Raw genomic sequence first — 56,108 nt, forward strand, 5'->3', positions numbered from 1 at the left:
GGCCGGCGTATCGAGCGCAGGATCGGAATAGGACGGCGCGTAGCCCGCGGCCAGCAGCAGCTCGTTTCGCTCGCGCAGCGGAACGTCGAGGGCTTGGGCAAGATCGAGCAGCATCTGGCGGCTCGGAACGCTGCGGCCGCTCTCGACGAAGCTGATGTGCTTCTGCGAAACGCCGGCGTCGAAGGACAGGTCGAGCTGTGTCTTGCCGCGAATGTCCCGCCATTGACGCAGCAGCGCGCCCGCGGAACTGGCGCGTGTTTTGAGGGCGCTGGCCGTCGCTTTCATGGTTTGTCGGTCCTTCCCGTCGATCTGCGGTATCGTCAACACGCGTCGGCGGCGGCACGTCGGTTTACCCGAGGCGCTACCGCCGATAGCAGCAGGTTCGAGGCGATCAACCGAAAGCGACCGGCCCCACGGCGCCGACCCAGTGCCGTACCTTGGTATCGTCCGTCTCGTCCATGTAGAAGAAGTGCGTCATCGTGGGATGCACCGCCTTCATCGAGGGATCATCGGGTGTCATGTCGACGACACCGCGAAATACCTTCAGGGAGCCTGCATCCCAATATTCGGTGACGTGATGCAGCGCGGTGAAGCCGCTGTCGATGAAGGCCTTCAGATTGGCGCGGATCGCTTCCCGCCCCTTCCAATCGGCGACGCCGAGATTGCAGACGGCATCCTCCGCAAAACAGTCGAAACCTCGTCCGAAAGTCTTGTCGTCGATCTCCTTCCACATGTCGAGCAGCCATCCCGGCGGCTCCTTTCGCGTAAACACGACTTGCATCTCTCTCTCCTCATGCACCGACACACGCGCGACAGGAGGCTTGATAGGACGCTTCCTGTCGGGTGAATGATGTGGAGAGTAGTCAAGCTGCGAATTGGCTCAATTACATCCGAGGTAATAAAGCGGGTTCAGAAGCCGTCCTCTTTCCCAGAGCCCGACTTTATGGAACCCTGCGGCAATGCGCCGGATCATCGTCGTTGGCTGCCAGGGTAGCGGGAAAGACGAGCCTCTCCCGGAATCTCGGGCAAAGGCTTGGTCTGCCCGTGATCCATCTCGACGTGCTCTACTGGCGGCCGGGCTGGAAGCCATCCGACAAAGCGAGCTTTCGAACGCGCGTCACTGACGCGATCGCGGGCGATGCGTGGGTTGTCGACGGCAGCTTCTCGGGACTTGCCTTCGATCTCACGCTCGCGCGCGCCGATACACTGGTCGTCATCGACCGCCCGCGCTGGCTCTGCCAGTGGCGCATTCTCCTGCGCTCCGCCTTCGATCGCGACACAACACGACCTGACCTCCCGGAGAGACCGGACGATCAGGCTTTCTTCTGCGCGATACGCGCGGCGAATGCCTTCATCAGGTCCGCGTCCGCCGCCTCGCCTTTCGCGTCCTCGGCGAGATGCTCGAACCAGCGCGCAAAGCCCTCGTAAATCTGGCTGGCCGGATGATCGGGTCCGAGGAAACCGGAAATCTCCCGCATCTCCGCGACCCAGCGATAGGCCTTCGGGATCATATCCGGCAGCGCGACTTCGAGCCGGGCAAGGACCGCGGGTTGGCTCATTGCGAGCTCGTCACGCAGCGCATCGGCCGCGCCCGCTTTCGTTGCCGCGACCACCATCGCCGCGCCGATGCCGGCGAGTCCCTTGACGATGCCGGCATAGGACATTTTCAAAGCCGAGGCTGCGCCGACCGGGCCCTCGACGATCCGCACGTCGAGCCCAAGGTCTTTGAGAACAGCGACGTCGCCGGCATGCTCGCCGGACATGTAGAAGGCCGGGCTCTTGCCGCCGGGCTGCGGCGGAAATCCGATGATGCCGGCATCGACGAATGGCGCCTGTGCCGAGCCGATGATCTCCTCGATCCTCTTGACGGTATCGACGTTGACGGCGTTGCAATCGACCACGACCGGTTTCTTCTCGCGCCGGACGATCAGCCCCGCCAGCCGCTCGGCGAGCGCCACGGCTTCGCCCGGCGGCACGATCGAGAGGATGATGTCGGCGTCGGCGATCTCATCGTCCTCGGCGCCGATCATGCCGGCATCCGCCGCGCGCTTGCGCGTCGCCTCGCTCCGCCCTTTCAACGACGTCAGCACGCGCGCACCGTGCTCGCCGAGGCGGCGGGCCACGGCGCTGCCCATGGCACCGGGCGCGAGGATCGCAATGGTCTTTGACGTCGTTTTGGACATCATGCACTCCAGATCGAATCCGAGCGACGCGCTCAGTTCAACCGGAGACTAGCAGAGGACGCGGACGCCCGCGTCACCGGCGGCCATCCCTGGGAGGAATGGCTCTACTCCACCTTCGCAGGCTGGGCCTGGAGCGCCGAGGCGTTGGCAATGCGCGCGGCGTTCGCCATGCCCGCGAGCGCGGCGGCCTTCTTCGGGTCGGGCGTAGAGCCCGGCTGCACCACGCCAGCCGACATAATCAGGGTCGCGGCATCCTCGGTGCTCATGTCGACCTCGACGATCTTGCTCTTGGGGACGTAGAAGAAGAAGCCGGTGGTTGGGTTCGGCGAGCACGGCAGGAACACCGAGACGTGCTCCTCCTGACCCGGCAGGCTGCGAGAGACGTCCTCGTTCGGCGATTGCGAGATCAGCACGATCGACCACATGCCCGGCGAGGGAAACTCGACCAGGCCGACTTTGCGGAAGCTCGAGCCCTTGCCCGAGAACAGCGTCTCGAATACCTGCTTCAGGCCGCGGTAGATGGCGCGCACCGCCGGGATCCGGCCAAGGAAGGTCTCGCCGACATCGACCAGGGTCCGGCCGATGAGATTGGCCGCGAGGAAGCCGACCAGAGTCAGCGTGAAGAATGCGACAATCAGTCCCCAGCCGGGGATGACATACGGCATGTAGGTTTCAGGCCGATAGGCCAGCGGCACGAACGGCCGCACCACGCCATCAACCCAGGTGACGAACCACCAAACCAGATAAAAGGTGATCGCAACCGGTCCCGTCACCACGAGGCCGGTGAGGAAATAATTGCGGAAACGGCCCATCAGGCCGGTATGCGGTTCCGGCGCGGGATCAAGCGGCGCAGGCGCGTCGTCGCGGGGGGTCATTCGGGTTCCAGGTCGGTCGCAGCACACAAGCTAGGGTCTTCTAGCAGGTTTTGGAAGACCACGAAGCGACCGACCGATATCCCTTGTGTCTATTATCCCTTGTGCCTATTCCACGGTTGCCTATTCCACGGTCACCGATTTCGCGAGGTTGCGCGGCTGGTCGACGTCCGTGCCCATGACGACAGCCGTGTGATAGGCGAGCAGTTGCACGGGAACGGCATAAACGATCGGCGTAAAGGCTGCCGCCATATCAGGCATCACAATGGTGACGAGGGACTCGACGGTCGCCTCTTCCGCGCCTTTGGCGTCGGTCATCAGGATGATGTTGCCGCCGCGGGCGGCGACCTCCTGCATGTTTGAAACCGTCTTCTCGAACACGCGGTCGTAAGGCGCGATGACGACGACCGGCATGGTCTCGTCGATCAGCGCGATCGGGCCGTGCTTGAGCTCGCCGGCGGCATAGCCCTCGGCGTGAATATAGGAAATCTCCTTCAGCTTCAGCGCGCCTTCGAGCGCGAGCGGGAAGCTGGTGCCGCGGCCGAGATAGAGCACGTCACGCGATTTGGCGATCTCGCGTGCGAGCTTCTCGATCTGGGGCTCGGTGGTGAGGGCATCCGTCATCAAACGCGGGATCTCGACCAGGCCATGGACCAGCTTGGTCTCGTCCTCGTCGGACAGCTCGCCGCGGGCCTTACCGGCCGCGATCGCAAGATTTGCCAGCACCATGAGCTGGCAGGTGAAGGCCTTGGTCGAGGCCACACCGATCTCGGGTCCGGCGAGGGTTGGCAGCACGGTCTCGCTCTCGCGCGCGATGGTCGAGGTCGGCACATTGACGACGGCAACCGTGTGCACGCCCTCGGCCTTGGCGTAGCGCAGCGCGGCCAACGTGTCGGCGGTCTCGCCCGATTGCGAGATGAAGATGGCGAGATCGCCCTTGCGCAAGGGCGCCTCGCGATAGCGGAATTCGGAGGCGACATCGACCTCGACCGGCACGCGCGAGAAGCGCTCGAACCAGTATTTTGCGACGAAACCGGCGTAGCTCGCGGTGCCGCACGCCGTGATGTTGATGCGCTGGATGTCCTTGAAGTCGAACGGCAGCTTGACCGGCAGCGACACGCGCTCGGTCGCCATGTCGACATAGCGCGCCAGCGTGTGGCCGACCACTTCAGGCTGCTCGTGGATCTCCTTGGCCATGAAGTGGCGGTAATTGGCCTTGTCGACCAGCGACGTCGAGGCCGCGTGCCTGATCTTGTCGCGCTGGACGGCATGGCCGTCCTTGTCGAAGATGTCGGCGCTGTTGCGGGTCAGCACGACCCAGTCGCCATCCTCGAGATAGCTGATCGTATCGGTGAACGGGCCCAGCGCGATGGCGTCGGAGCCCAGATACATCTCGCCGTCGCCATAGCCGATGGCAAGCGGCGGGCCGTTGCGAGCGCCGATCATGAGGTCGTTGTCGCCGGCGAAGATGAAGCCGAGCGCGAAGGCGCCGCGCAGCCGCGCCAGTGCCAGCTTTACCGCCTCGACCGGCTTGTTGCCACGCGTGAGCAGATCGTCGACCAGATGCAGCACGATCTCGGTATCGGTCTCGGTGTGGAACACCGCGCCGTTCTTCTCGAGTTCCTGGCGCAGCTCGCGAAAATTCTCGATGATGCCGTTGTGGACGACAGCGACGCGCTCGGTCGCATGCGGATGGGCGTTGTTCACGGTCGGCTTGCCGTGGGTGGCCCAGCGGGTATGACCGATGCCGGTCGTGCCCTTCAGAGGCTCCGCTTCGAGCCGCTTCTCCAGATTCTTCAGCTTGCCCTCGGCGCGGCGGCGCTCGAGGTGTTTGCCTTCGAGCGTGGCGACGCCCGCGGAATCGTAGCCGCGATATTCAAGACGTTTGAGCGAATCCACCAATTGCTCTGCAACCGGTTCGCGCCCGAGAATGCCGACAATCCCGCACATGCGGCTCACTATCCCCCAAATCGTCGAAAAATCGCCTAAACGATACACTTCGGTTTTTAGCGAAGTTCCTAAGCAACCAGATACTCAATATTTATTGCTGATTGAGACAGCGCCTCGTCACGCCTGCTTCGACTGCGTCGAATTGGCCGGCGTTAAACCGCGTCCGTTAACTTCTTGTCAACAAATTTGGCCAACGATTTCCTCTCCGGGAGATAAGGCCATGAAAGGCTCGTCCGACCGCAAAGGTCTGTCATCGACATTCGTGCACGCCAGCGAGACCACAGGCACGCACCTTGCGCATTGGCCACCGCCCCAGCGCGCCATGGAGCGAGGCAAGGAAAGTAAGCCTGTCCTCGCCACGCAGGCCAGCGGCGAACCGGCAAAGCGCGCCAGGCCGCGCGGCTGGCGCTTGAAGCGAGCGATGTTCTCGGACGTCGCCGACGACGACTAGCGGCCACGTAAGACGACCCTCATGGTGAGGAGCGCGAAGCGCGTCTCGAACCATGACGGCCCGGATCTCGCCCGCGGCCATCCTTCGAGACGCCCGCCTCCAGCGGGCTCCTCAGGATGAGGACGGAGTGCGCTTACTACAAGCTAGAAACAGTTCCGCTCATTTCTCCGGCTTCTTGCCGCGCGTCTTAATCTCGCGGTAGCGCGCAGCGCCGCCTTCCCTGATAGTCTGCGGGCTGCGCTCCAGTGCCATGGCATCGTCCGGCACGTCGCGCGTGATCACCGAGCCCGAGCCGATATAGGCGCCATTGCCGATCGTCACCGGCGCGACCAGCGAGGAGTTGGTGCCGACGAAGGCACCCTGCCCGATCACCGTCTTGTGCTTCTTGAAGCCGTCGTAGTTGCAGGTGATGGTGCCGGCGCCGATGTTGGAATTGGCACCGATGGTGGCATCGCCAATATAGGAGAGATGGTTGACCTTGACGCCGGCCTCCAGGGTCGCGGCCTTGGTCTCCACGAAATTGCCTATGCGCGCGCCGTCGCCGAGCGAGGTGCCGGGGCGCAGCCGCGCATAGGGGCCGATCGAAACGTTCCTGCCGAGCGTGGTCTGCACGATATGCGAGAACGAGTGGATCACCGTGCCGTCGGCGATCGACACGCCGGGACCGATCACCACGAACGGCTCGATGGTGACGTCCTTGCCGAACACCGTGTCGGCCGCGAGAAAGACGGTCTCGGGCGCGATCAGCGTCACCCCGGCTTCCATCGCAGCCTTGCGCAGCCGTGCCTGCATCACGCTTTCGGCCTCGGCGAGCTGCGCCTTGGTGTTGATGCCGCGCACTTCGTCCTCGCTGGATTCGATCACCACGGCATCCCATCCCTGTTCGCTGACAATGCCGACCGCGTCGGTCAGATAATATTCGCCCTTGGAATTCGCATTGCCGATCTTGTCGAGGATCGCCAGCCCGCGGCGTCCGTCGATCGCCATCACGCCGGCGTTGCACAGATCGATCTTGCGCTCCTCTGCGCTGGCATCGGCCTGCTCGCGGATCGCGACCAGGCGGTCGCCCTCGACGATGAAGCGGCCATAGCCGGTGGGATCGGCGGCGCGAAAGCCGAGCGCGGCGATCGCCGCGCCCTTGGCGAGCGGCGCGCGCAGCCGCGCGAAGGTCTCGGCCGAGATCAGCGGCGTGTCGCCGAACGCGATCAGCAGATCGTCGACACCTCGCGCAATGGCATCACGCGCCGCCAGCACCGCATGCGCGGTGCCGAGCCGCTCGCCTTGCACGAAGGTGAGCGCGTCGGGGCGGATGCGCTTTGCTTCGTCCGCCACCGCCTGATGGTCGGGGCCGATCACCACCGCAAGCGAGGTACCGGTTCCCTTGGGTGCAGCGCCGAGCACGTGGGCGAGCAGGCTCTGGTGCGCGACCGGATGCAGCACTTTCGGCAGGCTCGATCGCATGCGCGTGCCTTCGCCGGCGGCGAGCACGATCGTGAGGCTGGAACGGGCGGTCATCGAAATCCTGTCAAATACAGCCGAATCAGTTGGCGGCGGCAGGTCAATGCCGTCATGAGCTATCGCCTTGCTACCCCCGCAATCGCCCGGAATTCAAGTGCGACAAGGTTTTCCTGTTAATGTTCCCTGATTGATTCGGGGAAGCCGGACAGGGCTGGGCGCTTAAACGTACATGGCAAAGGATTCCGACCCACTGGCGGAAGCCTTCGGCACCAAGGAGACCGGCGGGCTATTCTCCGGACTTGTGGCCGAGGAGAGTTCGTTCGATCGCAGCATGATGTGGCGGCTGGGCTCGTGGGGCGTGGCGGCCGTCGGCGCCGTGGTGATTGCCGTATTCGCCAACCAGGCCCAGCTCGGCTGGCGGCGCGACCAGGTCGCGTCGGCCGATCTCGCGCACCAGGCCGACCGGCTCCAGATGCTGACCAAGGAGAGCCAGAACGAGGCCCGCCGCCTCGCCTCTGCCATCGAGACACTGAACACCGATCGCGACCGGCTCTATTCGCGCGTCACCGTGCTGGAGCAAGGGCTCGATTCTGTCACCGGCGCCATCGCCAGGCAGACGACCACGCCGCCGCAGGCGTCCGCTGCGAAGCCGCAGGACGCGCCAGCTTTGGTCGGACCGCCGGCGCCCAGCGTCGCGCCAGTCGCCTCGACACCAGCACCAGTCAGCGACAAGCCGCGCACCGAAGTTGCCAAGGACGCGCCGAAAGACAGCGCAAAGGAGCCGTCGGGCCCGCCGACGCAGAGCGCGGCCGCCGCCTCGCTCCTGTCGCACGCGCCGCTGACGACCTCGACACCGCCGATGCTTCCGCTGGTGCCGTCCAAGTCGATCATGGCGCCGCCCGATCCGGCCGCATCAAAACTGGTGCAGCCCGAGGCAACTGAGAAGGCTGCCGAGAAGAAGCCTGACCCGGCGCCCGCTCCGATCGAAGTCGCTGCTGTGGCAGCGAAGCCGCCGGAGGCCGCCGAGAGCGAGGCTCCTGCGATTGCGGTCCAGCAGACGCGCTTTGCGATTGATCTCGGTGGCGCGAACTCGGTCGACGGCCTGCGTGCACTCTGGCGCGGGCTGAGCAAATCCAATCCGGAGATCGCGGCGCTGCGGCCGATCATCATGATCAAGGAAGGCAACACCGGCCTCGGCATGCAGCTTCGCTTGGGAGCCGGCCCGCTGATCAACGCCGCCGCAGCAGCCAAGCTCTGCGCAGGCCTCGCCGAAAACGACCGCCACTGCGAGACCACCGTGTTCGACGGCCAGCGGCTGTCAATGCGCGGCGGCCAGGAAAAGGGACAAGAGAAGACTCAGGATCGAGTTCAGGAGAAGAACTCCGACAAGACCCAGGACTCGGTGCCGCAAGCCGACACCGCCTCGGCGCCCGCGCCCGCCGCCAAACCGGACAAGCGCCGCCACAGCTATTCCTCAAAACGCTCCTCGAAGCGAGAGGAGCCCGCGCCTGCTCCTGCGGCTCCGCAGCCAGCCGCACAGGCGAAGCCGGAGACGGCGCCGGCGTCAGCGGGATCGACGTTGTCGTCGTTCTTCAGGCGATAAGCCTTGTGGACTGCGGCAGGCGTCAATAATCGCCGTCAGTGGAAAATCGTTGCGTCATGCTCCGCTACCCTGAGCGTGGATGACTTGCACACCGCCACAATGGCGCGCAGTTGCGCCACGATAGGCAGAAACTTCCACCTGCCCTGTTGCCCCCTCGCTTCATCCCGACCATATTGCGGCCATGACAAAAAAGCCCTTCCGCCTCACGCCCTACCAGGTGCAGTTCCTGATCGTCGTCGGCTTCGCCTCCGTCGGCTATGCGCTCTATCTGCGCTACCTCGGAATCGAAAACTCGCAGGTCGGGCTCGCCTGCGACGCCGGGCTCCAGACCCTGATCTGCAAGGCGCGCTCGGTCTCGACTGTGCTGTTCAAGAATTCGGTGTTCGGCATCGTCGCGCTGGTGGTAGCGACGCTGAATCTGATGCGGCCGTCGATCGTGCTGCTGACCGTCGGCATCATCGCCGCCGGCCTCGGCATCGTGCTCTACAATGTCGTGCTGTCGGGCCTGGCGATCGGCCTGTTCATTCTTGGATTTGCTCGGCCCGCCGCCCGCCACATCGTGAGCGCGAACAACAAATAGATCGCACAGGTCCACAGCGACTGCCAGTTGTCGCGGCCCTCGTTGACGAGCACGTACGCGGCCGACAGCGTCAGCACGCCCGCGAATACCGATTCCGCGATCGGACGCTGGCCGATCTGCGGCCGGTTCAGCATCAACAGCGCGAACGGCACCACCGCCATCGTCAGCGAGGCGTAGGGGAAATCCTTGTAGCGCGGATCGAACACGAAGCCGAGCGCGGTCTGCGCCGCGATCACCGCAGTCACCGCCAGCGTGAGGCCCAGCACGGCGGTGAGCTTCGACCATTTCCGGCCCTCGCGCGGGCCCAGCAGATCGAGAAAGGTCGGAAGACTGCGGCCGATCACCATCGCCTGCGCGCAGAAGATCGGCGACAGGATGCCGGCCGCGAGCAGCGCGCCCCACAGCAGCCAGCCGCCGATGCCGTAGCTCTCATAGTACATCTTGTCGGCGCCGATCCCGAGCAGGATGCCCGCTGAGGTCGCCGAGATCGCCACACCGAGCCAGGCCGAGAAGCGCGGCGTCCAGGGCCTGCGCCGCAACGTCAGGCCGGCGACCGCGAACACCAGCACGCAGAGGCCCATGCCGGCGCCCATGTACCATTTCCAGTACGGGAAATTGCTGATCGGCTCGCCCGGCGGGTATTTCAGGCTGCGGTGCACCGAGTCATAGAGCCCCCAATAGCCGCCGACAGTGCCCTCCAGCTTGCGCTTCCACGGCTGGTCGTAGGACTCGATCAGATTGACGCGGAATTTCTGCGCTTTCGCGAGGGACAAAATCTCGGAGACGACGCGCGCCTGGTTGGTCCGCGACGGCAGCGCGCCTTCGCGCATGCGCCCTTCGCTCGGCCAGCCGGTTTCGCCGATCAATATCTCCTTGCCGGGAAACGCGACTGCCATGCGCTCGCGGATCGCCTCGACATGGCCGGCGGCGAATTTCGCCTTGACCGGGAAATCCTCCCAATAGGGCAGGATGTGGATCGTGACGAAGTCGACGGCGTCATAGACGTCGCGGTTCTTCAGCCAGAACTCCCAGACGTCGGCATAGGTGACGGGCACGCTGACTTGCGCCTTCACCGAGCGGATGATGGAGACTAGGTCCGCGGTCGTCATCTCGCCACGCAGCAGCACCTCGTTGCCGACGATGATGCTGGTGATGATGCCGGGGAAATCCTTGGAAAGGCGGACGGCGAGCGCGGCCTGCTCAAAATTCTTGGTGCGGTTGCTGGAGAGCCAGATCCCCTGCAGCAACTTCAGCCCGCCGATCCTGGCGGCGATCGCCGGCACCTGGTCGAGGCCGTTCTCCATCGAGTAGGTGCGGACACAGTCGGTGATCTCCTTGAGCTGGCGCAGGTCCTGCTCGATCTGATCGGCCTCGATATGGGTCCATGCGTTCAGCGGCGACTGCTCGCCGCGGAACGGCGCGTAGGAAACGCACTGAACCTTGTCGGCGGGATCGATCGGGGCGCGTGCGAGCGTGATCGGCGTGGCAAGCCACCACCACACGGCAGCAATCGCCCCCAGTGAAACGAGCAGAAGCGCCAGTGGTGTACGAAGAGAAATCAGTTCCGTCCTCCCGCGAAGGGCCGTCGATTACCTGCTCGCACGCCATCTGCCAAGGGGGTGGCTCCGGTATGGATCGATCCCTCCCCTGAGGAATTTACCTGCGGCCGTTCGACAGAGGCCTAGGATCGTGACTTTGCTGGACAAAATTTGAAATTCAGGCCATGGAATCGAAAGGACTTTTCCGCCGCATTGGAGACCCATTTGGACGCCATCACCGGCGCGTCCGCGAGGTCCTGGCGCGGACGGTCAGTGAATATATTGGGGAATTCATGCGGCAACGGGTGTTCGAGTTACGAAATGCGGTCCTGCGGCAGTTCGCCGCCACCTTGGCCGTTACTTCCCTTCTCGTCATGGTCGGTCTCGGTGGCGCCTCCGCCCAGAGCGGCACGCCCGCCCCGGACCAGAGCAAGTCAGCCGCCCAGCCCGCCGACGCCGCCAAGGATGCCGCCCTGAACCAGCGTCGCACCGACGAGTTCGCCGAAGCAGCCCAGGTCATCAGCGGCCCGGCCGGCAACCCCGAATGCGTCTGGCTCGGCCGGCGCGTGGTACGGCTGATGTGGCGGGACGACCTCGATACCGCATTCCGCCATCTCGACCTCTACGACCGCTTCGGCTGCCCTGGCGGCCACATCCAGGCCGCCTTCCGCTGCCTGACCCGCTTTGGCGGCCAGATCGATCCCAAGGTCGCCGAGACCCTGGACAGCCGTGTCCACGCTTGCTGGATCAATCCGGCCTCCCAGCCGCAGCAGGCGGCGGCCGCCGCGGCCTCGCAGTCCGCCGCGCCGACATCAGGCAATGCGCAACCGCAGCCGGCCGCGAGCCCCTCGCCGGCGGCAAGCCCGCCACCGGCGCCCTCGAAATAGCCGCGATTGTTTCAGCCTCCGTTCAGGAACGATCGGCGATAGAAAGCAATTGGCACTGCTGCGTATTCCGAAATTTGCCACGCCCTCATACGGTCATGAGGCCATGACAGTTGTGAAACCGCGCGGCAGAGGTATGCTCCATTTGCCGCGGACTTGGTCGGATCTCGGGGTCGGATCCGCTTCCCTGCCCCCTCAGCCCCTTTTGGTTTAGCCGCGATGCGGGTTGTCGCCGCCGTTCTGTTGCTTGTGTCCGCGCTTCACGCCGGCCTCTGGGGAGTCTTGCGCGACAAGGAACCTGCGCCGGACTTTAGGGGCCTGTTACCCAGCCTGTCTTATACGCCGTTCGAACCGGGACATGCTGTCGACAACAACGTCGATCCCGACAAGATTCGTGCCGATCTGAAAAAGCTCTCGACCCTCACGCGTGCCATCCGCTCTTACTCTGCGACGGAAGGCAACGAGTTGGTGCCGCCGATTGCCGCCGAGTTCGGGCTCAAGGTCACGGTCGGCGCCTGGATCGGCAAGGACCCGGACCGCAACGAGCGCGAGATCAAGGCCGCCATTGAGCTCGCCCGCAAGAACAGCAACGTGAATGGCGTCGTCGTCGGCAACGAGGTGATCTATCGCGGCGAGCAGAAGGTCGAAGACCTCATCGAGATGATCAAGAAGGTCAAGGGCGCGGTCCGCGTGCCCGTGACGACCGGTGAGATCTGGAACATCTGGCGCGACAACCCCGACCTGGGCTCCAACGTCGATTTCATCGCCGCCCACGTGCTGCCTTACTGGGAAAATTTCCGCTCGGACCAGGCGGTCGACCAGGCCGTCGACCGCTACAATTTGTTGCGTAACCTGTTCCCCGGCAAGCGCATCGTGATCGCCGAGTTCGGCTGGCCGAGCGCGGGCTACAATCTGCGCAATGCCGACCCCGGTCCGTTCCAGCAGGCACTGACCTTGCGCAACTTCGTCAGCCGCGCCGATGCCATCGGCATGGAATACAACATCGTCGAAGCCATCGATCAGCCCTGGAAATATTTCGAAGGCGGCGTCGGTCCGTACTGGGGCATCCTCAACGCCAGCCGCGAGCCGAAATTCGCCTGGACCGGCCCGGTGGAGAATCCCGACTATTGGAAGTCGATGGGTATAGCGCTGCTGGTCGGTGTCCTGTTGTCGCTGCCGATCCTGCGGCTGGAACAGCCGACGGCGAAGCAGGCGTTCCTGCTGTCGGCCGCCGCCAATGGCGTCGGCGCCTGGGCCGCCACCGTGTTCGCGTTCTGGAACGGGCACTATTTCATTTTCGGCTCGGCCTTCGCTCTGACGCTGGGCATGATCCTGCTTGTTCCCCTCGTCCTCATTGCGATGGCGCGCATCGACGAGATCGCCGCCGTCGCGTTCGGCCGGCCACCGCAGCGGCTGCTCACGAAGGGCAAGCCGGTCGAGAACGTTCCCGAGAATTACTTTCCAAAAGTCTCGATCCACATCCCCGCTTATTTCGAGCCCGTCGAGATGCTCAAGCAGACGCTCGATGCACTGTCGCGGCTGAACTATCCGAACTACGAATGCGTCGTCATCATCAACAACACGCCGGACCCGGCCTTCTGGCAGCCGATCCAGGACCATTGCCGCACGCTCGGTGAACGCTTCAAGTTCATCAACGCGGAGAAGGTGCAGGGTTTCAAGGCCGGCGCGCTGCGCATCGCGATGGACCGCACCGCCGTCGATGCCGAGATCATCGGCATCCTCGATGCCGACTACGTCGTCGATCCCGACTGGTTGAAGGACCTCGTGCCCGCCTTCGCCGACCCGCGCGTCGGTCTGGTGCAGGCGCCGCAGGAACATCGCGACGGCGATCTGTCGATCATGCACTACCTCATGAACGGCGAATATGCCGGCTTCTTCGACATCGGCATGGTCCAGCGCAACGAGACCAACGCCATTATCGTGCACGGCACGATGTGCCTGATCCGCCGTGCCGCGATGGACATGGCCGGCGGCTGGTCGAGCGATACGATCTGCGAGGACTCGGATCTCGGCCTAGCGATCCAGCCCAACTCGGCTGGACCACGCACTACACCAACCACCGCTACGGTCAGGGCCTGCTCCCCGACACCTACGAGGCCTTCAAGAAACAACGCCATCGCTGGGCGTATGGCGGCCTCCAGATCGTCAAGAAGCACTGGCGGAACTTCCTGCCCGGAAAGAGTCGGCTGACGGCTGACCAGAAGCGCGAATATGGTCTCGGCTGGCTGAACTGGCTTGGGGCCGAAAGCCTCGGCGTGGTCGTGGCGCTGCTCAACCTCATCTGGGTGCCGATCGTGGCCTTCGCCGACATCGCCATCCCCGACAAGATTTTGACGCTGCCGATCATTGGCGCCTTCATTGTCTCGCTCGCGCACTTTTTGTCGATGTACCGTGCGCGCGTCGCGATCAAGCCCGGCCAGATGCTGGGCGCCATGATCGCGGCAATGAGCGTGCAATGGACGGTGTCGCGCGCGGTCGCGCAAGGACTGATCACCGAGCATATCGCGTTCGCGCGCACCTCCAAAGGTGGCCTGTCCCGGATGTCGATAGAGTTCCAGGCGTTCTGGGAGGCCGTGATCGGCGCCCTGCTCCTGATCGGCGCCGGCGTGCTGGTCGCCTCCAACAGCTATCGCCAGATCACCGAGATCTACATCTTCGCGGGCGTGCTGGTGCTGCAAAGCCTGCCGTTCCTGGCTGCAGTCGCCATCGCCATCCTCGAGCTCAGCCGCATCAACTCGTTCCAGTTCTGGCGCGACAGCGCGATCCGCACCGCCGAGCTGATCGGCTTGCGCCCCGTCGCGCTGCCGACCCCCGCCGGCACGCCGCAGCCGTTGCCGAACGAGGTCCGGCGCGAAGCGAACTGACGGCGAGACGACCTCGCGGCGCGGGCGAGGCCCTCGGCCGGTAAGCCATCCTCGCTCTTGGGCGTGGATGACTGTGCGCCAATCAAGTTGAAAATCCCGACTTAAACCACGGAAGCGGCGAGCAAATCCCCGCTTCTGCCGCGAGTTTTGGCAGCCACCCCTGCTATTGACCTCCGCGCCCCATCCCCCTACACAGCGCGGGCCGAAAGCATGATCCGGAGAACAGCCGGTTTTCCCCGCGACGCAAGTAGGGCGTGGCAGCAAGACATGCTTCTCGAATGTCCGAACACGATGGCGATCTCTTTGAAAGCCGTCAGCGGCCATGGGAGCGCGTAGCTCAGCCGGTAGAGCACGTGACTTTTAATCACGGGGTCCTGGGTTCGAGCCCCAGCGCGCTCACCAAGCAAAATCAATGGCTGTTCGCGAGAGCAGATGAAAAGGCCCTGATTGCGACGGCGGACTACACCACGCCGCCGAAGTCGATGCCTTCCTTCGCAAGCTCCTCGGCTTCCTCGGCGGACTCTGTCGGCTTCGTTTCGAGATAGGCATGCTCAGACGCCGGTAGGACAGTGCGGATTTTCCCGCCATCTGCCCGCGTGATGCGGGCAACCCAACGCCTGGGGCCGTGCTCAACGTGCTGGATATGGTACTGCTTGTACGTAATCATGACTCACGGACGCAACTGACGCTAGCGGAGGCTCCCTTTTTATCTGACAGGAAGCCGCCGGACAACGGTTTCCTAAAGCTAGGTTAAGACCCGCCAGCGTGAACGGGCGGGTCCCGAGAGCGTAATGCGAACATCAGACAGCCGCCAGCCGCTCGATGTCGTGGAAGATCGATCCAGCCATTTTCTGTCCGCAACTGCGGTCGAACGAAAAGACTTGACTGAGCTGGGGAGCGCGCCGGCGTGAACCGTTCAGCGATCATTCAGCCGCTCAGGCGTAGGCATACTGCGATTGGGAGACAATCCGATGATAGGTGCCGTTGTCGCAACCTTGCTGGCGCTACAGCTCGGTGAGGTTCATCAGGTTCAATACCGTGTCCCTGTACACCCGCCGCCGTGCGGCAACGGCTGGGACGTCGGTGCCCGCGACGGCATGTGCTACCCCAACGGCTATTTGCCACCGCAAGAACAGGCCGCACGGCAGTACTATCGTGGCGGTAGAGGCTATGGCCACTATCCCGTTCCTTGCGGAAACGGTGCCGATATCGATAGCCGCGACGGCCAGTGTTACCCGACCGGAACGGTTCCGCCGCAGTTTCAACAGGGCCGGCAAGGCTATTACGGCGATGATTACTACGAGCGCCGTCCGAGGCGCCGTTACTATTGAAAGACCCACCAGCGTAAACCGGCGGGCCCTGGTAATCGCTTTTAGCGATCAGCGGAATCAGGCGAGGTGACAGTGCAGTCCAGCACTGTCACCGTCATTCCGCAATTCCAAGTCTGGGTAAAAGACCCCGCCGGCGCGAGCCCGCGTGCCAGATTAGCGCGGACATAGTCCCAGATGACTTGCCTAACCTATCTTCAGCTTTCCGGGGCCGAGATTGTAGCCGGCACACTCAAGGGAGCTCCTCCAACCGAAACGGGCCCCATAGATTTCGATTGCGGAGCCATCCGCTTGCGCATCGTCGATCGATTGCGAGTGCGCCCTCTGGGGATGGAGGAGGTCATTTCCGACATCATTGCACTCTGCAGCGACTCGATCTTCGCAATCAGCGTGGACAGCTGCGAATATACCTTCTTCACATCGACCCGTTCGTCCGTGATGCTCTGTCGCAGCGAAAGCAGCACCATCGAATCCGCCTGCAGCACAGCCGCGTTTTGTTGCAATGCCTGGTTGCTCTCCTGCAGCGAAGCCGTGTGTTGCTGCTGGGTCGACTGAATATCCTTCAAGGCAGCGACAACCGGATCCGGCTTTGGCGCTGAAGCCTCTTGCCGCGGTAGCAGATCAGCCAGGCTGCTCAGATTCAGCGATGGCAAGCCGGACGGCCATGTGTAGATCGCCGCCGCGCCGTTGATGGCCAGGGCACACACCGATAGCGCCATGACCGACGTCCGGCTGGACCGCTTGATCGGTTCTGGAGCGTCCAACAAGCATGCGGGTTCGTGTGCTGCGACTGCGGCTGCAAGTGCTGCGGGGTCGAGTTGTTCGACGAGGCCTTGCGTTTCGAAAGTCGCGGTCATTGCATTGACCTCAAATGAGCGAGCAAAAGGATGCCGCCGCAGGAACGTCCTCGCGACGCCTCCTCTACGCAACACCCACCTACAACTGCCTAAAATTGTGGGCTTTTCGGATTAATTCCACGTTAGCGGCCTGGCCGCCGGGCATACCCACTCACCCCGGCCGAGTACGGGGTCCATGCGATAGAATGCACCCATTTGAGCGCAGGACAGGCCCGACTTTTTCAGGTCAAGTTCCGGTTCTCCGAAGCAAATGCTTTGCTCCTCGATAATGGAGCGCCTGCCCGGAACCGCGACAAAGCTACAGACAACTCCCCCGAAACGTGTAGGATTCGAGAAAATCGGAGGAGCGGCATGTTTGAAATCAACGGTTTCGACACGGCAGGCGTCGTCAGTCTCAAGCGTGTATCCCTCGCCGCCGCCCTCAAGAAAGCCCGAGAACTGATCGCGGACGGGTGCTGGGACGTTCAGGTCGTTAATCCCGCAGGCCAAGTTTACACATCGTTTGAGGAAGAAGCCGCTTAGTCGCCCCGCCTTAGGCGTTTTTCAGAAAGCACCCGCCCATCCGATCGCGCTTCGCGTGCTCCGGCCGTGGCGGCGATCGACATGAAAAACCCCAGCGCCTGGTGGCTGCGCTGGGGCGTTTTCGAAGTATAAATCGGTAAAGCAATGAGGCCTTCTTAGCAGCGGTCTCGACAACCGCTTGTGAGCTGCTTCACACGGCTCGGCTGAACTTTTCACACCCCCGTGACTATCCGCCTCGGCCGACGTTGGACGAGGCGCTATTGAGCCATCGCTCCGTTGCTTCATCGCTCCAGCCGGGGACCGCGAAGCGCGCGCGAGAATTCACGTCCGAGCGAGGACGATCGGCCGCAGGATGGCGTGTCGCAGGATTGCCCGCACGGGCGTGATGCACCGTTGCGGCGCTTGCAGACGTGCACAGCAGGATCAAGAGGCCCATGGCCAAAACAGAGCGCATCGTATCGGCTCCCATCAAGCACCGCTCGGGTCTATGTGATACGCCAACCGTCCCACCGCAATCCGACGCGACTTCACAGCCAAGAGATGGAAGCTCGAACCGACCTCCACTCCCGCGCGCCATGCCGTTGCCAATCAACTCGTTTGGGAGCACGCTGCCCTCCAGGCGCGCAGACGCCACTCAGGGAGAAGCACATGAAGGAGCACGGCCTGGATAGTCGCCACCGGGACAAGGATGGCGCGATCAGCAAGAAGCACGGCAACACGCTGGTCGGCACGTTGCGCAAGATCTACGGAAAGGGTTTTGCCGCCGGTTATCCGGATACGACTGAACTCAATGAAGTGTTGCAACAATTGAACGAGACGTCGCTGAGCCAGTTGCGCCGCGACCACGACACCGGGCATCTCGGGCACAAGATCGACCACGTCCCGAAGTGACGGACTTCACTTGGCCAAACTTCAGGTAGTCGAAGCCAACTCCACCAGCCGCTAGCGACCCTGCGCGGACAGGCCGCGCTGTCGGTCGTCTCACCGAACTTGCCGTTTGAGCCCTCGCCGCCCGAGCGCTAGAATGAGCCTTTTAAGGAGGCTCATTTGAAACAGCTCGTTGTCATCGCCGCCATCGCACTCGCCGTGACCGCTCCCGCCCGCTCGCAGGCCCTCGTCGATCCCAACAAGGTTGCTCCCGAATACCGCGAGGCGGCCGAGAAGCGGCGGGCCGAGCAGATGCGGCAGCGCGAATGCGCATTGAAGGCGGATCTCGAGAAGGTGCTGCCGAGGGATCGTACCACCTATCTCAACCATTGCCTGGACACGACCGCGGCGAAGCAATAGCGGCTGATCGAGCGATTTGACGATCTCGGCCTGCCGCCTGTCGCAACGGGCCGCTGCGTCACCGCCTTCAGCGGCCAGACCTGCCGGCGAAGTCCCGGAAGCATTCAAGCTTTCTTCAGACATTTGGGATCACCTGACGATCCATTTCCATCAGTCATTGTCGACCGCGGATGAGTTTCGTCCAGATTCAGTGCACGCGCTGCAAGACCGTATTCCGCGATCGCGCCGGACGGTTGCAGGACGGCTATTCCAGGCAATGTCCGAGCTGCGAGGTGGTGCTGTTCTTCGCGGAGGACTCGCCGAACCCTCAGGTCAAGCAGGCCATGAAGCGCGCGCGCAAGGCCCGCAAGGAGCAGCGCGAAACCGAAATGGCGAGGGCATCCGCGCCGCAGGCCCGTGTCAATTCTTCGCGGTCCCACGCCGGACGGACGCAGCAGCCGTCGGAGGACGAGGAGTAGCTTACGCCCGCCTGGGCTTCCTCGGAAACAGGCGGTCGCGGATATAGCGCGAGGTCGGCGTCAGGCGGATGCCGCGCGGCTTCTGCCAGGCGGCGCGGTCGAGCTCGTTCTTGTCGCCGATCGCGAGCCTGCCTTTGGCGCCCTTCGCGATGAAGATAGCATCGCTCATCTTGCGGCCGGAGCGCTTGTTCCTGGCCGTCACTTCCTTCCAGAGGCTGATCCGGCCGAGCTTCAGCTTGGGCAGCTCTTCCTTGATCTCCCGCCGCAGGCAGTCCTTGTCGGACTCGCGCGCGCGCTTGCGGCCGCCCGGGAACATCCACAGCCCGTCCGACCGGCGTCTGACCAACAATACCTTACCGCGCTTGGCGGCTACCAGCTTGGAAGACTTCGCCATTTCCGCCGTAATCGAAAACAGAATCGGACCCATGGTAACTTGTCTAGTCGAATAGACAAGTTCAGGCCGCGGCTTGATCACAGGCCGCTGGGCCCTCAGGTCCGATGGGGTACGGCAGGCGGATCGCGCCGTTCGAGGTCCGAGATCAGGCCTCGTCCGCTTTTTGCCCCGCTCTTTCCCCTGCCCCTGCCCCCGCCTCTGCCCGGTCCTCCGTCCTGATCCAGGCCATCATCATCTCCCAGGCCACGGACAGGATGATCGGCCCGATGAACAGGCCGACGATGCCGTGGGCGAGCGTGCCGCCGATCACGCCGACGAAGATCACGATGGTCGGCGTGGTCAGGCCGCGCCCCATGACGAGCGGCTTCAACATGGTGTCGAGAAAGCCGACGAGGACGAGAAACACGGTGAGCAGCAGCGCCGTGGTGACGTCCTTGGCGGTCCAGATCCAGATGATCACCGGCAGCAGCACCAGGAAGGCGCCGATCTGCACGATCGAGAGCAGCAGCACGATGAAGGCGAGCAGGCCTGCGCTCGGCACGGCGGCGAGCTTGAAGCCGATTCCGGCCAGCAGCGCCTGCACGATCGCGACGCCGATCACGCCCTGCGCCACGGCGCGGATGGTGGCGCCCGCGAGCCCCAGGAAATGCTCGCTCTGCTCGGGCACGATGCGAAACAGGAAGCCGCGGCCGGCCGCAACCAGCCGCGGCCCGTGCGGAAACAGGAAGCCGGCCACGAACACCGAGACCAGGAACTGCAGCGTGCCGACGCCGGCGTCTCCCGCGAGCCCAAGCAACGGTCCCGCTAACGGCTGGAGATACGGCGCCACCTCGTGCAGCACCGCGCGGATGTTGTTGTAGGTCTGCTCCCAGAGGTCGAATAGCCAGGGGCCAATGAGCGGCCACGACTTGAGCCGCTCGGGCGCCGACTGAAGCGCGAGGTCGCCGGTGCCGAGCTGGCGCGCCAGCTCGCGCACGCCATCTACTGCGCTGATGCCGAGCCAGGTCGCAGGGCCAATGACGATGCCGAGCGTGATCAGGGTCAGGATCGCCGCTGCGGTCTTGGGCCGGCCGCCGAGGATCTTGGCGACCCAGCTGAAGGCCGGGTAGAACGCGACCGCGAGCACGCCGCTCCAGGCAAGGATCGGCACGAAGGGGCGGATGATCAGGAAGGTCCAGATGATCAACAGGCCGAGTAGGCCGACCCGGATCACGAGCTGGATGATGTCCTCGCCCGTCAGGAGTTGACGGAGACTTTTCACGGGCACGGCTTTCCTTGCGGCGTTGACGCGGGTTCCGGCACTTGCTCGGTCCAGCGTTATTGCCAGCCGCGCATCCGGCGTCAAGACGACCGGTCCAGCCCGAGCCTGGCGATTAGGAACGCATCGGGCCATTCGGCATTCCGAGAGCATGGCGCGCCGTCCCAGAGATCCTGTCGCACACACGGGAATTCACCGCGGCATCCACTTTTCGCTGAAGCGAAACGCCGCACCGGGCTATTGGCGCTACGCCTATGCCGTCGGCGACAGGGTCCGCTCCGGGCGAAGGCGGTTTGGCTAACGACGATTAACCGGATTTCGGCCGGCGGGTTTACGCCGATGCAAAGCCGTGCACCTACGCTTTCATTGAGGTCCCCCAAACCACTTTCGGTGCAATGGCCAACAGCATCTGGACGATTGAAGAATTCACCTGCGCGGGTTGCAGCATGAACTACACCGCGACGAGGGAAGAGCACGCCGAAGCGCATTCCGGCAGCTTCAAGTGCAGCATCTGTAGCGGCGTGGTGCACACCTGGTCCGGCAAGCATCATTTCTTTGGCTGGGAAGCGGTGAAGGCCAAGCCGCCGGTGTTCGGAAAGCGCTGGGCAGACGTGGGCCGGTAGGTTGAAACGACGAACCCTTTGAAGCGGTCGCGTTACGCCACTCAAACGTGTTCCTGGCGGACGCAGCCCGCTACTGCCGTCAACGCTGCCTGCGCGAAGTGCGGCTTCTGCTACTCCGCCGCAACAGATAAACTCCCCTTCCCCGCAACTGAAGCCGACACGCAATGACCGCAGCTTTCGTTCCCCAGATCGCCCTCTACCGCACCTGGCTCGCCGAGCAGCGCGGCCTCACCTTCGCCAGCTACGAGGACATGCGGCAATGGTCGGTGCGCGATCTCGACGGCTTCTGGCGCAGCATCTGGGATTATTACGATCTGCAATCGCCGACGCCGTTCCAGGCCGTCATCACCGAGCGCAAGATGCCCGGCGCGGTCTGGTTTCCCGGCGCCCAGGTCAACTATGCCCGGCAGGTGTTCCGTCATGTGGACGCGGCCGACGCCGCCGGCCTGCCCGCAATTGTCAGCAGCGGCGAGGACGGCAAGCTTAAAGAGACGAGCTGGCCGGAGCTGCGGCGCAAGGCGGCAGCGCTCGCGCTGCATCTGAAAGAAAAAGGCATCAAGCCCGGCGATCGCGTGGCTGCCTACCTGCCCAACATCCCCGAGACCATCATCGCGTTCCTGGCGAGCGCCAGCATCGGCGCGATCTGGAGCGTCTGCGCGCCCGATATGGCGGCACCCGCCGTGATCGACCGCTTCAAGCAGATCGAGCCGAAAGTGCTGATCGCCTGCGACGCAGTCACCTATGCCGGCCGACTGCACGATCGCAAAGACGTCCTCGCCGAGCTGCGGCGATCGCTGCCGACGGTCGAGCACGTCATCCTGCACAGCGAGACCGTCGCACCCGCAGCGCCGGACATACTGCTCTCCGATATCCTCGCAAGGACAAGTGCGGCGATCGACACGTTCGAACCGGCCTGGCTGCCGTTCGACCATCCGCTCTGGATCGTCTATTCCAGCGGCACCACGGGCCTGCCCAAGCCGATCGTGCACGGCCATGGCGGCATTGTCATCGTGGTGCTGGCGCTGCTGGGACTGCACAACGATCTCGGCTGCTCCTACCACGAGAACTCGTTCGGCGAGCGCTATCACTGGTACAGCTCGACCGGCTGGATCATGTGGAACAGCCAGGTCGGCGGCCTGCTCAATGGCACCACCTGCTGCATCTTCGACGGCAGTCCCGGCGGCGCCAGGGAGAAGCCGGACTGGACCACGCTGTGGCGCTTCGTCGCGCAGTCGAAAGCGACCTTCTTCGGTGCGGGCGCGGCGTTCTTCGCCAACTGCGCCAAGGCGGAAATCGACCTCGCCGCCGGTGATCTGTCGCGATTACGCTGTCTCGGCTCGACCGGTTCTCCGCTCAATGCCGACACGCAGGCCTGGTTCAACAACCGCTTCGCGGCGCTCTCGAAGACCAACGGCAGCAAGGCCCAGACCGATATCTGGTGGGCCAACATCTCCGGCGGCACCGATTTCGCCGGCGCTTTCATTGGCGGCAACCGCGAACTGCCGCAGACGCCGGGCGCGATGCAGTGCCGTCTGCTGGGTGCTGCCGTGGAAGCCTTCAGCGACCAGGGCCGGGCCGTCATCGACGAGGTCGGGGAGCTCGTCTGCACCGAGCCGATGCCGTCGATGCCGCTCTATTTCTGGAACGACAAGGGCGATGCGCGCTATCGCGCAAGCTATTTCGAGACCTATCCGGACAATTTCGACGGCAGCGGCCGCGGGCCGGTGTGGCGGCACGGCGACTGGCTCAAGGTCGACCCGGACGGCTCCTGCATCATCTATGGCCGCAGCGATGCCACGATCAACCGGCACGGCCTGCGCATGGGTACGAGCGAACTTTACTCCGCGATCGAAGCCTTGCCGGAGGTGCTGGACTCGCTCGTCGTCGATCTCGAATATCTCGGCCGCGACAGCTACATGCCGCTGTTCGTCGTACTGCGCGACGGCGTCGCCTTCGACGGCGCGATGCGGGCGAGGATCAACAAGGCGATCGAGGCTGGCCTCTCCCGGCGATTCCTGCCGAACGAAATTTTCGCAGTCGCCGAGATTCCGCGCACGCTCTCGGGCAAGAAGCAGGAGCTGCCGATCAAGAAGCTGCTGCTCGGCCAGCCCGTCGAAAAGGTCATCAACAGGGAGGCGATGGCCAATCCCGCCTGCCTCGACTGGTATCTCGCCTTCGCGCGCGACTATCTGGCGCGAACCGAGGCTTGAGGGGAGATCGGCCCAATTGCGCCGATGCCGTTTGGACTCCGTTCACCGATCGCCGCTAGAGCAGGATAGATCTTCCGCAACGAACGCGCGCCATGGCCGATCTCAACGCCGTCCTCACCAGACTCAATGACCGTCTGCTCCGCCTCGAGGGCGAGCTGTTCGTGCTGCGCTCGCTGGCGCGCGCGACGCTGACGGCGGGCGACGAGCATGCGGCGCGGATGCGCAAAGCTGGTCGAGGCCGCAAAGGTGGCGCTTGACGACGAGGCCGCGCGCGCCCTCGACAAGCCGACGCGCAAATATGTCGATGCGGCGACCGCGCTGGTGGAGGAATTGCTGGTCGAGCCGACCACGGCACGGCCGTTGTTCACCGTCATCGACGGCGGCCGACGCGACTGAGCGCGTCAGATCGGATGCGTCGCGCCGAGGTCCGCGGATTCAGCCTTGAGCCGGCTGAGGCCCGCCTCGATGATCGCGATCTCATCGTCGATCTGACCGATCGGCAGGCTGAAATCGTAGCCGGACCTGCTCTTCAGGTCGACCGCGAGCCGCTGTCTGTGCATCATCAGCTGGTCGAGGCCGCGCCGGTTCTTCAGTCGGACATAGACGTCGACGATCTGCTCAATCGCGCTCGGCATGAAATCGGTCCCGGCAAAAAAGCCCGCACGACGCACCACGCCGGCGGGACAATTTCGGTGTCGCGGTACGCAATACAAATCCGCGACGGATTCGTCGATACGCCAAGCTGGTTGAGATCGTATTACCGTCCGATGATTTCGTGATGGCCCAGCACGAAAAAGCCGCTGGCGATCATGCCAGCGGCCAAAGCCGGGTTCGAAAACGGATACGGGTTGAAATTTCGCCGGCCCCGGTCGGTCCATGTTCTATCGGCAAACCGGGGTCCCGTATGTTAAAAACGAAACGCAGGAACCGGCATATTCATCACTTGCCGTCCGAGCGTGGCGGCGCGGCAACGCTAGTCCGTGACGCAGAAGTATGTACGCGGCAGCCTGCGGTAGGCGCTGTAGCGGTAATACGGCCGGTACGCGTAGCCGCGATAAAGTGCCGGCGGCTCTAAAAATTTGTCACCGGCCCTTCCGCGCAGCGATAGGTGTCCCAGGTCGGGCCGATGAAGGGCGCCACCTCAACCTCAGGCGGGACCGCCGGATAGGGTGGTCCGCCGGCGCGCGCCGGAGTGGTCGCGATCAGTGCCGCGAGAAGGACAAGCCACGCGCTTCGCATGCGCACGCTCCAAGCCGGTGCCAAGCGCCCATGGAAGCACCGGACCGGCCGGCTCCGCAATCGCCGAATTCATCGCGCATCTGGGCCCCGGTGCCTTGTTGATAACCGGCGCAAACGCCGCGCGGGTGGTGACAGGACGTCCGGACATGGTATCGGGAGATGACGCAGTTGCGAGACGGATCGGACCCCCATGCGCATTACCCTCGTCGGCTCCCGCCATTTCGGCGTGACCACCCTGAACATGTTCCGGGAGCACGGTGTCTCGATCGTTCGGGTCGTAGTGGCCGACGCGGAGGATCGCCTCGCCGCGGCAGCCCGGGCGGCAGGCATCGACGTCATGGTCCAGGCCGACCCCAAGCTGGTGATGGCCTCCGAGATCGCCCCCGACACCGATCTGATCGTCACCGCGCACAGCCATGCCCGGATCGGCAAGGACGCGATCGCCGCGGCGAAGCTGGGCGGGATCGGCTATCATCCCTCGCTGCTGCCGCGCCATCGCGGCAAGGCCGCCGTGGAATGGACTATCAAGGAAGGCGATCCGATCGCCGGCGGCACGATCTATCACCTCGCCGACCGCATGGACGCCGGCGCCATCGCCGCCCAGGAATGGTGCTTCGTCAAGAAGGGCGAGACGGCACGGGAGCTGTGGGAGCGCGCACTTGCCCCGCTCGGGCTCAAATTGCTGGCCGACGTGATCGACTATGCCAAGGTCCACAAGGCGCTGCCGTCCAAGATTCAGGACGAGCAGTTCGCGACCTCGGCGCCAGCTCTTTCCTGAGTCGATCTCCTGACGTTTACCCTTAACGTGAAGGGGCGTTGATTCTGCTTCGAAAATTGCAGCCGGAAATGCAAATAAACCGTTGTTTCCACTGGAACAATTTTCGATTTGGCATTGCAACAAATTTCCGTCACATTTGGTCCCAATAAGCGTCAGTATATCAGACAGATTCAAGGACCAATTCATGCGTTTTGCTCGCATTGCGGCGTTCTGTGCCGCCTCAGTTATCACCCTCGCCGCGCCCGCTTTCGCCCAGACCCCCTATGACGGCAACTGGCAGGTCACCATCGTCACCAAGAGCGGTTCCTGCGAGCCGACCGCAAGCTCGTTGCTGACCGTTGCCGACGGCAAGATCACCGCCCCCGGCGCTAACGTTTCCGGCACCATCGGCCGGGAGGGTCTTGTGAAAGTTTCGATCAATGGCGCATATGCCAACGGTCAACTCAGCGGCAACGCCGGATCGGGAAAGTGGAATGGAGCATCTGCAGGCATACCGTGCAGCGGGCGATGGCAAGCATCGCGCCAATAAGCAATTCGGGATCACCGGCCTAAGCCGGCGGCTTCTGATCGCGGCCGCCGTTTTATTTGCGGTGGGCTTTGCGAACTCTGAGAGCAAGGCGCAGTCCGGCCCGTTCGCCGCGCTTGCGGGCAGCTGGAGTGGCTCCGGCACGGTCACCCTGGATGACGGCTCGAGCGAGCGGATTCGCTGCCGGGCCAAATACATCCCGATCGGACCGACGATGGAGATGGCGCTGACCTGTGCCAGCGACGCCTACAAGTTCAACCTCGGCGCCAGCGTCAAGGCTGAAGGCAGCGCCATCGCCGGCAGCTGGTCCGAGGCCAGCCGCAACATCTCTGGCTCGCTTTCGGGCCGCGGCGCCGGAGGAAACTACGAGCTGGTCGCCTCCGCCGCCGGCTTCAACGCCAACATCTCGCTGAAGACGATCGGCAACAAGCAAATCGTCACGATGCGCGCCGACAGCCAGTTCCGCGGCGCCAACATCTCGCTGACGCGCTAAGCCGATACAAGCAAATTACAATCGACCCGGCGACCTCGCCGGGTCGTTTTTTTTTATGCGTTCGGCACGAACGCCGTGACCTCGATCTCGACCTTGGCCCGGTCGTCCACGAGACCGCCGATGTAGAGCAAGGTCGAGGGCGGGAAATTGCGCCCCAGCGTTTCCTTCCAGGCCGCGCCGATGCCGGCACCGGCTGCCTCATATTCGCTGCGGCTGGTCAGGTACCAGGTCAGGCGGACGATGTGCTCGGGGCCGGCGCCGGCCTCGCCCAGGAGCTTGATGATCCGCTTCAGCGCGGCCCCGACCTGCGCCGCCATGTCAGGCGCGTAATTGCCGGTCTCGTCGCCGCCGGTCTGCCCGGCCAGCACCACCCAGCGGCCCGGCCCCTCGGCCACGACACCATGGGAAAAGCCGCGCGGTTTTTTCCACTCGGCCGGCTGCAATATCTGCATGAGCGAAGCCCCTCCGTTTTTTGTCCTTGGTCGCTGATGCCTTAGCACGCCGCCGTGCATCGCTGCATCCGCAGATTTGGCCGTTGCAAACGGCGGCGATGTCGCCGATACCGGCCCTCCCTCAGGACCCTCGCCTCCCATACCAGCGCCGATGAACACGACACCGTCCAAAACGATGGCTGCCCTGTGGATGGCCGGCTGGCTGTCGCTGATGCTGGTCATGGCGGTGGCCGGGCGCGAGACCACGCGCGAGCTGAATGTTTTTCAAATCATGGAAGTGCGCTCGGTGATCGGGTTCACGCTCCTCCTGCCGATCATCTACCGGGCCGGAGGCTTCAAGGTGGTCGCGACCAAGCGCCTGCCCCAGCACCTCGCGCGCAACGGGGTCCATTATTTCGCACAGCTCGGCTGGTTCTACGCACTGACGCTGATCGGAATCGGCCAGGTGGTGGCAATTGAATTCACCATGCCGATCTGGACGGCGCTGCTGGCCGCAACTTTCCTGTCCGAACACATGAGCGTCTGGAAGATCGCCGCCATCGCGCTCGGCATCGTCGGCGTCGTCATGATCGTGCGGCCCGCCACGGGCGAGATCAATCCGGGCCAGTTGATCGCGCTGGGGGCCGCGATCGGCTTCAGCATCTCCATGATATTGGCGAAATCGCTGACCCGAACGGAGAGCGCATTGTCGATCCTGTTCTGGATGATTGTGGTGCAGTTTGTCGTGGGCCTGCTGCCGACGCTCTATGTCTGGACCTGGCCGTCGGCCTCCCTGTGGGGCTGGCTCTTCGTCATCGGCGTGTGCGGCACTTTCTCGCACTACTGCCTCGCCAGCGCGCTCCGGTACGCAGATGCGACCATCGTGGTGCCGATGGACTTTTTGCGGGTTCCACTCACGGCAACCGTCGGCTGGCTGCTCTATTCCGAGCGGCTCGATGCCTGGACCGTATTCGGCGCGGCGCTGATCCTGTGCGGTAATCTCCTGAATTTGAAGCCGACTTCAGCAGTTCCTGCCCGCGCGCAGTGAACCTCGCCCGGCCTCGCGCGACAAAACGAAGTGGGCGTGTGATTTGGATCACGTTGGACGGGCATTCGCTCGTGCGACAGTCCGCCGCTAAGCAACGGGTGACGGTCGTTTTGCTTGCACGGAGCCGGGCGATTTCGTGTAGGTTTGCTGCCAATTTGTTGCTGCCTGCAATTCGATTCTGTTGGGGATTTCAGATGCGCACTCTCACCCTCCTCGCTTCGCTGATGTGCATGGCGTTGTCGGTCAGCGCCGCGAAGGCCGACCGCCGTGTTGCCTTCGTCGTCGGCAACGGCACCTACAAGAATGTCGCGCAATTGCCGAACCCGCCGATCGACGCCAAGGCGATGGCGGCGACGCTGCGCAATGTCGGCTTCGATGTGATCGAAGGTTCAAACCTCACCCGCGACCAGATGACGGAGAAGCTGCTGGACTTCGGCCGCAAGGCGCAGGGCTCCGATGTCGCAGTGTTCTATTATGCCGGTCACGGCATCGCGGTCGGCGGCTCCAACTATCTCCTGCCGGTTGACGCCGACATCAAATCGGAGATGGACGTCAAGCTCGGTGCCGCCATCAACATCGACCTGACGCTGGAGCAGACCATGGGCGACGCCAAGGTCAAGCTCGTCTTCCTCGATGCCTGCCGCGACAATCCGTTCGCTGCCAAGATCAAGTCGAACTCCGCGACCCGCAGCGTCAACGTGCAGAGCGGTCTTGCCGAGATGAAGTCCGGCGAAGGCACGCTGATCGCGTTCGCCACCGGCCCGGGCCAGACCGCGCTCGACGGCCAGGAGGGCAACAACAGCCCGTTCACCCGTGCGCTGATCGACAACATCACCAAGCCTGGTATCGAGATCCAGCAGGCGATGACGTCGGTGCGCGCCCAAGTCAACGAGGAGACCCACAAGGGTCAGCTGCCCTGGGGCCACACCAATCTGATTGGCGCAGTGTATCTCAACCAGGCGCCCACGACCCAGGTTGCCAATGCGGCACCGACGGCGGCTGGCGTCGTGCCGGCGGCAACCAGCGGCAATTCGGACGGTGTCGAGCTCGAATACTGGCGCTCGGTCAAGGAGAGCAACAAGCCGGAAGAACTCAACGCCTACCTCTCCGCCTACCCAAACGGCCAGTTCAAGGCGCTGGCGCTGGCGCGGCTCGCCGCGATCAAGAGCGGCCCGTCGACGACGACCCGTAACCTGAACGCTGGTGTCGATCCCGCGACCTTCACCGACGACGCCAGCCAGCTGACCGAGGACCAGATCGGCCTCGACAAAGGTCAGCGCCGCGACGTGCAGCGCCGCCTGACGGGGCTCGGCTTCGACATCAAGGTCACCGGTGCCTTCAGCGACGACACCCGTACGGTGCTCAAGCGCTGGCAGGCGGCACGTGGCTATCCGTCGACCGGCTATCTCAACAAGCTCCAGCACAAGGCCTTGCTCTCCGAGATCGTGGCCACCACGCCGACCGCGAGCGACGAAAGCGCGAAACCGGCCCGGCGCGCCAGCGCCCCTGCCCCGAGCGCACCGGCCCAGCATCGCAGCGGCGGCGGCGATCCCGGCGCGGCCTTCGTCGGCGGTGTCGTCGGCGGCATGATGGGCGGCATGTTCCGCCGTTGAGGCGAGGACCAGATCGCAAGCACAAAAGCCCGGTTCGCGCCGGGCTTTTTCGTTGCGAGTCCCTCAGCCAGCTGGCGCCTACTTCCCAGCGGCTTTCCGCAACGCGTCGTTGATGCGGTCTTGCCAGCCGGGTCCACCTGCCTGGAAATGCTCCAGCACGTCCTGATCGATCCGCAAGGTGACCTGCTCCTTGACCCCCGGCGCTACATTCTGCTTCGGCGGCGCCACTGCGACCTTGGTCGTCACCTTCTTGAACGCCGCCTCGGCCTCGGTCCTGGCATCGCCGAGCGTGCGCGGCCGCCTCGGTGGTTGATCAGCCATGTCCTAGATTCCCTCAAACAGTGCCGTCGAAAGATACCGCTCGGAGAAGGACGGCACTATAGCCAGGATGGTTTTTCCCGCAGCTTCCGGCCGCTTGCCGATCTGTAGCGCAGCCGCAATGGCAGCGCCGGAGGAGATGCCGCCAGGAATACCCTCATGCCGCGCCAGCGCGCGGGAGGCCTCGATCGCCGTCGTCGAGTTGATCTTGACGATCTCGTCGATCACGGAACGGTCGAGGATGTCGGGGACGAAGCCGGCGCCGATACCCTGGATCTTGTGCGGCGTGTGCTGGCCGCCCGACAGTATCGGACTTTCCTCGGGCTCGACCGCGACCACCCGCAGCGAGGGCTTGCGCGGCTTCAGCACCTGGCCGACGCCGGTGATGGTGCCGCCGGTGCCGACGCCAGCGACGAAGAAATCGATATTGCCGCCGGTGTCGTTCCAGATCTCCTCCGCGGTGGTACGGCGATGCACCTCGGGATTGGCGAGATTCTTGAACTGCTGCGGCATCACCGAATTCGGCGTCGTCTTCAACAGCTCTTCGGCCGTCGCGATCGCGCCCTTCATGCCCTGCGCCGCCGGTGTCAGCACGAGCTCAGCGCCGAGAAAAGCCAGCATCTTGCGCCGTTCGATCGACATCGACTCCGGCATGACCAGCTTGAGCCTGTAGCCGCGCGACGCCGCGACGAAGGCCAGCGCGATGCCGGTATTGCCGGAGGTCGGCTCGATCAGCACGGTGTCGGGCTTGACGATGCCGGCCTTCTCCATGGCGATGATCATGGCCGCGCCGATGCGGTCCTTCACGCTGGCGGCCGGATTGAAGTATTCAAGTTTTGCCAAAATGGTCGCGTTCACGCCGTGCATGGCCGGCAGCCGTCGCAGGCGAACGACCGGCGTGTCGCCAAAAGCATCGACGATCGAGTCGTAGATCCGGCCGCGGCCGGGTTGGTGCGCTGCACCCGTGCTGGACGATGCGTCCATGATGAACTCCGTGTGACGACAATTTGCGCTTCTGTCGCGTCTCTTGCGCAGTTACAGACAGCCTGCGACGACAGGCAAGCGACATTGCGGCAACATGTTAAATACGCTGCATCGCAAAATCGCGTGAGCTTTAATTATCAGAAAACCAACGCATTGGCGGGATTTGAGCAATCTCAATGGCTTCCCAAAAGCCGTTTCCCAATTCCGTTCCATGCCTGTTCAGGCTGTTGTTTGTGAGATGCCAAGGGCCGCCCTCGCCTTTCTGGGCTCGCCCCATCGCATCGGCGGTTGAGCCTTTCACCCTCCATCAGGTCGGCCTTGTTTGGATTGTTCACAGAGCGATAGCGCGCAATCCGATCCAAAGCAGTTTCCATAGAAGGATCACCACACCAACGGCTCCGATCACCATCAACCAAACAATTGCAGATGAGAATGTCGGCTGGCTCACGATGGCCCCTCCGGTTCGCCGCCCTCAAGCGGCAACCTCTTTCATGCAATTGTCGACAATCCACCGTGCAGCAATCGAGAGCGACCCGCGCCGTCAATTGAACAGCCGCCTGCTCAAATTGATGATGAAGCCGGCGGGCACGCCGGTAATGGCCCCGACGAGCCCATAGCCCATAGCTGGCAATATGCCGCCAGTGACCGCGCCGAGAAAGAAGCCGATACCGCAGCATAGGATCAGCATACCTATGATTGTCTGATCGTTGCGCTCCTCCGCCCGGTGGAGTTGCCGCTGCCGAAGGCTATGGATGTAAGGGCCGGTTGGTTCGGCCGAGCCGCAACGCGGACAATGCCGTGCTGAGAACGACACTTGGCCGCCGCAGTCGTGACACGAGACCAGTTCCTTGAGCTTGTGTGCGTGCCCCTACTCGCAATGGTAGCCAGTTCGGTCCAGTCGCGCCAGCTTGCTCCCCAGTCTGGGGCAAACTCGAACGCCCGGAGCGGCTTTCTTGATGGCGGATTGTCCACACCTACGACAAGCAGTAGCTCGGCGCCGTACCCACCTTGTATTAGCGCGCCGGACTAGGATGGCCACGTTCCGTGAGGAATGGCCCAGCCCGGGTGGCCACCTGAGCTGGGCCGCCGATCGATCGGATCGATGCCCACCGAAGCCTTGAGGGCTGCGTTTTGTAGCAAGATCGCGGTCGGCACTTCATCGGGACCCGCATGGTTGAACGAATTTCAGGTTCGCATCACAAGGGAGGGTCGAGGAAGATGGCCAAGCGTATCATGATCTGTGCCGGGATCGATACCGGCAAACGCAAGCTCGATGTGGCGCTCGATGGCAGTTCCGAGCGGATCCAGGTCGAGAACACACCGGAAGGCTATGTCGAGCTGCTGGAATGGTTGCAGCGCCACAAGGTGACGCGGGTTGGGATCGAAGCGAGTGGCGGCTATGAGCAGGCGGTGGTTGCCGCACTGCGACGCAAGCGGCTTGTGGTCGTCGTGTTTCAGCCGGCCCAGGTGCGCGCCTATGCGACGTTCCTGCTGCAGCGGGTCAAGAACGACAGGATCGACGCGGTGCTGATTGCTGCCTGCACCGCCGCAGTCAAGAAGATCCATCCTGCTCCGGATCCCCGCCTGCAGCCCTTTGCCGAGTATCTGACGATGATCGAACAGCTCGGCGAGGATATCGCAAAGCTCAAGAACCGGCTCGAGAGCTGTCGTAACCAGCATATCCAGAAGCTCTGGAAGGAGCAGATTGCGCTCTTGGCCAAGCACAAACGAGCCGAGTTCAAGGCTCTGCTTGCGGCGATCCGCAAGCATCGCGATCTCGCTGCGCGGCTCGATCTGATCCACAGCGTCGGCGGCAGCGGCCTGCCGACGGCGGTTACCATCCTGATCCGAATGCCCGAGATCGGCCAGATCACGCGGGAGCAGGCCGCAGCCCTGGCTGGGCTTGCGCCTTACGACGACGACAGCGGCAATCACCTCGGCGGCCGTCACATCGATGGCGGGCGCGAGCGCTTGCGCCGGGCGCTCTATACCGCTGCACTACCGGCATCCTTCCGCTGGAATCCGCAGCTCATAGCCCTGTACAAACGGTTGATCGCTGCTGGAAAGGGCCACAAGCGCGCGCTCGTCGCCTGTGCGAGGAAGCTGCTCGTCATCATCAACGCCGTCGCCGCTCGCGGGACACCGTGGCTAGCCGCCCTCCCAGAAGCCGCGAGCACGCCGACGACCTGATCTCGTTTCTTTGTTCGGCCGAGCCACCGCTTCTTCGTCCCGACCTGCCATCGCAACGACGCCGCGCGCCGCGGCCGTCAAGGCTGGCCGTCGCTTCGGCCTCACCCCATCCCCGCTGCTGCCAGGCCACGCCTTGACGGCTGCAAGCACGGCATCATGCTGCACCGGCAGTCGGACCTCGCTTTAATGGTTGCTCCTACCTATCGATAATTGGCCAGCCGGTTTGGCGCGGGTTTGATCGCGAGATGCGCAAACCTGCCCGCCGCGAAACCCGCAGATTTCCCGATAGCTGCTCCGAAGATCACACTGGGCAAGATACTTGACCGGGGTTCACGGTCTCATCGTCTTCTGCCAGGGCGACAAGTGCAGCCACAAGGTCTTGCTGATGCGCGAGGTGGTTGACCAGTGCCCGGGCGAGCCTCTCTGTTCTTGGGCCCCGCTTCGTCTGCCAGGTTTGCGGAAGCGCTTCGCCATTCTCAGGCGAGCCAGCGAGCCCAGCATGGGAGTTGGCGCCTCGGCGCAGGCGCCGGTGAAGATGAGGTGAGGCTGCGAGCTTCTGCGCGCCCCATTTCCGCACGCGCTTCGTGCAACCCACGATCTCCGCTACGGCGCGCTTGGCGCCCTCACAGGCAGGGAAATCTCGAAAGTCGACCCCCGAGGGCTCGATTCCGCGAGAACCAACCTGCCCTCATATCTTTCGACAATCGTGCGGCAGATCGCGAGGCCTAGTCCCATGCCCGCTGGCTTGGTCGTGAAGAACGCCTCAAATATGCGGCCCTGGTCCTCTGGATGCACTCCGGCCCCGGTGTCTTGGACGAACAGGACAACGGATGATCCTCCTTCGAGGCGGGTCCCGACGTTCAATAGGCGGCCATCAGGGGGCATGAAGCTCATCACCTCGATTGCGTTTTTCACCAAGTTCAAAATCACCTGCTGCAATTGCGCAGGATCCGCTCGGACCAGCGGGCTTTCAACTCGAAAATCGGTCACGACCGACACTTCGTTGAACTGCAGATCGTGCTGCAGCAACCTCAAGACGTGCCCCGTAACATCCTCGACGCTGATCGTAGCCGGTTGATCGGTGGAATCCTTGAACAGCCCGCGAACGCTCGCGATTGTCGCGTCAACCCTGAGGCTTGCGTCTTCGATGTCCTTGAGAATGACGCCGACCTCCTCCAATGGCGGAGGCTTGACAAGAAGCAGCTTGAGAACCGTACTAGCATTCAACGTGATCGAACCCAACGGCGACCTGATTTCATGCGCAATTGCCGCGGTGGCGGCGTCGATGCTCACCAGGCGGTTGGCTCGCTCTCGCCGCTGCAATGTCAGAGCGCTCGCCAGCCGCGCGTAAAGCACGGTCATTTCGGTCAGCAAGACCGAGAGCAGCAAGCAGCTTGCGACCAGCGCGAAGCCGCGAGCCGCATACCAACCCACGGAAAACCGCGCCGAGCTCGCGACGGCGGCGACCAGAAAGTTGGGCAGCCACGCCAACAAGGTCACCATCAGCCACAGATCAAGCACTGTCCCCCTGCGGATAAACAGCAGCAAGAGCACAAATGCGCCGAGAAAGAACAGCGCGACGTTGATTTGATTGCCAAGCCGAGTCTGTGTCGTGACGTTTGTCGTGTAGAAGCTGGGCAGATGCTCTACACCGGCGGTCACAAGCCACGACAGCACAGCCACTGTCCCGATCACGCACGCAAGTGTGAGTGCTATTCCTGGGGGCGTCGACCTGGAGGAGGTCTCGTTGGTCTCCTTCAGCAGTGCGTACCCGAGGATGCTGAGGGCGAATGTGGTGTGCCACAGAACGAAAAACCACGCCGGGGTATTGTAGCCGTCACCTATGATTCCATTTGGGGCATAGCCGCCCGGGAAGCTCAACGTCTGCAAGAATGCAAACGAGGCACTGAAGAGATAGCCGCTCGCAACGGCCGGCAACGCGCGATGCGGCTGCACCGAATATTGGGCGAATAGCAGGATTGCCGTGAGAAGATCGGCTGCGCTCAGGACCGTTTGAAGAACCGGAACGAAGCTGTCTATTCTGCCGATCTGGATGTGCGCAAACGGCGCCACCAGCGCCGCGACCGTGACAATAGCGATAACGACGCCAACAGCTATGGCCCGCTGTCGCGGCGTCGCGGGAATCAATGCGACTACGGCAGGAAGATCGCGCTCTGTTGCGGATGCATACCGGAGCGTTTCAGCTTTCAGCATTGGATCGCACCGCCTCGCACCGAGCAACTGGATTGACTATATCGTCACTCCTTCAGCGATATCGTAATCTCGCTCAGATTGGCGGCGAACTCCAGACCGGCTTTTGGACCTTGCAGTACGATCACGACGCCCTTGTCGTTGCGCAGGTGAACGCCGTTCAGTCCCCCGAGCAGGGCGGCGCCACCTCCCACGGAAGTGTAGGTGCCAGCGAAATCGCCGACGTCGCGGATGCCAGACGCCCAGCCATCGAGCCGGCCGATCGTGGCGCCGGCGGTGATGCCAAAGCTCATGCCCGTGATCTTGAATGGATGGGTCTTGCCGCGATAGGTCAGCACGCCGCTGCCGGCGCCACCGCCGACCAAGAGGCCGGCCTTGACGATCCTGGCGCGGACATGGCCGGCGGCCTGTGCAAAGGCCTGCGTGCACGGCGCCGCAAACCCGAGTACCAAGAGGAGCATCGTGATCAGGCGAGACACCCGCGGGCGCGTCCTCGATTCAGGGCTTTGCGGCATCCGCCTTCTTCCAGGTTTGATCGGGATCGAACAACGTGGTGCGCGGGGCGACGAAATCGGTCCGGCTGCCGAGATCCTTCTCGTACACGGTCCCGGCATGGTTCACCAGGAAGGTCATTACGCCGGAATTGCCGTACTCGGCGGGCCAGGCGATCAGCGCAAAGCCGCCGATCATCTTGCCCTTTACGACGTAGTTGAGCGCGCCGCCGGGGGCATCAGACCCCTGCCCCTTCAGAATGCGGAAGTAGTAGCCGTGGTAGGGCGCCGGCCCCTCGCCCGGCTTGTACCCTTCGGCAGATGCCTCCGCGACCAAGGCCCCCAGAGGACTGGGATCGCTGTCGTCGCGCCAGAACAGGCCGTCTTTGTTGCCGGGCGCGGACAGGAAGCGCTGCGCGTAGACGCCAGCGCCAGCGCCGCGATCCTTGTCGGCATATTCGTTCTGGGCATCGACATAGGCGAGCGCGGTTTGGATCGCATCGAGCTCGTTACGGCCAATGCGGCGGCGAAGCACCTCGATGCGTCCCTCGTCAGTGTCGAACTCCCAGCCCGTCTTGGTGTTGACGAGAGGGATCGGGAACGGAAAGTCGTCGGGCCCAAGCAGCAGAGTGGCCTTCTTGTTTCCCTCGGTCTTGATCGCGTGCCTGGCGTCGTACATCGAGATGAAGCGCGCGCGGATGTCTGCATCGGCGACCTCATCGCCGGACGAGACGATATCGTCCGCCGATCTGCCTAGCACCTTCAGAATATCCCGCGGGCCGCTCTTGGCCGCCGCGGCCAGTGCCGATGCGGCCTCCTCCGGCGTCGGATACGATTGCTGCGCGAGAGCCGCCGTGCTCATCAACGCGATTGTCATGATGCCCGACAGTGCGACGCGACAAAGTGACTTCAGGCCGATCATGGCAACACCTCCGCAGGAATCCTCGCGCCGCTCTCGAGCCAATCGCGGTAGGTGCGGAATTTCAGCCCGAGCTTTTCGTAGTAGACCCGAAGGTAGCCGTCGCCGCCGCGGGTCACCGCATCCGGCATCATACGCTCGACCTCCTGCGCCATGACGCCGACATAGGCCTTATGGCTGCCGATGTAGGAGAAGCGGTAGTAGCCGAGCCCGCTGGCGAGATTCCCGAGCAGAACGATGTCGTGCTTCAGCGCGATGTCGGACCGGCGGCCACCACCCCCACCGCCGCGGCCACCTCCGCCGCCGCCACCGTGGAATCCGCCACCTCCGCCGCCCCCGCGCCCGGCGAAGCTCGGTGCGCCGCCGCCGCCACGTGGCATGCTCGCCATGCTGGACCGTCCGCGCGCCGATGCCGCGGCTGCCGACCGGCCGGAGGAGACGTTCATGGCGCCGCCGCGGTTGCCGCCGCTGGGCCGGTTGCCGGCACCGCCGCCGGCGCGGTTGGCGGTCTTTGCGCGGTCGCCGCCGGCCTTGGCACGATCACCACCGCCCTTGGCGCGATCGCCACCACCCTTGGCGCGATCGCCGGCGCCGGCGCGGTCGCCGCCACTGGACCGGTCCCGCGTGCCCGCACGGTCGCTCGCTCCGGCACGATCTCTACGATCCCCTGCGCGATCGCCGGCTCGGTCTCCCGCACCCTGATTGGGGCGCAGCACCTGATTTCCGTCGCGACCGCGGAAATCCTGCCGGTCCGAAGCCCCGGCCTTCAGGTTGTTGTTGCCAAAGCGCTGCTGAACATTGGTGTTGTTGTAGCGCACGCCCCCTCGATGCGCCGCATTGTGCTGCCAGCCGGTATTGATGTTGGCGGTCCGGTGGTTGACGTAGACGTTGCGATTGCCCCAATTGCAGCCGCCACCCCAGTAATTGCCCCAGCGTCCGATCGCCCAAGCCGTGCCGAACGCGAGGCCTGCGGCCACCACACCAGGCACCGATATAGGACGGATACCCAAAATAGTAGGGCGGATACTCGGCATAGGGCCAACTGCCGTAAACAGTCGCCGGATCGTAATACGGCACGTAAACCGCATCCGGATCGGCCTGCTGAATGACGACGACCTGTTTGTTGTCCTGAGTCTGGACGCTGATCTTCTGCTGCTTGGTGGTTACCAGCTTCTTGTTGTCATAGGCCTTGGTGCGCAGCCGCTGGATCGCGTCCATCACATCGGGCTGCTGGGCGAGAAAGGCATCGCCGAGGTTCTTGGTCCATTCGAGCTTGTCGCTCATCATCGTGAGCACGTCGGCGGTGCTTGCAAGCGCCTTGACGCTGTCGTCCCAGGCCTGCTTGTCGACCTCCGCCTTCAGTGCATCGCCCTTCAAGGTCTTGCGCTCCTTCAGCCAGCGGTCGGCCTGGACCACCTCCAGCGGATAGGTCGAGGCAGCCAACACGTTGGCCAGGAGTTCGTCGGGATAGAGCGCGATCGGCGCGACCAGCGCTTCGAGTTGCTCGGGCTTCAGAAGCTCGACGGTCGGTGCCGGCGGATTTGCAGGCTGCGCCTGCGCGCTCGGGGCCGCCGGTGTTGTCGTCTGCGCCGTCGCAGCTGCGGGGACCGCCACCACCAGCGCAAGCGCCATCAGGGTTTTGCCGAAGCGAGACATCAGAGCCTCCATTGCACTTTCTGTCGGGTAGGATCGAGCCGAGGTATGGGCGCTTGTTGATCGAGATCAACGAAACGGCGCACATGCTCCGCTGCATCGCGAGATTGGCGCGTCGTTCCAGCAATTCGGGATCTACCGGGGCGGATGTCGGCTGTCAGTGAATGATCGGGAGCCCAATCGTGAACAGCGCCCGCCCGCTGGCTCGTGCGGAGCAGAACGCAAGCTGCACCGAGCAGGAGCATGATCGAGGAGAGCGACTTCAGTTCCTCGTCAGTGCCCGCTCAGCACGAGCGTCTTGATGGGCAGCAGCAGCGCCTGGATGCGCAGCAGCGCCTGGATGCGCAGCAGCAGCGCATGCACGAGACCAACGCCGTCGAGAACGTGCAGCGCTATCTTCCGGGCGGTACCGGTCTCCGTCGCAGAGATTTCGTCGTGATTGCTGGTGTAGGCGTTGACGATGCAGGCGCTGCCGGGCGTGACCCCGTCAAGGCCGCCCTTATAGAGCGGCTCGAGGAACACCAGAATACTGCCTGGTCGAACGGCATTCTGCGCCTCGATCAGCTGTTCGCCGGAGCGGAACTGTCCGGCGGCGATGTAGTCCTGCACGGTCGTAATCACCATGGGGATGATGACCCATGGCTTCGAGATGCACGTCGCTTCGGCCAGCATGCCCGTTTTCATCACCTGCGCTTCGATCTGACCAAACCCTCCCTGAAGCGCCTTGCGACCGGCGCCCTCCGGCACGAGGATGCCGGCCGGCCGCATCAACTGGTTGACGACGTCGCGCTGCGGAACGATGCCGGGATTGCGGCGCTGGAGATCGCGCTTGACCTCGAGCTCGTCGCCGACCTGCTGGTAATTAGCTTTAGCCTCTGCAATCTGTGCCTCGGCCTTGACTACATCCGCCTGTGCCGTCTGCATGGCGGCATCGACCTCGGCGACCTTCCGCTTCGCCGTTTCGTACGCCGCCTGCTGCATGGAGCTGTCGAGCGTGAACAGCACGTCTCCCTTGGTGACGGGCGCACTGAAGCCAACCTTGACATCGGCGACACGGCCCGAACCTTCAGGCAGAATCGGCACGGTACGAAAATAGAGCGGTTGCCGACGAGGTCGCCGGATGGAAGTAAAAGATCATCGTGATCAGCGATACAGTCAGCATCAGGCACCGAAGCGCTTACCCTGAACGTAGTGTCGGTAGAGGTAGTCGGGCAGGATCGTCAAAAGGGAGCAGATCATGAGCTCAAGCATGGCTATGCTCCCTTTCCCGGGTCGTATCCGGCTTGTTCGTTGGAGCGGGAGCTGATCCGAGTCGCGCCGGCTCGTCCTCTCCGGGCGTCACATCGGCGATCTTCTCGACGGAATTGGCGATGCTGCGCAGTGGCGTTCCAAGGTCGGGGATGTCGATCAGGGCAAGCAGCAAGCCCGCAATCCAAAAGACGTGCATTTGCGCGAACAGCGAGATCAGGCCGAGCACGGCCACGATCTCGAATTGCAGCTTCTGCGACTTGTGCGCCATCCGTTCCGGCAGGCTGTGCAGGCGCCAGTAGAGCGTGCCGGCTCAAAATATGATGCCGATCAGGACCAGCGCCATCATCAACATCAGAGTATCGATCCCGCTTCTCGGTGCGAGATAAAAAGGCAGATGAGACGGCGCCATCGGATGAATCTGGTCGCTCAACTAACTCTCTCCCAATCAAGAAATCGCTCTGAGCCGAATGTGGGCAACCGCATCCTGGGGTTTGCTTGATTTGAATCAAGGGAACGCCCGTTGCCCGACCTAGCCTTACGCGAATGCTGATCGTGCACAGTCTGTCAGGAGCCACAGCCATGTCCGGCCTCGATGATCTCATTCCGAACGCCGCCCAGATCCGGAAAGAAGCCGCTGTCAAGGAGGCCGAAAAGGCCGAGGAATTTGTCCGCATCGCAGCGGCTGCCGAGGCCGAGAAGCGCGCGCTCATTGACCGGCTGAGCAAGCCCTCCGGCAAGACCGAGGAGGAAAAGATCAAGCTCGCTTCGACCATCATCCAACGTGCGGTGCGAAACGGTCTGACCGAGGTCCTGGTCTATCGCTTCTCCAACACGCTGTGCACGGACAAGGGTCGCGCCATCAACCAGATGGAAAAAGGCTGGGAGAACACGCTGACGGGAATCCCCAAAGAGATATTCCAGCTTTGGACCGACTACCTGAAGCCGCGCGGCTATCGCATCGCCTACCAGATCATCGATTTTCCGGGCGGCATGCCGGGCGATGTCGGCGTGACGATCTCTTGGGGAGATGATTGAGCGCACCTCGACGGCTTCGAACCCGAGGCAACGAAAGGACAGACATGGCCAAGGACGAGCCCGCGGAGCGGATGAAGCGCAAGGACTATGAAAAGCAGCTGGAGAAGCTTCAGATCGAGCTTTGCCAACTCCAGGACTTCGTGCGGGAAAAAAAGCTTCGGGTCATCGTCCTCTTTGAAGGCCGGGACGCCGCGGGCAAGGGCGGCACGATCAAGGCGATCACCGAAAAGGTCAGCCCGCGTGTGTTTCGAGTGGTGGCGTTGCCGGCGCCCTCGGATCGCGAAAAGACGCAGATCTTCTTCCAGCGCTACATGCAGCAGTTTCCCGCCGGCGGCGAGATCGTGATCTTCGACCGGAGCTGGTACAATCGCGCAGGGGTCGAATATGTGATGGGCTTCTGCACACCGGCCGACCACGATCGCTTTCTCACGCTCTGCCCCGAGCTGGAGAAATACATCGTCGACGGCGGAATCATCCTGATCAAGATCTGGCTCGAGGTCGGCATGGACGAGCAGGAGCGCCGCTTTCACGCCCGTATCGATGATCCGGTGCGGCAATGGAAGCTGAGCCCGATGGATCTGGAATCCTACGGACGCTGGTACGATTATTCGCGGGCGCGAGACCTCATGCTCAAGAAGACGAGCACGAAGGACGCGCCATGGTACATCATCCGCTCCGACGACAAGCGCCGGGCGCGGCTGAACTGCATCGCACATCTGTTGAAGGCGATCCCGCACAAGCGGATCAAGAAGGACAAAGTCAAGCTTCCTCCGCGCTCCGACAAGGGACGTTACAATGACCAAGCCGGCCTGCGTCGGATGAAGTTCGTCGAAGAGCGATATTGACCAATCGGGCCGCGCGGGAACGCGGCCCGATTGCCTATCCTACTTCAAACGGATCGTGACACCGCCGACGGCCGCCGACACCTCGGCGCCGATCTTCGGGCCGCTAAGCTGAAGAATCACGCCATTGCCGTTCTGCAACTGCACGGCACCTGCACCCGCCGCAACTGCTCCACCTGCTCCGCCCGCTGCATAAGAGCCCTCGATCGAGGCCGGCCCCCTCAGATTGAGAGCACGGCCGACGAACTTGGTAGTGGAAGCACCGATCGTAAGGCCCACGCTCATGCCGGACACGGTGAACGGATATTTCTTGCCGTGGAGCAAGAGGACGCCCTCCCCGCCGCCAACGCCAACAATGAACCCGCCTTTCGTGAAGACGACCGCAACCTGGCCGGTATCGGCGTGGGACGGCGTAACGAAACCGGCAGCGCCAATGGTCAAGGCCAACTGTACGGCAAGAACAACAGATTTTCTCATTACTTTCTTCCCCTCGGGTTATGGCGCCAAGCTATTGGGCAAGGATCATTGCGAAGTAACCGAACACGGTAAGCAGGATGCCCGACACGGCGTAGCCGACCGGGAATCCAATCCAGGGCACGGAGCTCTGGATTTCGACCGCCGCCTCGCGGCACGGGCCGGAATGGGACCGCGCGCCCGCAACGCCGCCCATCAGCACGGCCGGGTTGATCTTGAAGATGTGGAAGCCGATCGCCCAGACGATGAAGGGTGGGATCGTGCAGGCAATGAAGCCGGCGACGAATATCTTCAACGCAACCCCGCCCGTGAGCTGAGCCAGCAAGCCGGCGCCTGCATTGACACCGACGATCGCGACGAAGACGACCAAGCCGAGGTCCTCCAGCACGTTGCGCGCCGCATTCGGCGTGTTGCCGAAGAAGCGCAGCCGTGAGACGAGGGAAGAGACGATCACGCCGGACAGCAACAGACCGCCGGCATTGCCGAGGCCGATCTTGGCGCCGAAAGCCGGGAATTCGATCATGCCGATCAGGAAGCCGATGATCATGCCGGCGGCGAGCGTCAAGAGATCGGTCGAGGTGTTGGTCCGCGCAATGCGTCCCCACATCTCACCAAGCTCGTTGACGGCAGACTTGAGACCGACCACCGAGATGATGTCCATCCGCTCGATCTTGGTCTTGAGACCGGCCGGGATCTGAACCCCGCCGCGCTCGACCTTGGTGACCTGCAACTGGCCGGCGATCGCCGTCTCGCGGAAGGATTCGAAGGTCCGTCCGACGATGTCCTTGTTGGTCACAAGGATGTCCGCCTGGTCCATGGGAATGCCGAGTGCCTTAACATCCGCAACCTCGGGCCCGATCAAGCCCATCTTGTCGGTGAGATGCTCGGTCGAGCCCCCGAGTGCGATGACGTCACCCTCTTGCAGAACGAAGTCAGGATCGGCGCCCTGCGGTTCGCCACGGCGCGCCACGTTGACGATGCGGTACTCCGGGTTGATCGTACGGAATTTTCCAATGCTCATGCCTATCTGGGCTGGATTTTCCAGCCGAAAGGCGCGGAGACCGAATTGGCGATAGCCGGTCAGTCCGCCGCCCTCGAGATCCTTGACACCAAATTCCTGCTCGTACTGCTTGGCCGCCGCCTTGGCGTCAACGCCCCACCAGCGCGGCAGATATTTGCAGATCAGGATGATGCCGACGGTCCCCCAGATATAGGTGATGCCGTAGGACAGCGCGATCATGCCCGAGGCATCCTCGGGCTTCATGCCCTGGGGAAGCTTGACGACGCCCGAGGTCACCGCCTGTTCGGCCGAACCGATTGCGGCGGACATCGTCTGCGATCCCGCCAGCATGCCGCCGGCCGCGCCGACTGGAAGCTCAAAGAGCTTGGCGAAGATGACGACAAGCGCCAAGCCAAGCACGCTCGATATCAGGGCCAGAACGCAGAACTTGAGGCCGTCGCCCTTGAGGCTGTTGATGAAGGAAGGCCCCACGCGCAGCCCGACGCCGTACATGAAGAGGTAGTAGAATAGGCTCTTGGCGAACGTGTTCAGCTCAAGCTTCACACCGTAGGTGGATGCCCAGACCGACAGGGCCGCGCCCACCACGATGGCGCCGGCGACCATGCCGAGGCCGTAGCCTTTGATGCTCGCCCGTCCAATCCAGACCGCGAGCCCGACGACGAAGAACAGCAGCAGAAACGGGTTGTGCTGCAGAAATTCAAAGAAAGCTTGCATGTTCGTTCCCCTTAGGACGCCGCCTTCAGCTTCGGTGTGGCGCCGGGCTTGGGCCGGCCGATTTTCGCAAGAGCTTCGATGCGCACCAGCTTCAGGCCCTCCTTGGCGTCGTAGCCGTGGATTTCCTTCACATCGAGCTTGCGCATGAAGTCGATGGTTTCCTGGGTAATGACCTGGCCCGGCACCATGATCGGGAAGCCCGGCGGATACGGGATCACGAAACTGGCGGAGACGAGATCCGGGCCGGCCTTCAGGCGGCGGTCGATCTCCGCGTCGCTAAGCCGGATATATTCGCAACCCGCCGCGTCATATGCAGAGTAGAATCCGCTGCGGATATCGCCTTCGTTGGTCTTGGTGCCGGCATCGCCGCGGAAACTGTCGTGGAAATGCGAGAAGTTCGGCAGGTCGGGCACATCAGTCATCAGGCTCTTGACCCGCGCCTCGAAGGTCTTCTTCGCATTGGCGCCACCCTGCACAAGTCCGCGGTCGACCTCGCCCGCGATCTCGGCCAGGACCCTCACCAGATGTGCGACGTCGCTACGGGTGTTGTTGATGTTGGACTGGAACAACACCGAGTTCCGCGAGGTCTTGTTGATCTGGATGTTGTAGTCGTTGGCGAGAATGCCCTTGAACTGCGTGCCGTCGTAACCGGCCGTGCCGCACACCAGGGTCATGCGGGTCGGATCGAGACAGAACTCGTCGTCGTCCAGGCTCTTCAGAACGCTGGCCCAATTGGCGCCGGCCGCGAGATAGTCGGTGAAGCCGCTCTGCCGGTACTGCGCGGGCACCATGGCGTCCGCGCCCAGGATACGGAAATATTTCGAGATCAGCGGATTGTTGTTGACGGCCTGGCGGATGGCGAGCGCGATCTCTATCGCATTGGCCACTAGACCATATCCCTCGAGCTCCATCTGGCGCCGTGAAACATCGAGGCTCGCGATGATCTGCTGGTTCGGGCTGGTGGATGCGTGGGTGAAGACAGCTTCCTTGAACTGCTGCTCGACCGTGTGGAAGTCGACGTCCTTGACCGAGAGCATCGAGCCCTGCCGGATTGCCGACATCGACTTGTGGGTCGAATTGGTCTGATACACCCGCAAGCGGATCTGCCGCGGATCGGGGATTAGCCGGGTCTTGAGCAGCACCTCGTCGGAAGGAGTTTTGCCGAGTTCGGCCTGCTGCTTCTCGTAGGCCGCGACCGATTTCGGATCTTGCATCCAGGCTTCGATATCGTTGGCGGCCCCCATTGCGGTGCGCTTTCGCAGATAAGGCGAGAAGCGCGCAAAACCGAACCAGGCCTCGTCCCAGAGGAAGATCAGGTCAGGCTTGATCGCGAGGCATTCCTCCATCACCCGGCGGGTGTTGTAGATGTGGCCGTCGAAGGTGCAATTTGTCAGGTCCAGCATCTTTACGCGGTCGAGCCGGCCGTCAGCCTTGGCGCTCAAAAGCGCCTGCTTGACCGTCTTCAGCGGTACGGCGCCGTACATCGAATATTCCGTCATCGGAAACGCTTCGACATAGATCGGCTGGGCGCCAGCCAGCACCATTCCGTAATGGTGCGACTTGTGGCAGTTGCGATCGACGATCGCGATGTCACCCGGCCCGAGCAGCGCCTGCACGGCCATCTTGTTCGAGGTCGAGGTGCCGTTGGTCACGAAGAACACGCGGTCCGCACCAAGCGCACGCGCCGCCTTGTCCTGCGCCCTCTTGATGGTGCCGGTCGGCTCCAGCAGACTGTCGAGGCCGCCGGTGGTCGCGCTGCTTTCGGCCAGGAACAAGTTCAGGCCGTAGAATTCGCCCATGTCGCGGATCCAATCGGACTTAAAAACCGATTTGCCGCGCGCGATCGGCAGCGCATGGAAGGTCCCGATCGGACGCTGCGCATACTTCTTGAGATTGTCGAAGAACGGCGTGTCGTAGCGGTCCTGCACCCCTTCTAGGATGGAGAGATGAAGCTCGAGCAGATCCTCGATGGAATAGAAGATGCGCCGAGCGACGTTTGCTTGCGGATTTCCAGCCATCTCCTCGACGTTGCGGTTGGACATGAGATAGAGGTCGAGTTCGGGACGGACCCGATTGATGATATGGGCAAGCCGGAGCGCCGAGGCGTCGGACTCGTCATGCAATCCGGCCGAGGCCGTCAGCGTGCGTAGCACCGGCGCGTCGTGTCGCGAGCGCAACGCAAAGCCTTCGTTGATGACGACGGCTGCGAGATTGGGGTTCAGCATCGCGGCGCAGAAGGCGTCCTCGAGGCTGCCGACAATAACCGGCTCATAGATGAACTGATCGACCGGACGTCGCAGCTTGCGCCATTCGCTGGCGAGCCCTTCCCATTTGCTCGACGAGAGGCCCGTGACGATCAGGGTTTCGAAATAGGGACGACGCGCGGTGTGCTGCCCGAACATCTGCGGCACCAGGTCGGACGCCTCGCCATTGCCCTCGTCACTCACACTCCAGTCACCGGCATGCTGGCGAAAAGACCTCGTCATCAGCGCCTGCGTCAGCCGCGTGGCGAGAGCGAGCGATGTGGCCGCATCGCCAGTCGCGGCCGTTTCCCGCAGGGCAGCCATCAGTTGCAGGCCCGGATAGCCGTGAAACGCTTCCGTCACCGAGACATCGGCCAGCGCGGCATCATATTTCGCACGATCTCCGCCGCGGGCCCACACCTTTGCCGCTTCCACCAGATCACGCCAATCATCCGCTCGCCCGCCGGGGCCGGAAAGGAACTGATCGATGCGCTTCTGCGCGGGCTTGGCGTCCTTGGACATGTTTCTCTCCGATCCCCTGAGGCGAACCTGATGCGGATCGTGGGTGCGGCACCGGTCGCTCTATTGATCCAAGTCAACGGTCGGGCTCATTCTGATCGACGAAGCCGCGCTGTTTTGCCTCGCGATGCGATCGTCAGGACGTTCGTTGCGTTGTATTGGCCTGATCGTCGCCCAAGACGCTGTCGAGCGACCGCAACCAATGGCCGCTGTCCGTCTTCTCCGCCAGCCCTTCGGCAAGCAAGAGGTCGCGCAATTGTGCGTGCGCGCCGACGATGCAGAAGGCAATCTGCCGGGAGGTGAGCTCGTTATGGAGGTCGTGCAGCATCCGCGCGCCGGCGAGATCCATGTATGGCGACGCGGACAGGTCACAGACCACCAGCCGCATATCCGGTGCTGTGCGTAGCGCCATCAGGACGGTATCTAGGATCGTCTCGGCGTTGATATAGAGCAATGAGGCTTCCGGGCGAAACGCGATGACGCCGACCAGCGGCTCGACGTCGACGTGCCTCGCACGGTCCGAATATCGCCCGCCAGGCAAACGGCCGAGGAACGCCACGTTCGGCCGGGAGGCTCGGGCCAGCAGCAGGACGATTGATGCGATCGACGCAAGCAGGACCCCCTGCAGGATGCCGAGCAGCAACACCGATACCAACGCGATTGCGGCGGCGTAGAAATCGATCCGGCTGACCTGCCACATCCGCAACAGCTTCCGGACATCCACCAGCCTGTACACGGCGGCAAACACGATGGCTGCCAGCACCGCCTTGGGTAGGTTGGTCAGCAGCGCCGTGAAGTACAAGAGGCACAGCCCGAGCGTCATCGAACAGATCACCAGGGCCAATTGCGTCCGCGCGCCGGCGCTGTCGTTGACCGCCGATTGCGACAAGCCGCCCGCGACGGGATAGCCATGGCCGAATGAGGCGGCAAGGTTCGCGGTGCCGAGCCCCAGAAACTCCTGCCGCACGTCGAGGGGATAACCGTGCTTGGCGGCGAAGCCGCGGGCCGCCGAGACACCTTCTATGTAGGCCAGCAGCACACATCCGGCGGCGAGCGGAAAAAGGTCGTCGAATTGCAAAAGCCCGAATGTCGGCCATCCCAAGGCCGGCAAACCCTCCGGTATCTTCCCGGTCACGGGCACACCCATGGTCGGTAAGCCAAGGAACGTTGCCAACATGATGGCCAGCGCGACGACGGTAATGCCGACCGGCTTGCCCGGCAGAAGGCGTTACGCCGACCAGCAGCAACAGCAATGCGACCGTGCCGATCGCCAGCACCAACGGGTCGATCTGGCCGAGTTGCCCTGTCAGCTCGATGGCCCGGTCGAAGAAATTGTGGCCGCCGCCGGCGACACCAAGCAGGCTCGGCAACTGGCTCATGATGATGGTGAGTCCCGCTCCTGCCTTGAACCCGACCAGGATGCTGTCGCTGACGAGGCGCACGAGCACGCTGAGCTTGAACAGCCAGGCGATGAAGCACAGCACCGCTACGGCGAAGGCCGCGAGACTTGCGATCTGCGCATAACGCGCCGCATCACCGCCGGCGAGCGCCCCGACGGTCGAAGCGATCATCAGGGAGATGGCCGAGGTCGGGCCGATCGCAAGCTGTCGCGACGATCCCAGCAAGGCATAGCCGATACCGCCGAGCATGTAGCCATAGACACCAATTTGCGGTGGCAGACCGGCCAGCGCCGCATAGGCGAGCGAAACCGGGATAGCGTAGGCGGCGAGCGTGACGCCCGCGACGGCGTCGGAGGGGAGCCATTCACGCCGATAGGCCGCAAGCCAGCCAGCCGGCGGAAAGAAACGCTTCCATTTGGACTCGGACGGCGTACTCATCGCGCCGCCTCCTGATGCGGCACCTCGCAACGCAGCAAGACGATCAGGAGCGCCACCACGGGAATGCCGAGCGCGAGATCGGGAATGCCTTTGGTGGCGAAGGCCCCGACCGCCGCACCGAAGCCGAACACCGCACATAAAGCGAAAAAGATGCCCGAAAGGCGCAGCGTTCCGCCCTGCGCGCCTCCGGATGCGACTGCAAAGATATTTTCGATAGCTTGGCGCATATTGCCGGTGATCATCACCGTGCTGCAGACAACACCCTCGACCCTGGTGAAAACCGCCGCCTGCATGGCGGCAACGAGCGAAATGCCGAGCGTGCCGGCGAGATCCGGCAAGCGGTTGTGCAAAATGCCGATCGTGATCAGCAGCAGGATCTCGATCAACGTGCTGATCGCACTGGCCCGATCGCCGGCAGCGCGGCGGAGCCATGCAGCGACGACAATGCCGGCCGCAAAGGCGAGGATCGGAGGCACGAAGTGAAGTGCCTTGACCCAATTTCCGGCAGTCGCATAGACCCAGAGAAAGATCAGGTTGGCGGTCTGGGCATTCGCCATCACGCCGTGGATGATCCAGGTATAAGCGTCGATATAGCCGCCGGCGAAGGCGAGCAGCAAAGCGATCACGACCGTTTCATCGGGACGCACCGCCTCCGTGACAACCTCCAGAGTGCTCATGAGGACGACGAGGGCTGCCGCGAGTTCTGCATGCCGTCATTGGCGGCGCCTTATCGGCGGCAAGGCTTGATTTGGATCAAGCCATCGCTGCCGGGCGCAAATCAAATCGGCGCAAAGCGGCGGGGAAGTCGACCATGGATACCGTCAGGTGGATCATCACCACCGCACCGGAAATCTTCTTGCTGCTGGCCATAGCGATCGGCACGCTGCTCGGTCGGATCAAGATTCGCGGCTTCGCGATCGGAACCACTGCCTGCATCCTGATCGTCGCCGTCCTGATCGGACAGCTCGGCACCTTCGCATTTCCGCCACTGCTGCGGGTGATCCTATTCAGCCTGTTCGTGTTCACGATCGGCTACCGATCCGGACCGGAGTTCTTTGCCTCGCTCAGCATGCGCACGCTGGCGCAGGTCGCCATGGCGCTCGTGCTCGGCGGCACCGGACTCGTCATCGTGCTGGCGTTTGCCTTCATCTTCAGGCTGGATCCCGGCACCGCGTCCGGCATCGCCGCCGGTGCGCTGACGCAATCCTCCGTGATCGGCACCGCGTCGGGCGCGCTGGCGCAACTGGGCCTGCCGAGCGACGCCTTGAAGCAGCAGGAAGCCAACATTGCAGCCGGATACGCCGTGACTTACGTGCTCGGCTACATCCTGACCCTGCTGTTCGTCCCATTCATGGCTCCGAAATTGATGAGGATCGACCTGAAGGCCGAAGGCGAAGAAGCTGGAGGCGGAGCTCTCGGGTGATGCCGCGCCACAGACCGAGAACCTCGCCTACCGGAAATTTCAGGGGCGCGCCTATCTGGTCTCAACCGCAGCGGGCCGCTCCGTCAGGTCGATCGAGGAGGACATCGGCAGCCGCGCTGTCGTCGAGCGCATCGTTCGCCAGGGGATCGATGTCGAACCCGATCTGGATACCTTGCTTGAGGCGGGCGACAACGTCATCGTCGCCGGGCGCACTGCAGCCATGGTTGCCGCCAGGGCAGTCATCGGCACCGAGATCGACGCCGATGAGATCCTCAAAGCGATTCCCGGCAACGTGATCGAGCTGCTGGTCGACAATCGCCAGCTCCACGGCCGCTCCATCAAGGACGTGGCCGAACGCGTCGGCGGCGATGCGCGTGGCGTGTTCCTGCGCGCGTTGACGCGGATGGGCCGCGAAGTGCCGCTGAGCCCTGATACGCGGGTCTATATCGGCGATGTCATGACCCTGGTCGGCAGCACCCGCCACATCGAGCGGGCCGCTGCGAATGTCGGCCAGATCCTTCGCGCCGGAGACCGCACCGATATCGCGTTCTTGGCCGCCGGCATCGCGGCCGGCCTGCTCGCCGGCCTTGTCAGCTTCAAGGTCGGCGGCGTCGCGCTGACGCTCGGCGGCGGCGGTGGCGCGTTGATCGCGGGCCTGGCCTGCGGCTGGCTCCGCTCGCGCCGGCCGACCATTGGCGCGCTACCGCCCCCCGCACAGCAGACGCTGAGCGATCTCGGTCTCGGCGGATTTATCGCGGCAATCGGGCTCGGCAACGGCGCCGCAGCCTGGGCCGCGATCCAGGCACATGGAATGCTGCTGGTCGGCATGGGTCTCGTCATCACGCTGGTGCCGCTGATCGTCGCGACGCTGTTTGCCCATTACGTGCTGCGCATGAACCCGGTCATCACCTGCGGCGCGCTGGCTGGTGCCATGACGGTCGACGCCGCCGTGACCGGTGCCTGCGACGCCGCCGAGAGCCAGACGCCGGTGCTCGGGGTCGCCGTACCTTACGCCGTCGGTAACGTCGTGCTGACGGTGCTCGGCCCGATCATCGTGGCCGCCACGTATGTTGGTTGACGGGAGATGCCGATGCGATCCGCTGATCTGTTTCGATGGCTGGCCGCAATTCTCGTCACCATCGGTGTCGCCGGGCCGGCACGTTCAGCAGACACGACCGACGCCGTAAGCATCCAGGAGGAGATCTGGGCGCTGCCCCTGCCGCTGCCGATGTTCGCCTATCTGGTGCGCCCGGTCGGCGACGGCCCCTTCCCGCTTGTCATCATGAACCATGGCGTCTCGCTCAACCCGACCGATCGCAGCTTCTTTCCGCTGGTTGAATTCCGCGACGCCGCCAAATGGTTCGCAAAGCGCGGCTATCTCGTGGTCGCGCCAGTCGGCAGCGGCTATGGCGCAGCCGCGATCGACATTCCCGAGCGCGCGCTCTACGGCCCGTTTTTCTCAAAGGTCGGCAAATGCACGAACGCCAACTTCCACGATGCGGGCCTGGCGGTCGCGCAGGTCGATCTCTGGATCATCGACTACATGGCAGCCGAGAAGCGCATCATCCCGAAGGATGTCATCGTGGTCGGTCAATCCGCGGGGGGCTGGGCCTCGATCGCGCTATCGAGCGCAAACCCGCCTCAGGTGAAAGCCATCATCACGTTTGCCGCGGGCCGCGGCGGTCGCGTCGGCGGCAAGCCCAACAACAATTGCGCCCCCGACAAGCTGGTCGAGGCGACCGCGGATTTCGGCCGGACCTCGCGCGTCCCGATGCTGTGGATCTATATCGAGAACGACACTTTCTTCGGCCCCGATCTGTCGAAACGCATGCATGCAGCGTTTACCGCTGCTGGTGGCCAGGCCGAGTATCACCTGATGCCCCCGTTCGGCAACGAGGGTCACTTCTTCATCGGCTCGCCGGACGCAATCCCGCTCTGGTCGCCGCTAGTAGCGAAATTCCTCGATGCGCGGAAATAGGGCTCAGCTTTGGAGGCACAACATGTCTGGTCGCCATCATTGTTTCGCAGGAGTTCTGGTCGTCTTGATCGCAGCGACCGCAACATTCCCCGCCCGCGCAGCATCGAAGGCGGCGCAAGCCGGCAGGCCGGCAGAAGTCGCAACGCGTGGACAGCGCGAGGCCAAGGACATCACCTACGGCGATTGGCAAAAGCTCTGCTTCAAGGCCGGCGGTGCACCGACGCTCTGCCGGACCTCAATCACCGGCAAATTCCCGACCGGTCAGATCGCCGTGCGCGTGGACCTGATCGAACGTGAAGGCACCGCGACGAAACGGCTGCAAGTGTTCGTGCCCGTCGGCATGTACCTGCAACAGCCGGCCAAGCTGACCGTCGATCAGGGCGCACCTTTCCGCGTCCCCTATAGCTGGTGCGTCACCAACGCGTGCATTGCGGCCGACGTCGTGGCTCACGACATCGTCAAGGATATGGAATCGGGCAAGACGCTGGCGCTCGAGGTCGTCGATTCCAGCCTGCTGGCGCTGACGACCATGGTGCCGCTGGCGCAGTTCGCGTCGGTCCACAAGGGCGCACCGGTCAAGACGCTCGAGCAATATGTCGACGAATGAAATTCTTTGCACTGCTACGCGGCACACGCACGCGTCACTGACTCGATGAGAGACTGCGCCGAAAACGGCTTGGTCAAGTAGGCGACACAGCCCGAAGTCATTGCAGCAGCGCGGCTCGCCGCACTGTCATTGCCGGTGATAAAGATCACAGGCGCGGTGACACCTCTCTCGGTGAGTTTCCGGCGCAAATCGATGCCGGACTGTCCGTCGAGATTGATGTCGAGCACGATGCAGACCGCCCTATCCAAGCCGCCATAGTCGAGCAAGGCGCTCGCGGATGCGAACTGACTCGCAATGAAGCCATGCTCACGCAGCAATCTGTATATGCTCGTCCGAATGGACGGGTCGTCGTCGACGACGAGAATGGACCGGCGTGTCGGCAAGTGACAATCTTTCGCGTCGGGCGCCACAAATGGCAGCTTGCACCCGCATTTTTTAACGCGCGTTCTGCCTCCCGGCTTTGAAGGCAGAACGCCACATCCGCTGCGCGCCAATAACAGCACCGCATCGATGACTTTTTCTATTGTCCCTTGGGGCAGTCACATTGCGGGAACCGTAGCGACAAATTAGTCAATCGCCATCCGCATCGAGCATTCCCAGCCGCTCCGCGATCGAAACGAGTTCCGCAAACGAACGAACCTGCATCTTTTCCATGACCTGGTGACGATGCGCTTTCACGGTGCGCTCGGTCGTTCCAAGCTCATGGGCAATCTGCTTGTTGATCCGTCCTCGCACCATGAGATCAAACACCTGCCGCTCGCGGTGCGTCAGCGTAGCAAGGAGCGTACGAAGCGAATTGAGCCTGCCGCGTTGCGCGCGGCCGGCGTGCTGACGCGCCAGCGCGCGCTCGATCGCGTCGATCAACTGCTCCGAGCAAATCGGCTTGGTCAGAAAATCCTCCGCACCAGCCTTGATCGCCCGCACCGTGGTCGGTGTGTCGGCGTGCCCGGTCAGGAATATGATCGGCAGCGCCGAGCCTTGCTCGATCAGGCGGCCTTGGAGATCCGGGCCGCTCAGCCCGGGTATGCATACGTCGAGCAAAATGCATCCCGCCTGCTCGTCGTCCGGCCCGGCGTGCAGCAAGTCCTCCGCCGAGGCATACGTCGCCACGTCATAGCCGGCGAGCTTCAGCCGGCGCGCGACCGCCGTTCGAAACGACTCGTCATCGTCAACTACGTGAACGAGACCTGGCAAGCGTCACCTCTCGTGAGAAGCCACCGAGATCAAATGAACGTTCGTCACTCGCGAATCTTGTCTTCAAATAGTTCGAAAATGAAAACATCCGCTGCGTCTGCAGATGTATTCCGGCAATTGTCGTGACTTCTCATTTTGCGCAGGAAAAGCTCCTGATGTCCCTTGGTACAATGAACCTTATGGCAATGGATTGAAATACCGCCATGATCGTAAATCAACTTGGGCGGGAGCGGAATAGCGCGGCGCATTCCCTACTAGGAAATCGCATCGTCCGACGGACCAATCTGGCGATGAGCTAAGGAGTTGGCCTATGTTCGTTCGCACCACGACGGATTCCGCGCTGCGTCCCAATTCACTCCGTGACATCGGAATGACCAGCCATTCCAACGCGCTCATCAGTTTAACTGACTTTTTTTACAGAAAAGGCACCGAAATCTACGGCGAGAGAGAACCCGCCGAATATGTCTACCAGGTCAAATCTGGTGCAGTGCGAAGCTATAAGCTGCTGACGGACGGCCGCAGGCAGATCGGGGCCTTTCACCTCGCCGGCGACATCTTCGGTCTGGAAAACGGCATCGAGCACCGCTTCACGACGGAAGCGATAGTCGATACCACGGTGCGGCTGGTCAAGCGGCAAAGCCTCGAAATGGTTGCCGAAAGCGATGCAATGGTCGCCAAAAACCTGCTCAGCATGACCACGATCAACCTCCAGCACGCGGAGGATCACATGCTCCTGCTGGGACGCAAGACCTCGCTGGAACGGGTGGCGGCGTTCCTGCTCGAAATGGACAAGCGCTTGACGGCATCCGGCATCATGGCGTTGCCGATGTCGCGGCGCGATATCGCCGACTATCTAGGCCTGACACTGGAAACAGTATCCCGCGCCCTGTCGCGGCTGCATGAACTCGGCGTTCTCGGCTTCGTCGGCAATACCCAGCGCCAGATCGTGCTCTTGGACCGCCATCAGCTCGCAGACCTCGATCTGCAGTCCTAGGGCAAAGAGCAGGAACGCTGACAGTTTGGTCACCACGCTGGCGCCCTCTTCCTCAGACAGGCGCAGCCATCGCGCTCCATTTTGAGCGGCGTGGCAGATCGTCGCGGTTGCGGTCAGGACCGCTTGAAGCCCGGCGCTTCTGTCACGCCGAGATGCTCGAGTGTCTTGCGCAAGACCTCGAACAGGATGGCGGCCGACCAGCCGAACAACAGCACGCCGTTCATGGCGGTCAGCGGGCCGATGAGCCGCCATTCACGCACCGGCGTGATGTCGCCGTAGCCGAGTGTGGTGTAGTTGACGAAAGCAAAATAGAGCAGATCGCTGCCGGGCGCCGCGGCCTGGACGATGCCATACGTCCAGGCCCACACCAGGATTTCCAGCGTGTGCGCGACCGTCAACACCGCGGCCGTCGCAAATCATTACGCCCATCAGGTGCAATCTTGGTCTCACGGTTGTCCGAAGGCCGGCCCCGCGAGCAATCGAGACGGCGACGACGGTCACCAGCGCATGAATTCCGATGTTGGTCATGCCGACCAGTGCGCCGACGAGAAGCTGAAGCAGCATGAGGAACCAACCAGTTTTTCAGCGGGGGGCCTGCTCAGTGTGGCGACGGCCCATTCAACAAAAGCGCCAACGTATGCCGCGCGATCGTCAATTCGTCATCGGACGGGAGCACATAGAGCGGAATGCGGCCATCATCGCGCGAGATCAGCCGTGCGTGCTGAGCGTTGGCGGTCGCATCCAGTGTCGCACCGAGCCAGCTCAGCCTTTCGGCGATGGACGCGCGGATGGCGGCCGAGCCTTCACCGATCTCGCCGGTGAAGACGAATGCGTCGAGTCCCTCCAGCGCGGCCGCAAGCAGACCGGCATCGAGGCCGGCCTGGTAGGCCAGACGCTCGACGGCATGTCTGACTTGAGGAGAGCGGGCCCCCTCCAGCTCAAATGCGACCTCCCCTGCACCAGCGGGGCCGCTGAGCCCGTAGCTGAGCCGGGAAGCGTCCTGTAGCGCCTCGGTCGGCATGCCATTCTCCGACCTGAGGAACTGGGCGATATCGGGATCGATCTCGCTGGCGAAATCATCGGCCGGCAGCGGACCAAAGGCATAGCGTGCGGGGATGCACTCGACACTGCGCCCGTCCAGGAGCGCGCACATCGAGCTGCTGTCGCCGAGGCGCGCAACGATCACGCGGCGTTTTGCGATTCCGGGCGCCACGAGCGACAGGGTTCGCGCAACTGACTCGTAGGATAGACCGTGCAATCCGGAAGGTCTTATGGTGCCTGCGTGATGCTGATACGGGCTGACGCTGCCCTCACTCGCAGCCGCGCGGCTGAGGTGAAATGCAGTGTCGAAGCAGGCGACCTGCGGTAGCGCTGGATGATCTGCCCGGATCGCGCGGATCGGCGCGAGATTATGCAGCTGATGCAGCGGCGCCGAGGCTACCAGCTGTTCTAGCCGGACCATCACGGCGTCATCGATCAAGACCGGTCGAGCGTGCTCGGGCCCGCCCTGAACGATGCGATGGCCCACCGCCAACGGGCTGACTCCCAACTCATTGCGCAGCCATGCGTCGATGGCCGCGAATGCCGCCGCGACGTCACCGACATCCTCGTTGCGGTAAGCGCGATGCGCCAACGAATCTCCGTTCATCCGGCTCGCCTTGAGGCGGGGACAGCCTCCTACTCCATCGAGCCTTCCGTTGATTTGCCCTTCCAGCCTCCCGTCGCCTTGCACGGAGAAGA

General features: G+C 63.2%; 49 protein-coding genes, 1 tRNA gene and 8 pseudogenes (2 of these 58 cut by a window edge). 26 read left to right on the forward strand and 32 right to left on the reverse strand.

Translation table 11 applies throughout. From position 1 onward, the window contains the following. From ACVWYI_RS21405 to glmS, 5 genes are all read right to left on the reverse strand, one after another. Nucleotides 1-285: the beginning of a helix-turn-helix domain-containing protein gene (locus tag ACVWYI_RS21405; protein ID WP_456663124.1), read on the reverse strand. 579 nt of this gene lie to the left of the window's left edge; 285 of the gene's 864 nt are visible here — the first part of the coding sequence; it begins with the start codon at nt 283-285; its stop codon lies beyond the left edge, outside the window. A gap of 106 nt (nt 286-391) precedes the next feature. Next, on the reverse strand, nt 392-781 hold the full coding sequence (locus ACVWYI_RS21410; protein WP_456663125.1) for a nuclear transport factor 2 family protein: 390 nt from the start codon (nt 779-781) through the stop codon (nt 392-394). 532 nt (nt 782-1,313) lie between these two features. After that, nucleotides 1,314-2,183: an NAD(P)-dependent oxidoreductase gene (locus ACVWYI_RS21415; RefSeq protein ID WP_354107848.1), complete on the reverse strand. Its 870-nt coding sequence runs from the start codon at nt 2,181-2,183 to the stop codon at nt 1,314-1,316. 104 nt (nt 2,184-2,287) lie between these two features. Further along, nucleotides 2,288-3,058 (reverse strand): DUF502 domain-containing protein, encoded by a 771-nt coding sequence (locus tag ACVWYI_RS21420; RefSeq protein WP_247346839.1) that lies wholly within the window; start codon nt 3,056-3,058, stop codon nt 2,288-2,290. Nucleotides 3,059-3,178: 120 nt separating this feature from the next. Then, the gene (gene glmS, locus ACVWYI_RS21425) at nt 3,179-5,005 is read right to left on the reverse strand and encodes a glutamine--fructose-6-phosphate transaminase (isomerizing) (RefSeq protein ID WP_456663126.1); all 1,827 of its coding nucleotides are present in this window, start codon (nt 5,003-5,005) and stop codon (nt 3,179-3,181) included. A gap of 220 nt (nt 5,006-5,225) precedes the next feature. Between glmS and ACVWYI_RS21430 the strand changes: the two genes are divergently transcribed. Continuing rightward, nucleotides 5,226-5,456, forward strand: coding sequence for a hypothetical protein (locus tag ACVWYI_RS21430; protein WP_456663127.1), 231 nt, complete (start codon nt 5,226-5,228; stop codon nt 5,454-5,456). Nucleotides 5,457-5,615: 159 nt separating this feature from the next. Here the strand turns inward: ACVWYI_RS21430 and glmU are convergent, their stop codons facing one another. Then, nucleotides 5,616-6,971, reverse strand: a complete 1,356-nt coding sequence (gene glmU, locus ACVWYI_RS21435) for a bifunctional UDP-N-acetylglucosamine diphosphorylase/glucosamine-1-phosphate N-acetyltransferase GlmU (protein ID WP_456663128.1) — start codon at nt 6,969-6,971, stop codon at nt 5,616-5,618. A gap of 172 nt (nt 6,972-7,143) precedes the next feature. On the opposite strand from glmU, the gene ACVWYI_RS21440 reads away from it, so the two are divergent. Together ACVWYI_RS21440 and ACVWYI_RS21445 are read left to right on the forward strand one after the other, a co-directional pair. Further along, complete coding sequence (locus ACVWYI_RS21440) at nt 7,144-8,517, forward strand: hypothetical protein (protein ID WP_456663129.1); 1,374 nt, start codon at nt 7,144-7,146, stop codon at nt 8,515-8,517. A gap of 181 nt (nt 8,518-8,698) precedes the next feature. Beyond that, nucleotides 8,699-9,097: a hypothetical protein gene (locus ACVWYI_RS21445; protein ID WP_456663130.1), complete on the forward strand. Its 399-nt coding sequence runs from the start codon at nt 8,699-8,701 to the stop codon at nt 9,095-9,097. Here the strand turns inward: ACVWYI_RS21445 and ACVWYI_RS21450 are convergent. Next, nucleotides 9,001-10,599: a glycoside hydrolase family 17 protein gene (locus tag ACVWYI_RS21450; protein ID WP_456663131.1), complete on the reverse strand. Its 1,599-nt coding sequence runs from the start codon at nt 10,597-10,599 to the stop codon at nt 9,001-9,003. The two genes, ACVWYI_RS21445 and ACVWYI_RS21450, sit on opposite strands and share 97 nt — an antisense overlap. Before the next feature lie 329 nt (nt 10,600-10,928). Between ACVWYI_RS21450 and ACVWYI_RS21455 the strand changes: the two genes are divergently transcribed. The 3 genes and pseudogenes from ACVWYI_RS21455 (at nt 10,929) to ACVWYI_RS21465 (ending at nt 14,806) form a co-directional block, all read left to right on the forward strand. Further along, a complete protein-coding gene (locus tag ACVWYI_RS21455) occupies nt 10,929-11,522 on the forward strand; it encodes a beta-1-3, beta-1-6-glucan biosynthesis protein (protein WP_456663132.1) in 594 nt (197 codons plus the stop codon). Nucleotides 11,523-11,738: 216 nt separating this feature from the next. Further along, nucleotides 11,739-14,404 (forward strand): annotated as a pseudogene (locus tag ACVWYI_RS21460) (glycosyltransferase). Nucleotides 14,405-14,730: 326 nt separating this feature from the next. Beyond that, nucleotides 14,731-14,806, forward strand: a tRNA-Lys gene (locus ACVWYI_RS21465). Between the two features lie 58 nt (nt 14,807-14,864). Here the strand turns inward: ACVWYI_RS21465 and ACVWYI_RS21470 are convergent. Next, nucleotides 14,865-15,071 (reverse strand): hypothetical protein, encoded by a 207-nt coding sequence (locus tag ACVWYI_RS21470; protein WP_247447229.1) that lies wholly within the window; start codon nt 15,069-15,071, stop codon nt 14,865-14,867. A 304-nt stretch (nt 15,072-15,375) separates the two neighbouring features. Between ACVWYI_RS21470 and ACVWYI_RS21475 the strand changes: the two genes are divergently transcribed. Next, entirely contained in the window at nt 15,376-15,735 is a 360-nt protein-coding gene (locus tag ACVWYI_RS21475) for a hypothetical protein (RefSeq protein WP_247447228.1), read from the forward strand. Between the two features lie 194 nt (nt 15,736-15,929). Here the strand turns inward: ACVWYI_RS21475 and ACVWYI_RS21480 are convergent, their stop codons facing one another. After that, on the reverse strand, nt 15,930-16,589 hold the full coding sequence (locus ACVWYI_RS21480; protein ID WP_456663133.1) for a hypothetical protein: 660 nt from the start codon (nt 16,587-16,589) through the stop codon (nt 15,930-15,932). 351 nt (nt 16,590-16,940) lie between these two features. Here ACVWYI_RS21480 and ACVWYI_RS21485 point away from each other — a divergent pair, with 351 nt between their 5' ends. The 4 genes from ACVWYI_RS21485 (at nt 16,941) to ACVWYI_RS21500 (ending at nt 18,856) form a co-directional block, all read left to right on the forward strand. Beyond that, complete coding sequence (locus tag ACVWYI_RS21485; RefSeq protein WP_247343349.1) at nt 16,941-17,111, forward strand: hypothetical protein; 171 nt, start codon at nt 16,941-16,943, stop codon at nt 17,109-17,111. 648 nt (nt 17,112-17,759) lie between these two features. Next, entirely contained in the window at nt 17,760-18,002 is a 243-nt protein-coding gene (locus ACVWYI_RS21490) for a hypothetical protein (RefSeq protein WP_247343353.1), read from the forward strand. 156 nt (nt 18,003-18,158) lie between these two features. Next, complete coding sequence (locus tag ACVWYI_RS21495) at nt 18,159-18,398, forward strand: hypothetical protein (RefSeq protein WP_456663134.1); 240 nt, start codon at nt 18,159-18,161, stop codon at nt 18,396-18,398. Nucleotides 18,399-18,568: 170 nt separating this feature from the next. Then, on the forward strand, nt 18,569-18,856 hold the full coding sequence (locus ACVWYI_RS21500) for a Zn-ribbon domain-containing protein (RefSeq protein WP_247447225.1): 288 nt from the start codon (nt 18,569-18,571) through the stop codon (nt 18,854-18,856). Between the two features lies 1 nt (nt 18,857). Here the strand turns inward: ACVWYI_RS21500 and ACVWYI_RS21505 are convergent, their stop codons facing one another. After that, nucleotides 18,858-19,250 (reverse strand): NUDIX hydrolase, encoded by a 393-nt coding sequence (locus tag ACVWYI_RS21505; protein ID WP_354047855.1) that lies wholly within the window; start codon nt 19,248-19,250, stop codon nt 18,858-18,860. Nucleotides 19,251-19,395: 145 nt separating this feature from the next. Next, nucleotides 19,396-20,511 (reverse strand): AI-2E family transporter, encoded by a 1,116-nt coding sequence (locus ACVWYI_RS21510; RefSeq protein ID WP_354047857.1) that lies wholly within the window; start codon nt 20,509-20,511, stop codon nt 19,396-19,398. 392 nt (nt 20,512-20,903) lie between these two features. Between ACVWYI_RS21510 and ACVWYI_RS21515 the strand changes: the two genes are divergently transcribed. The 3 genes and pseudogenes from ACVWYI_RS21515 (at nt 20,904) to ACVWYI_RS21525 (ending at nt 23,737) form a co-directional block, all read left to right on the forward strand. Continuing rightward, nucleotides 20,904-21,131 (forward strand): hypothetical protein, encoded by a 228-nt coding sequence (locus ACVWYI_RS21515; protein WP_456663135.1) that lies wholly within the window; start codon nt 20,904-20,906, stop codon nt 21,129-21,131. Between the two features lie 164 nt (nt 21,132-21,295). Further along, nucleotides 21,296-23,341: an acetoacetate--CoA ligase gene (locus ACVWYI_RS21520; RefSeq protein WP_456663136.1), complete on the forward strand. Its 2,046-nt coding sequence runs from the start codon at nt 21,296-21,298 to the stop codon at nt 23,339-23,341. A gap of 92 nt (nt 23,342-23,433) precedes the next feature. Then, nucleotides 23,434-23,737 (forward strand): annotated as a pseudogene (locus ACVWYI_RS21525) (hypothetical protein). 5 nt (nt 23,738-23,742) lie between these two features. Here ACVWYI_RS21525 and ACVWYI_RS21530 read toward each other — a convergent pair. Continuing rightward, complete coding sequence (locus tag ACVWYI_RS21530; RefSeq protein WP_354047863.1) at nt 23,743-23,976, reverse strand: hypothetical protein; 234 nt, start codon at nt 23,974-23,976, stop codon at nt 23,743-23,745. Between the two features lie 436 nt (nt 23,977-24,412). Then, entirely contained in the window at nt 24,413-24,580 is a 168-nt protein-coding gene (locus ACVWYI_RS21535; protein ID WP_247343380.1) for a hypothetical protein, read from the reverse strand. 190 nt (nt 24,581-24,770) lie between these two features. Here ACVWYI_RS21535 and ACVWYI_RS21540 point away from each other — a divergent pair, with 190 nt between their 5' ends. From ACVWYI_RS21540 to ACVWYI_RS21550, 3 genes are all read left to right on the forward strand, one after another. Then, nucleotides 24,771-25,358: a formyltransferase family protein gene (locus tag ACVWYI_RS21540; protein WP_456663137.1), complete on the forward strand. Its 588-nt coding sequence runs from the start codon at nt 24,771-24,773 to the stop codon at nt 25,356-25,358. 184 nt (nt 25,359-25,542) lie between these two features. After that, nucleotides 25,543-25,887, forward strand: a complete 345-nt coding sequence (locus ACVWYI_RS21545) for a hypothetical protein (RefSeq protein ID WP_247343384.1) — start codon at nt 25,543-25,545, stop codon at nt 25,885-25,887. Next, nucleotides 25,832-26,377 carry a hypothetical protein gene (locus ACVWYI_RS21550; RefSeq protein WP_456663138.1) on the forward strand — a complete coding sequence of 182 codons (546 nt, stop codon included), beginning with the start codon at nt 25,832-25,834 and terminating at the stop codon, nt 26,375-26,377. Before ACVWYI_RS21545 ends, ACVWYI_RS21550 begins: the two co-directional genes overlap by 56 nt. Before the next feature lie 53 nt (nt 26,378-26,430). Here ACVWYI_RS21550 and ACVWYI_RS21555 read toward each other — a convergent pair whose 3' ends face one another. Then, complete coding sequence (locus tag ACVWYI_RS21555; protein WP_354047867.1) at nt 26,431-26,829, reverse strand: RidA family protein; 399 nt, start codon at nt 26,827-26,829, stop codon at nt 26,431-26,433. A 151-nt stretch (nt 26,830-26,980) separates the two neighbouring features. Here ACVWYI_RS21555 and ACVWYI_RS21560 point away from each other — a divergent pair, with 151 nt between their 5' ends. Both ACVWYI_RS21560 and ACVWYI_RS21565 read left to right on the forward strand, forming a co-directional pair. Further along, nucleotides 26,981-27,856 (forward strand): DMT family transporter, encoded by an 876-nt coding sequence (locus ACVWYI_RS21560; protein ID WP_456663139.1) that lies wholly within the window; start codon nt 26,981-26,983, stop codon nt 27,854-27,856. A 194-nt stretch (nt 27,857-28,050) separates the two neighbouring features. Beyond that, the gene (locus tag ACVWYI_RS21565) at nt 28,051-29,469 is read left to right on the forward strand and encodes a caspase family protein (protein WP_456663140.1); all 1,419 of its coding nucleotides are present in this window, start codon (nt 28,051-28,053) and stop codon (nt 29,467-29,469) included. 78 nt (nt 29,470-29,547) lie between these two features. On the opposite strand, the gene ACVWYI_RS21570 is transcribed toward ACVWYI_RS21565, so the two are convergent. The 3 genes from ACVWYI_RS21570 to ACVWYI_RS21580 all read right to left on the reverse strand — a co-directional run bounded on the left by ACVWYI_RS21570 (nt 29,548) and on the right by ACVWYI_RS21580 (nt 31,459). After that, nucleotides 29,548-29,790, reverse strand: coding sequence for a BrnA antitoxin family protein (locus tag ACVWYI_RS21570; protein WP_354106467.1), 243 nt, complete (start codon nt 29,788-29,790; stop codon nt 29,548-29,550). Between the two features lie 3 nt (nt 29,791-29,793). Then, entirely contained in the window at nt 29,794-30,771 is a 978-nt protein-coding gene (gene cysK, locus ACVWYI_RS21575; protein WP_456663141.1) for a cysteine synthase A, read from the reverse strand. Nucleotides 30,772-31,312: 541 nt separating this feature from the next. Next, on the reverse strand, nt 31,313-31,459 hold the full coding sequence (locus ACVWYI_RS21580) for a hypothetical protein (RefSeq protein WP_456663142.1): 147 nt from the start codon (nt 31,457-31,459) through the stop codon (nt 31,313-31,315). 530 nt (nt 31,460-31,989) lie between these two features. Between ACVWYI_RS21580 and ACVWYI_RS21585 the strand changes: the two genes are divergently transcribed. Next, nucleotides 31,990-32,961 carry an IS110 family RNA-guided transposase gene (locus ACVWYI_RS21585; RefSeq protein WP_456663143.1) on the forward strand — a complete coding sequence of 324 codons (972 nt, stop codon included), beginning with the start codon at nt 31,990-31,992 and terminating at the stop codon, nt 32,959-32,961. Nucleotides 32,962-33,564: 603 nt separating this feature from the next. On the opposite strand, the gene ACVWYI_RS21590 is transcribed toward ACVWYI_RS21585, so the two are convergent. The 6 genes and pseudogenes from ACVWYI_RS21590 to ACVWYI_RS21615 form a co-directional block, all read right to left on the reverse strand. After that, the gene (locus ACVWYI_RS21590) at nt 33,565-35,175 is read right to left on the reverse strand and encodes an MASE4 domain-containing protein (RefSeq protein WP_456663144.1); all 1,611 of its coding nucleotides are present in this window, start codon (nt 35,173-35,175) and stop codon (nt 33,565-33,567) included. Nucleotides 35,176-35,219: 44 nt separating this feature from the next. Then, nucleotides 35,220-35,633, reverse strand: coding sequence for a hypothetical protein (locus ACVWYI_RS21595; RefSeq protein ID WP_456663145.1), 414 nt, complete (start codon nt 35,631-35,633; stop codon nt 35,220-35,222). 37 nt (nt 35,634-35,670) lie between these two features. Continuing rightward, on the reverse strand, nt 35,671-36,585 hold the full coding sequence (locus tag ACVWYI_RS21600; RefSeq protein ID WP_456663146.1) for a DUF2950 domain-containing protein: 915 nt from the start codon (nt 36,583-36,585) through the stop codon (nt 35,671-35,673). Beyond that, nucleotides 36,582-38,238: pseudogene (locus tag ACVWYI_RS21605) on the reverse strand (DUF3300 domain-containing protein). The gene ACVWYI_RS21600 and the pseudogene ACVWYI_RS21605 overlap by 4 nt, the downstream one beginning before the upstream one ends. Nucleotides 38,239-38,508: 270 nt before the next feature. Continuing rightward, a pseudogene (locus ACVWYI_RS21610) lies at nt 38,509-39,486 on the reverse strand (HlyD family secretion protein). Then, nucleotides 39,479-39,895, reverse strand: a pseudogene (locus tag ACVWYI_RS21615) (hypothetical protein). The pseudogenes ACVWYI_RS21610 and ACVWYI_RS21615 overlap by 8 nt, the downstream one beginning before the upstream one ends. Before the next feature lie 170 nt (nt 39,896-40,065). On the opposite strand from ACVWYI_RS21615, the gene ACVWYI_RS21620 reads away from it, so the two are divergent. Continuing rightward, the gene (locus ACVWYI_RS21620) at nt 40,066-40,521 is read left to right on the forward strand and encodes a hypothetical protein (protein ID WP_247350941.1); all 456 of its coding nucleotides are present in this window, start codon (nt 40,066-40,068) and stop codon (nt 40,519-40,521) included. Nucleotides 40,522-40,565: 44 nt separating this feature from the next. Continuing rightward, nucleotides 40,566-41,366 carry a polyphosphate kinase 2 gene (gene ppk2, locus ACVWYI_RS21625; protein WP_456663147.1) on the forward strand — a complete coding sequence of 267 codons (801 nt, stop codon included), beginning with the start codon at nt 40,566-40,568 and terminating at the stop codon, nt 41,364-41,366. Between the two features lie 39 nt (nt 41,367-41,405). Here ppk2 and ACVWYI_RS21630 read toward each other — a convergent pair whose 3' ends face one another. The 5 genes and pseudogenes from ACVWYI_RS21630 to ACVWYI_RS21650 all read right to left on the reverse strand — a co-directional run bounded on the left by ACVWYI_RS21630 (nt 41,406) and on the right by ACVWYI_RS21650 (nt 48,849). Further along, nucleotides 41,406-41,840 (reverse strand): hypothetical protein, encoded by a 435-nt coding sequence (locus ACVWYI_RS21630; protein ID WP_247350937.1) that lies wholly within the window; start codon nt 41,838-41,840, stop codon nt 41,406-41,408. Nucleotides 41,841-41,871: 31 nt separating this feature from the next. Further along, complete coding sequence (locus ACVWYI_RS21635; protein ID WP_456663148.1) at nt 41,872-43,572, reverse strand: aspartate:alanine exchanger family transporter; 1,701 nt, start codon at nt 43,570-43,572, stop codon at nt 41,872-41,874. Between the two features lie 11 nt (nt 43,573-43,583). Beyond that, a complete protein-coding gene (locus ACVWYI_RS21640; protein ID WP_456663149.1) occupies nt 43,584-46,337 on the reverse strand; it encodes a decarboxylase in 2,754 nt (917 codons plus the stop codon). 133 nt (nt 46,338-46,470) lie between these two features. Next, nucleotides 46,471-48,172 (reverse strand): annotated as a pseudogene (locus ACVWYI_RS21645) (SulP family inorganic anion transporter). Further along, nucleotides 48,169-48,849, reverse strand: a complete 681-nt coding sequence (locus ACVWYI_RS21650) for a YoaK family protein (protein WP_247350930.1) — start codon at nt 48,847-48,849, stop codon at nt 48,169-48,171. The pseudogene ACVWYI_RS21645 and the gene ACVWYI_RS21650 overlap by 4 nt, the downstream one beginning before the upstream one ends. A gap of 134 nt (nt 48,850-48,983) precedes the next feature. Here ACVWYI_RS21650 and ACVWYI_RS21655 point away from each other — a divergent pair. From ACVWYI_RS21655 to ACVWYI_RS21665, 3 genes and pseudogenes are all read left to right on the forward strand, one after another. After that, nucleotides 48,984-50,673: pseudogene (locus tag ACVWYI_RS21655) on the forward strand (aspartate-alanine antiporter-like transporter). Between the two features lie 12 nt (nt 50,674-50,685). Next, complete coding sequence (locus tag ACVWYI_RS21660) at nt 50,686-51,573, forward strand: alpha/beta hydrolase family protein (protein WP_247350926.1); 888 nt, start codon at nt 50,686-50,688, stop codon at nt 51,571-51,573. 22 nt (nt 51,574-51,595) lie between these two features. Further along, nucleotides 51,596-52,180: an invasion associated locus B family protein gene (locus tag ACVWYI_RS21665; RefSeq protein WP_354045530.1), complete on the forward strand. Its 585-nt coding sequence runs from the start codon at nt 51,596-51,598 to the stop codon at nt 52,178-52,180. A 14-nt stretch (nt 52,181-52,194) separates the two neighbouring features. On the opposite strand, the gene ACVWYI_RS21670 is transcribed toward ACVWYI_RS21665, so the two are convergent. Next, complete coding sequence (locus tag ACVWYI_RS21670) at nt 52,195-52,563, reverse strand: response regulator transcription factor (RefSeq protein ID WP_247350923.1); 369 nt, start codon at nt 52,561-52,563, stop codon at nt 52,195-52,197. 187 nt (nt 52,564-52,750) lie between these two features. After that, a complete protein-coding gene (locus tag ACVWYI_RS21675; RefSeq protein ID WP_247350922.1) occupies nt 52,751-53,374 on the reverse strand; it encodes a response regulator transcription factor in 624 nt (207 codons plus the stop codon). Between the two features lie 310 nt (nt 53,375-53,684). On the opposite strand from ACVWYI_RS21675, the gene ACVWYI_RS21680 reads away from it, so the two are divergent. Then, nucleotides 53,685-54,368: a helix-turn-helix domain-containing protein gene (locus ACVWYI_RS21680; protein WP_354045616.1), complete on the forward strand. Its 684-nt coding sequence runs from the start codon at nt 53,685-53,687 to the stop codon at nt 54,366-54,368. 113 nt (nt 54,369-54,481) lie between these two features. On the opposite strand, the pseudogene ACVWYI_RS21685 reads toward ACVWYI_RS21680, so the two are convergent. Continuing rightward, nucleotides 54,482-54,932, reverse strand: a pseudogene (locus tag ACVWYI_RS21685) (potassium channel family protein). A gap of 34 nt (nt 54,933-54,966) precedes the next feature. Next, on the reverse strand, nt 54,967-56,108 hold the 3' portion of the coding sequence (locus ACVWYI_RS21690) for an acetate kinase (protein WP_456663150.1). Its footprint extends 52 nt past the window's final position; only the last 1,142 of its 1,194 coding nucleotides appear in the window; the start codon falls outside the window, past its right edge — the gene reads right to left on this strand; it ends in the stop codon at nt 54,967-54,969.

The sequence above is a fragment of the Bradyrhizobium sp. LB13.1 genome (genome assembly GCF_054056815.1).

Coding starts and splice junctions, on each gene's coding strand:
- ACVWYI_RS21410 (WP_456663125.1), bottom strand. CDS start 781: ATGCAAGTCGTGTTTACGCGAAAGGAGCCGCCGGGATGGCTGCTCGAC.
- ACVWYI_RS21415 (WP_354107848.1), bottom strand. CDS start 2,183: ATGTCCAAAACGACGTCAAAGACCATTGCGATCCTCGCGCCCGGTGCC.
- ACVWYI_RS21420 (WP_247346839.1), bottom strand. CDS start 3,058: ATGACCCCCCGCGACGACGCGCCTGCGCCGCTTGATCCCGCGCCGGAA.
- glmS (WP_456663126.1), bottom strand. CDS start 5,005: ATGTGCGGGATTGTCGGCATTCTCGGGCGCGAACCGGTTGCAGAGCAA.
- ACVWYI_RS21430 (WP_456663127.1), top strand. CDS start 5,226: ATGAAAGGCTCGTCCGACCGCAAAGGTCTGTCATCGACATTCGTGCAC.
- glmU (WP_456663128.1), bottom strand. CDS start 6,971: ATGACCGCCCGTTCCAGCCTCACGATCGTGCTCGCCGCCGGCGAAGGC.
- ACVWYI_RS21440 (WP_456663129.1), top strand. CDS start 7,144: ATGGCAAAGGATTCCGACCCACTGGCGGAAGCCTTCGGCACCAAGGAG.
- ACVWYI_RS21445 (WP_456663130.1), top strand. CDS start 8,699: ATGACAAAAAAGCCCTTCCGCCTCACGCCCTACCAGGTGCAGTTCCTG.
- ACVWYI_RS21455 (WP_456663132.1), top strand. CDS start 10,929: ATGCGGCAACGGGTGTTCGAGTTACGAAATGCGGTCCTGCGGCAGTTC.
- ACVWYI_RS21470 (WP_247447229.1), bottom strand. CDS start 15,071: ATGATTACGTACAAGCAGTACCATATCCAGCACGTTGAGCACGGCCCC.
- ACVWYI_RS21475 (WP_247447228.1), top strand. CDS start 15,376: ATGATAGGTGCCGTTGTCGCAACCTTGCTGGCGCTACAGCTCGGTGAG.
- ACVWYI_RS21480 (WP_456663133.1), bottom strand. CDS start 16,589: ATGACCGCGACTTTCGAAACGCAAGGCCTCGTCGAACAACTCGACCCC.
- ACVWYI_RS21485 (WP_247343349.1), top strand. CDS start 16,941: ATGTTTGAAATCAACGGTTTCGACACGGCAGGCGTCGTCAGTCTCAAG.
- ACVWYI_RS21490 (WP_247343353.1), top strand. CDS start 17,760: ATGAAGGAGCACGGCCTGGATAGTCGCCACCGGGACAAGGATGGCGCG.
- ACVWYI_RS21500 (WP_247447225.1), top strand. CDS start 18,569: ATGAGTTTCGTCCAGATTCAGTGCACGCGCTGCAAGACCGTATTCCGC.
- ACVWYI_RS21505 (WP_354047855.1), bottom strand. CDS start 19,250: ATGGCGAAGTCTTCCAAGCTGGTAGCCGCCAAGCGCGGTAAGGTATTG.
- ACVWYI_RS21515 (WP_456663135.1), top strand. CDS start 20,904: ATGGCCAACAGCATCTGGACGATTGAAGAATTCACCTGCGCGGGTTGC.
- ACVWYI_RS21520 (WP_456663136.1), top strand. CDS start 21,296: ATGACCGCAGCTTTCGTTCCCCAGATCGCCCTCTACCGCACCTGGCTC.
- ACVWYI_RS21530 (WP_354047863.1), bottom strand. CDS start 23,976: ATGCCGAGCGCGATTGAGCAGATCGTCGACGTCTATGTCCGACTGAAG.
- ACVWYI_RS21535 (WP_247343380.1), bottom strand. CDS start 24,580: ATGCGAAGCGCGTGGCTTGTCCTTCTCGCGGCACTGATCGCGACCACT.
- ACVWYI_RS21540 (WP_456663137.1), top strand. CDS start 24,771: ATGCGCATTACCCTCGTCGGCTCCCGCCATTTCGGCGTGACCACCCTG.
- ACVWYI_RS21545 (WP_247343384.1), top strand. CDS start 25,543: ATGCGTTTTGCTCGCATTGCGGCGTTCTGTGCCGCCTCAGTTATCACC.
- ACVWYI_RS21550 (WP_456663138.1), top strand. CDS start 25,832: ATGGAGCATCTGCAGGCATACCGTGCAGCGGGCGATGGCAAGCATCGC.
- ACVWYI_RS21555 (WP_354047867.1), bottom strand. CDS start 26,829: ATGCAGATATTGCAGCCGGCCGAGTGGAAAAAACCGCGCGGCTTTTCC.
- ACVWYI_RS21560 (WP_456663139.1), top strand. CDS start 26,981: ATGAACACGACACCGTCCAAAACGATGGCTGCCCTGTGGATGGCCGGC.
- ACVWYI_RS21565 (WP_456663140.1), top strand. CDS start 28,051: ATGCGCACTCTCACCCTCCTCGCTTCGCTGATGTGCATGGCGTTGTCG.
- ACVWYI_RS21570 (WP_354106467.1), bottom strand. CDS start 29,790: ATGGCTGATCAACCACCGAGGCGGCCGCGCACGCTCGGCGATGCCAGG.
- cysK (WP_456663141.1), bottom strand. CDS start 30,771: ATGGACGCATCGTCCAGCACGGGTGCAGCGCACCAACCCGGCCGCGGC.
- ACVWYI_RS21580 (WP_456663142.1), bottom strand. CDS start 31,459: ATGCTGATCCTATGCTGCGGTATCGGCTTCTTTCTCGGCGCGGTCACT.
- ACVWYI_RS21585 (WP_456663143.1), top strand. CDS start 31,990: ATGGCCAAGCGTATCATGATCTGTGCCGGGATCGATACCGGCAAACGC.
- ACVWYI_RS21590 (WP_456663144.1), bottom strand. CDS start 35,175: ATGCTGAAAGCTGAAACGCTCCGGTATGCATCCGCAACAGAGCGCGAT.
- ACVWYI_RS21595 (WP_456663145.1), bottom strand. CDS start 35,633: ATGCTCCTCTTGGTACTCGGGTTTGCGGCGCCGTGCACGCAGGCCTTT.
- ACVWYI_RS21600 (WP_456663146.1), bottom strand. CDS start 36,585: ATGATCGGCCTGAAGTCACTTTGTCGCGTCGCACTGTCGGGCATCATG.
- ACVWYI_RS21620 (WP_247350941.1), top strand. CDS start 40,066: ATGTCCGGCCTCGATGATCTCATTCCGAACGCCGCCCAGATCCGGAAA.
- ppk2 (WP_456663147.1), top strand. CDS start 40,566: ATGGCCAAGGACGAGCCCGCGGAGCGGATGAAGCGCAAGGACTATGAA.
- ACVWYI_RS21630 (WP_247350937.1), bottom strand. CDS start 41,840: ATGAGAAAATCTGTTGTTCTTGCCGTACAGTTGGCCTTGACCATTGGC.
- ACVWYI_RS21635 (WP_456663148.1), bottom strand. CDS start 43,572: ATGCAAGCTTTCTTTGAATTTCTGCAGCACAACCCGTTTCTGCTGCTG.
- ACVWYI_RS21640 (WP_456663149.1), bottom strand. CDS start 46,337: ATGTCCAAGGACGCCAAGCCCGCGCAGAAGCGCATCGATCAGTTCCTT.
- ACVWYI_RS21650 (WP_247350930.1), bottom strand. CDS start 48,849: ATGAGCACTCTGGAGGTTGTCACGGAGGCGGTGCGTCCCGATGAAACG.
- ACVWYI_RS21660 (WP_247350926.1), top strand. CDS start 50,686: ATGCGATCCGCTGATCTGTTTCGATGGCTGGCCGCAATTCTCGTCACC.
- ACVWYI_RS21665 (WP_354045530.1), top strand. CDS start 51,596: ATGTCTGGTCGCCATCATTGTTTCGCAGGAGTTCTGGTCGTCTTGATC.
- ACVWYI_RS21680 (WP_354045616.1), top strand. CDS start 53,685: ATGTTCGTTCGCACCACGACGGATTCCGCGCTGCGTCCCAATTCACTC.